Genomic DNA, 56,737 nt, shown 5'->3' with positions numbered 1-56,737 from the left:
GGTCGGCATCACGAACCAGCGCGAGACGACCGTCGTGTGGGAGCGGGCCACCGGCCGGCCGGTCCACAACGCCATCGTCTGGCAGGACACCCGCACCCAGGCGATCTGCGACGAGCTGGCGCGCGACGGTGGCGTCGAGCGCTTCAAGGACGTGACCGGGCTGCCGCTCGCGACGTACTTCGCCGGGCCCAAGGCCCGCTGGATCCTCGACCACGTCGACGGCGCCCGTGAGCGCGCCGAGGCCGGCGAGCTGCTCTTCGGGACCATCGACACCTGGCTGCTGTGGAACCTCACCGGCGGCGCCGACGACGACGGCGTCCACGTCACCGATGTCACGAACGCCTCTCGCACCCTCCTGATGGACCTGCGCACCCTCGACTGGGACGCCTCGGCCGCGGAGGCGATCGGGGTCCCCCTGGCGATGCTCCCCGAGATCCGCTCGTCGTCCGAGGTCTACGGCGCGTGCAAGCCGGGCATCCTCATCGACGTCCCCGTGGCGGGCATCCTCGGCGACCAGCAGGCGGCGACCTTCGGCCAGGCCTGTCTCGACGTCGGCACGGCCAAGAACACCTACGGCACGGGCAACTTCATGCTCCTCAACACAGGCGAGGAGATCGTCGCCTCGAAGAACGGCCTGCTGACGACGGTCTGCTACCGGCTCGGCGACGCCAAGCCGGTCTACGCCCTCGAGGGCTCGATCGCCGTGACCGGGTCGCTCGTGCAGTGGCTGCGCGACAACCTCGGCATCATCAAGGACGCCAAGGAGGTCGAGGCGCTCGCGGCGACCGTCGACGACAACGGAGGCGCCTACTTCGTGCCGGCCTTCTCGGGTCTCTTCGCCCCGCACTGGCGTCCCGACGCCCGTGGCGCGCTCGTCGGTCTCACCCGCTTCGTCAACAAGGGCCACATCGCGCGAGCGGCACTGGAGGCCACGGCGTTCCAGACGCGCGAGGTGCTCGAGGCGATGAACGCCGACTCCGGCGTGCCGCTCACCGAGCTGCGCGTCGACGGCGGCATGGTCGTCAACGAGACGCTCATGCAGTTCCAGGCCGACCTGCTCGGCGTCGACGTCGTGCGTCCGGTCGTGGCCGAGACCACGGCGCTCGGGGCCGCGTATGCCGCCGGGCTGGCCGTGGGCTACTGGGAGAGCACCGACGAGATCCGCGAGAACTGGGGCGAGGACCGTCGCTGGACCCCGCAGCTCGACGAGGCCGAGCGCGAGCGCCTCTTCCGCACCTGGAAGAAGGCCGTCGAGCGCACCCTCGACTGGGTCGACGACGACACACCCTGACGGCTCAGTCCTCGCCCTCGAGGTGCAGGACGACCTTGCGCAGCAGCCCGTTGAGGGCGACGAGCTCCTTGGCCGTGAGGCCGGAGAACGCGTCCTGCTCGCGGGCCATGCCGGCCTCGATCCCCTTCTCCCACAGCGCCCGTCCCGACGGCGTCGGTCGGATGAGGATGCGTCGCCGGTCGATGGGGTCGACCTCGCGGGTCGCGTGGCCTCGCTGGACGAGCCGGTCGACGCGTGAGGTCATGGCAGCGCGCGTGACGCCGCAGGAGTCCGCGAGCTGGGCCGGCGTGGCCTCCTCGGGGAACGGCTGGATCATCAGCGCGTGGAGGGTGCGGTAGTCCTCGATCGTGTCGTCCGTGCCGGCGTAGCTCGCGTGGTCGGCGGCCTTGAGCCGCTTGGTGATCGCCTGCATGCGGGTGACGGCGCCCTCGACCTCGGGGTCCATGTCCTCGAGGAGGCCGCTCCAGCGCGCGACGTGCCGGTCGACCGAGTCCTGCCGTGCTCTCGCCATGGCGTCAGTGTCGCAGAGGCATGCGGTCTGCGACGAGTCTCCTGACTATTCGTTGACAGATAGTCAGACATCTAACTACCTTCGGTTGTATGACCGCGCGCGACCTCCTCCGCCTCCGTGACGTCAGGCTCCTGCTGGCCGGCCAGGGCCTCTCGTGGGTCGGCGACGCCTTCAACCCGATCGCCCTGTCGGTGGCGGTCGTCCTGAGCGGCGGGGGAGCGGCCGAGCTCGGCATCGTCCTCGCGAGCGCCGTGGTGGCGCGGCTGCTCTGCACGCTCGTCGGTGGGGTGTGGGCCGACCGCATCACCCCGCACCGGATCATGGTCGTGGCCGACCTGACGCGGGCGGCGTCCGTCGCCGGCATGGCGCTCGCCTTCGCCGCCGGTGACCCGTCGGTTGCCCTGCTCGCCGGGCTCGCCGCCGTCACGGCGGGCGCCGGCGCGTTCTTCTACCCGGCCTTCGTCTCGCTCCGTCCCCTCGTCGTGCCGACCGCGGCCCTCCAGACCGCCAACGGCGCGATCAGCTTCCTCCAGTCGAGCGCCCAGGTGGCCGGCCCGGTCCTGGCCGGCCTCGTCGTCGCCCGGTTCGGGCCGGTCGCCGGCTTCACGGTCAACGCGCTGACGTTCGTCTGGTCGGCCCTCTGCGTCGCCCGCCTCCGGGCCCGCGCCGACCACGTCGCGGCCCGCTCCGGCATGCTGTCCGAGATCCGTGAGGGCCTGGCCGAGATCCGCAGCCGTGACTGGCTGTGGACGAGCCTCCTGTCGGCGGCGATGTTCCACGTCGCGAGCGGCGTCTTCATCGTCCTCGTCGAGGTGACGGCCGTGCGTGACCTCGGCGGCGCCCACGCCCTCGGGCTCATCACCGCCGCGCTCGGCGTCGGCGGACTCGTCGGCGGGCTCGTCGGGATGCGGCTCCAGCCGCGCCGGATGCTGCTCTGGGCCTTCGCAGCCCTCGGCCTCTACCCGCTCTTCCCCCTCGGGTTCGCCTGGCCCGGCGGCCTCGTGCCGATCATGGCGCTGGCCTTCGTCGCCCAGGCGGGGCTGCTCTACTTCGACGTCGGCTGGCAGACGGCCATCCAGCAGGGGGTGCCGCACGACCGGCTCGCCCGGGTCGTGTCCTGGGACGTGCTCATCTCGTTCGTCGCCCTGCCGCTCGGCAACGTCCTCGCGGGCCCGCTCAGCGAGCACGTCGAGACCGCCGACCTCATGGTCGGGACCGCCGTCTGGATGCTCGCCGCCGGCTGCTGGCCGCTCCTCGTCCGCAGCGTCCGGGGTTTCACCCGGGCGTCAGAGGTGCCTCAGCCCAGTGCGGCGATCGCGGCGTCGTAGTCGGGCTCCTGGCCGATGGACGGGACGACCTCGGTGTGGGTGACCGTGCCGTCGGCGTCGATGACGACGACGGCACGGGCGAGCAGCCCGGCGAAACCGCCGTTCTCCATCCGCACGCCGTAGTCGTAGCCGAAGCCCGACCGGAACGAGGAGGCCGCGACGACGTTCTCGATGCCCTCGGCGCCGCAGAAGCGGTTCAGGGCGAAGGGGAGGTCGGCGGACACGCAGACGACCGTCGCGTTGTCGAGACCGGCTGCCAGCTCGTTGAAGCGGCGGACGCTCGTCGCGCAGACACCGGTGTCGACGCTCGGGAAGATGTTGAGCACCACGCGCTTGCCCACGGGCAGCGTCACGTCGTCGCGCAGGTTCGTGCCGGTCAGCGTGTACGCCGGGGCGGGGGTGCCCACGGACGGCAGGTCGCCGACGGTGTGGACGGGGGTGTCTCCGAGGGAGGTGGTGGCCATGGACGTATCTAACACGGGCACGCTGGGACTACGGTCGCGGCATGCCCGCTGACGGCGCGACGTGCCTCGCGACCCGCTGCTTCTGCGAGCTGGTCCGCGCCGACGGGATCACACAGCCGGCCAACGCGTGGTCCTCGCTCGCGTTCGTCGTGGCCGGGGCCGCGGCCCTGCTCCTGCGGCCCGCGGCCCGACCCGAACGCGTCCTCGTGCCCCTCCTCGGGGTGGCGCTCGCCGCCGTCGGCCTCGGCAGCTTCGCCTTCCACGCGACCCTGACGCTGTGGGGCCAGTTCGTCGACGTCTTCCCGATGTACGCCGTCGGCTGCGTCCTGCTCGCCGGCGCGCTCGTGCGCCTCGGCTGGACCACCCCGCGTCGCGCTGCGGTCGGCGGCGTCGCCCTGCTCGTGGCGCTCGGCGTCCTGCTCTGGCTCTGGCCCGAGTCGCGGCGGGTCCTCTTCGCAGCCGTCCTCCTGCCCGGCATCGTCCTCGAGCTGGTGCGCACCCGCCGCGTCGGAGGCGACGGGCGCTGGCTGCACGTCGGGCTCGGTCTGCTCGTCGCGGCATACGCCCTCTGGGTGCTCGACCAGGCGGGCCTCCTCTGCGACCCGACGAGCTGGCTCCAGGGGCACGCCGCGTGGCACGTCCTCGGTGCGGTCGCCGGGTGGTGCCTCGCGCGCCACTGGGCGAGCCGTAGGTTGGTGGCATGACCGAGTCGCAGGACACCGGAGCGCGTTCGCGCCTCGTCATCAACCTCGTCGGGGTGGTCGGCATCCTCTTCGGAGTGCTGCCGATCGTGCGATACCTGCTCGACCTCTCGTACTTCGAGCTCACCACCGCGCCCTACGACTGGCTGGAGCTCGAGGGCGCGATGCGGTTCCTGCCGCCCGCCATGGTGCTCGTCGGGTGCATCGTCCTGGCCTACGTCCTCGAGCAGCGCCTCTCCCGCGACTGAGCCCCGGCGCCACGGCTGGACGGTCGGTGACCGTTCAACGACCGGCGCGTGATGTGATGTGGTCATGTCGGTCCGGGCCTCCCTCATCGCCGCGCTCGTCCTCGGGTCGGGTCTCACGATGGCGCCCGCCCCGTCGGCGCTCGCGGCGGCTTCAGTCGGGCAGGCCGCCGACCCCGTCGCCCCAGAGGTGTCGTCGGTTCCGGTCGGCGCCGAACCGGACGGCACGGCCGTGCGCCTCGACGTGTCCGTGTGGCCGCAGTCGAGCGGCAAGCACCCCGTCGTCCTGCTCGCCCACGGATTCGGCGGCTCCAAGGACTCGGTGACGAGCCAGGCGAACGACCTGCACGACCGCGGCTACGTCGTCGTCGCCTGGAGCGCCCGCGGCCACGGCCAGTCCGGCGGTCGCATCCACCTCAACGACCCGGCCTACGAGATCGCCGACGCCAGAACGCTGCTCGACCTCGCGGCCAGGCGCTCCGACGTCGAGCTCGACGCTCCCGGCGACCCGCGCGCGGGTGTCATGGGCGCCTCCTACGGCGGCGCGCTCGCCCTCATGCTCGCCGGCTCGGACCGGCGCGTCGACGGCGTCGTCTCGGCCATCACGTGGAACGACCTCGCCGACGCCTTCTTCCCGCAGGCCGCCGTCACGAGAGCGCCGACCACGGCAGCGGGCCGCTCGCCGATCGACGGCGCCGGACCCTTCAAGCAGGTCTGGGCGACGAACTTCTTCCTCTCGGCCCTGCGCGGCGGCGCGGGCGGCCAAGGTGGCCAGGGCGCGGGCGCCGACCGCTGCGGCCGGTTCGACCCCACCATCTGCAGGCTCTTCGTCCAGGCGTCCGAGACCGGCACCGCGTCACCGCAGCTGACCGCGCTGCTGCGCGCCCACAGCCCGAAGCCGACGATGAACGTCGTCACCGCGCCGACCTTCCTCGTGCAGGGGGTCGGCGACTCGCTCTTCGGCCTCGACCAGGCCGACGCCACCGCGTCGGCGCTCGCCGCCACGGGCGCGCCGTATGCCGTCCGGTGGAGCGACGGGGGCCACGACGCCGCGAGCACGCACGAGGCCGAGGAGGTCGAGGCGTCCTACACGTGGCTCGACCACTACGTCCGCGACCAGGGAGCGCGCGGATCGGCCCTGCCCACAGCGGCGTTCACGTACGGCACCCCGGCCGGTCGCGCCGGGCAGCCGACGACGCTCCACACCCTCACGGCATACCCCGGCCTGTCGGGCGCGGCGCTCCGGACGCGCGAGCTTCCCCTGGCGACGACGTCGGGGGCGCTCGTGCACCCGCCCGGTGGGCAACCCGCCTCGCTCATCGCGGTGCCCGGTCTCGCCGCCCTCGGGGTCAGCCTCTCGACCTACCAGATCGCGGCGCTGCCGGGTCAGTCGGCGGCTCTCGACACCCAGCCCCTCGCGGAGGCCGCCACCGTCGTGGGCTCGCCGACCATGCGCGTCACGGTCACGTCCGACAGTCCCGACGTCACGCTCTTCGCGTCGGTGTGGCGCGTCACCGGCGGCTCCGTGACCCTGACCAACCCGCTCGTCGCCCCGCTCCGGCTCGCCGTGACGCCGGGCCGGCCCACCCCGGTGACGATCTCGCTCCCGGCCGCGACCTACGAGATGCCCGCCGGCACGCGGTGGCGGGTGCTGTTGACGAGCACCGAGTCGACCTACTCGAACTCGCGCAGCCCGAGCGCCATCCGGATCTCCGACGCGTCCGCCATGACGTTGCCGGTCGCGACCGGTGCCACGGTCGACGGGGCTGTCGCGGGGGGTGTCGCCACCGAGACGATCCTCGCCGGCTCGGCGCTCGCGCTGCTCCTCGTCGCCGCGCTCGTCGGCTGGCTCGTCCGCCGCCGCCGACGGCTGCACCGGCCGACGCGTCCCGACCTCGCGGACGTGCCGCTCGTCGTCGAGGGACTCGTCAAGACGTATGCCGACGGGCACCGCGCCGTCGACGACGTGACGTGGCGGGCCGAGAAGGGCCAGGTCGTCGGGCTGCTCGGCCCCAACGGCGCCGGCAAGACCACGACGATGCGCATGGTCATGGGCCTCATCTCCTCCGACGCCGGGAGCGTCCACGTGCTCGGCGAGCCCGTGTCGGCCGGCTCCCGCGTGCTCGGCCGGGTCGGCGCGCTCATCGAGGGCCCGGGCTTCCTGCCGCACCTCACCGGGCGCCAGAACCTCGAGGCCTACTGGTCCGCGACGGGCCGCGCCCCCGAGGACGCCCACATCCCCGAGGCGCTCGACGTCGCGGCCCTCGGCGGCGCCGTCGACCGGCCCGTCAAGTCCTACAGCCACGGCATGAAGCAGCGGCTCGGCATCGCCCAGGCCATGCTCGGCCTGCCCGAGCTGCTCATCCTCGACGAGCCGACCAACGGTCTCGACCCGCCCCAGATCGCGGCGATGCGCCCGATCCTGCGCCGCTATGCCGAGACCGGGCGCACCGTCGTCGTCTCGAGCCACCTGCTCGCCGAGGTCGAGATGACGTGCACCCACGTCGTCGTCATGCACGCCGGCCGGGTCGTCACGCAGGGCCCCGTCGCCGAGCTCGTCGACAGCGACGACACGACGATCCTCGACCTGCCCGAGCACGTCGACCACACCCTCGTCAGCGCCGCCGTGCACGCCCTCGAGGCTGCGGACGGCGTCACCGAGGTGCGGGTCGACACCCCGACCCGCATCGTCGTCGTCGCCGACCGGGGCCGCGCCGAGGTGGTGGCCGCCGCCGTCACCGCGGGCCTCCCCGTCGTCGGCGTCAGCAGCCGGCGCCACCTCGAGGAGGTCTTCCTCGGGGTCATCTCGTCGGCGTCCGCCCCGGGGGTCGTGGGCGAGCCCGGAGACGAGGGGGCCTCCCTCGTCGAGCGACTGAGGCAGGTGAGGGCGCGATGAGCGACAACCCCGGAGACGCGCTGCTCGACGCCATCGAGCCGGCGTCGTCCGCCGCGAGCGGCGAGATCCACCAGGTGCGCGACCCGCTGTCGTGGCGCTCCGAGCTGCGCCGGCAGTGGGGGCGCAGGCGGACGCTCTGGGCTTTCGGCCTGCTCCTCGCGCTGCCCCTCGTCCTCGTCGGGTCGTTCGCCTTCGGCGAGCGGTCGAGCAACAGCCGCGGGGGTGCGTCCACGCGGATCTTCGACCTCGCCCAGAGCGGTGCGGCGAACTTCAGCCTCGTGCTCGTCTTCCTCGCCTCCGAGCTGCTGCTCGTGCTGCTCGCCGCCCTCTTCTGCGGCGACGCCGTGCCGTCCGAGGCGTCGTGGTCATCGCTGCGCTACCTGCTCATCGCACCGGTGCAGCGTGCGCGTCTGCTGACGAGCAAGCTTGCGATCGGCATCGCCTCGACGCTGCTCGCGACGGTCCTGCTGCCGGCGTGGGGCCTGCTCGTCGGCGGTGTCGCCTACGGCTGGGACCCCCTGACCAACCCCCTCGGCGAGAACCTCACGTGGGGCCAGTTCCTGCCCCGGCTCGCGCTCGCGATGGCCTACATCTTCGTGACCCTGCTGCCGATCGCGGCCATCGCCTTCTGGCTCGGGACGCGCTCCGACGCCCCGCTCGCGGCGGTCGGCGGCGCCGTGCTCGTCAGCATCCTGCTCAACATCCTCGACCAGCTCGACGCGCTCGACCCCTACCGCAACGCCTTCCCGGGCCACTACTCGCGGGCCTGGCAGGACGCCCTCGCCGTGTCACCGGACTACACCGACATGGTGCACGGCGCCCTCTGGGCGCTCGTGTGGGCGGTCGCCTTCACGATGCTCGCCTACCGCCGCTTCCGCCGCAGCGACATCCTCAGCTGAGCTCAGAGTCGCGCGGCCTCGGGGATGATGCGCTCGCCGATGAGCTCGAGCACGTCGGTCTTCGAGCCGTCACCGACGCCCAGCTGCACGTGCGTCACGCCGAGCCCGGCGAGGTCGCGCAGGTGCTCGAGGGTGGCGTCGACGTTCTCGCCGTTCGGGCCCGGGTCGACGGGCCCCATGACGGTCTTCTCGATCTCGTCGTAGTCGCGGCCGAGCGCGTCGCAGTGCCCGCGCAGCACCTCGAGCTTGTGGGCGAGGTCGGGGCTGTCGAAGAGGTTGCAGGCCTGGGCGTACTGCGCGACCATCCGCAGCGTCTTCTTCTCGCCGCCGCCACCGATGAGGATCGGCGGGTGCGGGCGCTGCACCGACTGCGGCGAGTTGAGGGTGCTGCCGAGCCGGTAGTGCCTGCCGGCATACGGCTCGACACTGTCGCCCCACATCTGGAGGCAGATCTGCAGCGTCTCCTCGAGGCGCTCGAACCGCTCGGCCGTGGCGGGGAAGGGCAGGCCGAGACCGATGCACTCATCCTCGTTCCAGGCGGCGCCGATGCCGAGCATGGCGCGGCCCTTCGACAGCACGTCGAGGGTCGTGACCTCCTTGGCGAGCAGGCCCGGCTCGCGGTAGACGGCGGCCGTGACCCACGCGAGCAGCTGGACCTTCTCGGTGACCGCGGCGAGGAAGCCGAGGGCCGTGTAGGCCTCGAGCATCTCGTGCTCCTTCGGCCCGAGCATGCCGATCTGCCAGACGTGGTCCATGACCGAGAGCTTCGTGAAGCCGACGTCCTCCGCCGTGCGCGCCGTGCGCACGAGGTCGTCGACGAAGGTGGAGGAGCCGCCGCTCCACGTGAAGTTGGCGAGGTGCAGTCCGAGATGCATCCTCCGACACTACGTCCGCTCACTGGGAGCGGGGGTCCCTCAGGAGGCGTCGGGATCCGCCGTCACCTGCGCGCCCGACACGGGCGGCTCGGCCGACCACGGGAAGACGATCCACTTGTCAGTCTGGCGCCAGACGTAGTCGGGCGTGACGACCGAGCCCGGCTTGCCGAAGAGCACCGCGCTCCGGGCCTCCGCGCCGCGCTCCTGGAGCAGCAGCCCGCCACCCAGGATGAGGCCGCCGCGGGCGACGGCGACGTGCACCTCGGGGCGGAAGCTCGAGTCGGCCACGAGGGTCGCGAGCTCACGGACCGCGACGCCGAAGCGTTCCCACGTCAGCACCTCCACCTCACGTGAACGTCGTGTCTCGGGTGTCGAGGGTTCGGGCAGACTGGCCGCATGGCCCTCGACCCGACCCGCGCGCCCCGCCCGCTCCAGCCGTCCCGGCGCTCGCAGGTGCCGCCCTTCGAGGTCATGGACGTCCTCGACCGGGTGGCCGTGCTGCGGTCCGAGGGCCGCGACGTCGTGTCCCTCTGCGCCGGTGAGCCGTCCGGGGGTGCGCCGAGCCTCGTCTCGGAGGCCGCGGCGCGGATCCACGGCTCGGGCCGGGCCCTGACCTACACGTCCGCCCTCGGCATCCGTGAGCTGCGCTCCGAGATCGCGGCGCACTACGGCCGCTGGTACGACCTCGACGTCGACCCCGCGCGGGTCGCGATCACGACCGGCTCGTCCGGGGGCTTCGTCCTCGCCTTCCTCGCCGCCTTCGAGGCGGGGGACCGCGTGGCTCTCGCCCGCCCGGGCTACCCCGCCTACCGCAACATCCTCACCTCGCTCGGCTGCGAGGTCGCCCTGATCGACTGCGGCCCCGAGACCCGTTACCAGCCGACGCCGGAGCTGCTCGACGCCGCGCAGGCCGACGGCCCGCTCGCCGGGCTCATCGTCGCCTCGCCGGCCAACCCCACCGGCACGATGGTCGACCGGGCCGAGCTCGCCGCGATCACCGGGTGGTGCGCCGAGCGTGGGGTGCGCCTCGTCAGCGACGAGATCTACCACGGGGTCACCTATCCCGAGCCGGATGCAGCCGACCCGCCTGGCGTCTGTGCGTGGGAGTCCGACGACACCTCCATCGTCATCTCCTCCTTCAGCAAGTACTGGGGCATGACCGGCTGGCGCCTGGGCTGGATGCTGCTGCCCGCCGACCTCGCGCGCCCCGTCGACGCGCTCGCGGGCAACGTCGCGCTGTGTCCTCCGGCGCCGGCGCAGTATGCCGCCGTGTCGGCTTTCGCGGAGGAGTCCTACCGCGAGTGCGACGAAGCGGTCGCCGAGTTCGCGCGAACCCGGAAGCTCTTGCTGGACAACGCGTCCCGACTGGGCTGGGGTGAGTCCGCCCCGCCCGACGGCGCGTTCTACTACTGGGCCGACCTCGGACCACAGCTGGCCCGCTGGGGCGGCTCGGCGGCATACGCCACGGCCCTGCTCGAGGAGGTCGGCGTCGCGATCACGCCCGGCGGCGACTTCGACGACCGCGCCGGGGGGCACTCCGTGCGGCTCAGCTTCGCCGCAGGAGTGACCGCGGTCGGCGAGGCGATCGAGCGGATTGAGGCCTTCAACAGCCGCTGACCCGAGTGCGCCTCCGGCCGCGTCGAAGCCCCCAACCTCTTGGGGGCTTCGATCAGCCTCACCCCTTCCGGGTCGTCAGAGGATGAGCACCACCGCAGCGATAACCGCTCCGGCCAGGCTCAGCGTGCTGAGCACGAAGCTCATCACGGCGCCTGCGGTCCAGTAGCCGGACCGGTCGCGGACACTCGCACCCAGCAGGCCGAAGCCTGCCGTGAGCAGCACTCCACCGGCGATCCAGCTGCCGAGGTACCAGGCTTCGCTCAGGCCTGCCAAGATCCAGCCTGCCGGCACGAAGTATGCGTACGCACCGAAGGCTGCCACCAGAAGACCGATGGTGATGAGCGTGTAGTCCAACGTGCGGTTGCGGAACAACCGCGGAAGACGTTCGGTCCCCACACGTTCCTTCTCAAGGAGCTGTGTCATTGTCCTCACCTCCTCTCCAAGCCTCACCTCCAGCGTCTCTCGCCTGCCGGGTGGACGTAAGAGGCCTTCGTCCTGTCTTTCCCACCCGGCCTGTTCGGCGACGCCGATCGAGCGGATCGAGGACTTCAACGTGCGCTGAGCGGCTAGCGTCGGTGCATGGGGTGGTTCACCGACGCAGTGGCGTGGGTCCGCTCGCGGACCGGCGGTGCTCCGCGACCCGAGCCGCCGGCCCCCGACCAGCTGACGTCGGTGGAGGTGCTCGTCGGGCGGATGCACGAGATCGACCGCGCGCTGCCGTCGGGCGACGGCGTCGCGGCCTTCAACCGGATGTACCTCCGGGTCACCGAGCTCGTGCGGGACCGGCTCGTCGAGGGCTGGTTCGGCAACCCGGCCTTCGTGACGCGGCTCGACCTCGTCTTCGCCGGTCTCTACCTCGAGGCCGTCGGCGCGGGGACTCCCGACCCGTCGTGGGCGCCGCTCTTCAGCGCCCGGCTCGAGCCCGGCCGGGTCCCGATCCAGTTCGCGCTCGCCGGGATGAACGCCCACATCAACCACGACCTGCCGCTGGCCGTCGTCACGACGTGCCGCCAGTTCGGCCTGACGCCCGACAGCCCCGGGGTCGAGGCCGACTACCACCGCGTCAACGACCTGCTCGCCGCCGTCCAGGAGGACGTGCGGCGCTCCTTCCTCGACGGCATCGCCCTCGCCGTCGACGAGCAGTACGCCGGCCCGGTCGCGAACCTCGTCAGCGGCTGGAGCATCTCGCGCGCCCGCGACGCCGCGTGGACAAACGCCCGCGTGCTGTGGTCCCTCGAGGGCGTCGAGCCGTTGCGCACCGACTTCCTCGGGACGCTGTCGCGCACCGTGGGGATGGCGGGGCGCTACCTGCTGACGCCCGTCGCCGACCTCGCGCCCTGACGATCAGGCGGCGACCGGCGCGGCGACCGGCGCGGAGGCGGGCTCGAGCGGCCGCTCGGCGACGGCTCGGTCCGCGGCGGCGCGACGCTCCTCGACGCGGCGGTCCCGGAGCGCGGCCCGCAGTCGCCAGGCGCCGTAGACGGCGGCGAGGCTGATGACGAGGTGCAGTCCGAGGAAGCCGTTCGCGAGGCCCATGCCGAGCAGGGCGCCGGCGACGAGGGGCCCGACGGCCGAGAAGGTCGTCTGGATCGCCGTGAAGGTGCCGAGCGTCGTGCCGACGAGCCCGCGGGGAGCGAGGCTCGCGGTGAGCGGGTTGAGCACCGGGGCGTACATCGTCTCGCCGACGGCGAAGATGCCGAACGTCGTGACGAAGAGCGCCGAGGCGACCTCCGGCGTCAGCTGCGCGACGGACAGGACGACCCACGACAGCGTCCAGACGGCGCCCACGACCATGAGCAGGCTGGCCGCGTTGCGTCGCGCCGTGACGCGGACGACGACGACCTGCAGTGCGACGATGACGACGCAGTTGACGGCGGCGGCGAGGCCGATGGTGGACTCGTCGACGTCGAGCACGGTCAGGGCGTACGCCGGCAGCCCGGACTCGAACTGCGCGTAGAACCCGAGAGCCAGGGCCACCGCGACGACCGCGGTCCAGCGCAGCGCGGGCACGGCGAAGATCCGACGCAGGGCCTCCATCGTGCCGAGGCGGGTCTCGGCCTCGCCGGCGGCGAGGTCAGGAGCCACCTCGCTCGGCGCGCCGATGCCGGCGACGTGGATGAGCACGGCGGAGATCGCGAAGCCGGCGCCCGCCGCGACGAACGCGAACGTCATGCCGTCGGTGCGCGAGAGGTCGACGAACTGGCCGGCGACGAAGGCTCCGACGGCCATGCCGATGGCCTCGGCCGTGAACTTGTAGGCGAAGACCTTGCGTCGGTCGTCGCTCCCGGCCCAGCGCAGCACGAGGACCGAGGCGGCGGGGCCGGCGGCGGTCAGGCCGAAGCCGAAGACGAACATCCCGACGAGGAAGGCCGGGGCCGACCCGGCCCACACGAGGCTGCCGACGCCGACGGCGGCGAGCAGCTTGGCCACGACGGCGACGGTGACCGGGTTGAAGCGGTCGCTGAGGCGCCCGGCGAAGGGCGCGGCGACGAGTGCGCCGACCGAGAAGAGCGTGCTGGCCAGAGCGGCCGCGAGCGCGCCCCATCCGCGGGTGTTGGCCGCATACGCGTACTGGTAGGGCAGCACGGTGCCCCATCCGAGCATGCCGATGGACGACGCGAGGATGAGCAGCTTGGTGCGCATGGGTTTCACACCCTTTCCGGGATGGGGAGGCGGACTCCGGGAGTCAACGCAGCTTCGGTATCGAATATTTCGTCATCGAAGTTCGATTTCGAAAGACTAGCACCAGCCCCCACGGGTGCGACAATGCCTTTCCATGGCAGCGAAGCGACGACAGACCGCCCAGCAGGAGCACGCGGCCGACGTCTCCATCTATGTCGCCGCCGGTGGTGAGGAGTCGGTCCAGCGCGTCATCACCGCCGTGTACGCCGTGACGAAGAAGCTCGACCAGTGGTACGTCCGGCAGTTCGCCGACCTCGACCTGACCCAGGGGGAGTGGTCGGTGCTCGCCTCCCTGGCCCGCGCGGGCGACACGTGCCTCACCCCGAGCCAGCTCGCCGACCTGTCCAACGTCGCGCCCTCGTCGATGACCCACCGCCTCGACAAGATGGGAGGGCGCGGGCTGCTCCAACGGCGGCCCGACGAGTCCAACCGCACCCGCACGCTCGTCTCGCTGACGAAGGACGGGTGGGCTCTCTTCAGCGCGGCCGTCCGCGAGTCCAACGTCGTCGAGAGCGACACGCTGCGCGACCTGTCCGACGCCGAGCGTCACGAGCTCGCGCGGCTCCTCGAGATCGTCATCGCCGGCCTCGACGACATCGACGCCTGACCGACGAGTGGCTTCAGGCGTAGCGTCGCCGCATGAACCAGAACGGGCAGCCAGTCGCCCTCGTCACCGGAACCTCCTCGGGCATGGGCCTGCACACCGCGGTCGAGCTGGCCCGTCGCGGCCTCGTCGTCGTCGCGACGATGCGTGACACCTCCCGGGCGGCCGCCCTCACCGACGCCGCGGCCGAGGCGGGGGTCGAGCTCGACGTGCGCGCCCTCGACGTCACCGACCACGACGCCGCGCGGACCTGCGTCGAGGGGGTGCTCGCCGACCACGGTCACATCGACGTGCTCGTCAACAACGCCGGCCGGGGCGCCGTCGCCACGGCCGAGCAGCTGAGCCTCGACGAGATCCGCGCCCAGCTCGAGGTCAACTACCTCGGCCCCGTGGCCCTGACCAAGCTCGTCCTGCCGCCCATGCGCGCGGCGGGCCGGGGCACCGTGCTCACCGTGACGAGCGTCGGCGGGGCCGTGGGGCAGCCCTTCGCCGACGCCTACTGCGGTGCGAAGTTCGCCGTCGAGGGCTTCATGCAGTCGCTCGCGGTGGTCATGCTCGCCCACGGCGTGCACGTGTCGGTCATCGAGCCGGCCGCCGTCGCGAGCGACTTCGTCGGCAACCTCGCCCGTCCCGAGGGCGATCCCACCGACCCGTATGCCGCCCAGCTCGACGCCTATCGCGCGCGCTCCGCCGGGGCCTTCGCCAACGCGCAGTCCTCACAGGACGCCGCCGTGGCGATCGCCGACGCCGCGACGTCGACGGAGCACCGCTTCCGCTGGCAGACGTCCGAGGGTGCGACCGCCTTCGTCGGGATGTCGCTCGCCGACATCGACGGCAGCCGCGTGCTCGGCGTGACCCGGTCCTGGATCGAGTGAGTCCCTCGTTAGAGTCGCCACCGTGAGCTACCGCAGGCCCGTCCCGACGATCGGCGACCCGTCGTCGGCCGCCGAGCGGGCTCAGGCGCCCGACGCCTGGGCCCTGCGCGACGACCTCGCCTCGCTCGAGCGGGTCGTCGGTGCGCGGCGCGACATCCGCCGTTTCCGCCCCGACCCCGTGCCCGACGACGTGCTCACGGCGGTGCTGACGGCCGGCCACCGCGGCCCGTCGGTCGGGCACAGCCAACCGTGGCGCTTCGTCGTCGTCACCGAGGCCGCGACCCGCGACACCGCTGCCCTCATGGCCGACCGGTGCCGGCTGCGCCAGGCAGCCGGGATGGCGGAGGAGTCGGCCCGTGGCCTGCTCGACCTGCGCCTCGAGGGCATCCGCGAGGCGCCGGTCGGCGTCGTCGTCGCGTGCGACCGCCGCACCCCGGCCGCGGGGGTGCTCGGTCGCGCGACCTTCCCCGACGCCGACCTCTGGTCGTGCGCCGCCGCGATCGAGAACATGTGGCTGACGGCCCGCGCCCACGGCCTCGGCCTCGGCTGGGTGACGCTCTTCGAGCCGGCCGAGCTCGCCGACCTGCTCGGCCTGCCCGAAGGTGTGGAGACGCTCGGTTGGCTCTGCCTGGGCTGGCCCGACGAGCGGCCGCCCGAGCCCGGGCTCGAGCGCGCCGGGTGGAGCAAGCGGCTCCCGCTCGACGAGGTCGTCATGCGCGAGCGCTGGACCGAGCGCGACGCCCCGACCTCGCACCTGCGGGCGCCCGAGCCGGCCGACGTGGTCGCCGCGCGCGACCGCTCCGACGACCTCCTCACCGTCCCGGGCTCGCTCGGCGTCCTCGACACCGTCCTCGACCGCATCACCGCGCTGGCCGCGGTGGACGGTCGGGGCACCCTCGTCGTCGCGGCCGCGGACCACGCCGTGACGGCATACGACATCTCGGCCTTCGACCCGTCGGTCACCGCCGACGTGGCCCGGGCCACGCGCGAGGGGACGTCGATGGGCGCTGTCGCGGCCCGCGCCGCAGGTATGGACGTCGAGCTCGTCGATGCCGGGATCGGTTGCCGCAGAGGCGATCTCGTCGCTACAGACGCACTCGACAAGACGACGTATGCCGCCCTGCTGGGGCTCGGGCGCGACCGCGGTCGCGCGCTGGCGAGCGCCGGGCCCGTCGCCCTCGGCGAGGTCGGTGTCGGCAACACGACGGTGGCGGCCGCCCTGGCTGGGGCGCTGCTCGACGTGCCCGCCGACGAGGTCGTCGGCCGCGGGTCGTCCGCCGACACCGCGATGGTCGACCGCAAGCGCGACGTCGTGACGCGGGCGCTCGCCCGGGTCGGGCGCGTCGGCCCCGACGAGGCCGTCCGTCGCCTCGGTGGCGGGGAGCTCGCCGTCCTCACCGGCATCACGCTCGGCGTGGCCGAGTCCGGTGGTGTCGTGGTGCTCGACGGGCTCGCGACGGCGGTGTGCGCGCTCGCCGCCGTGCGCCTCGAACCGGCGGTCGCGGCGCACCTCGTCGCCGGCCAACGCTCACGTGAGAAGGCCCACGCCCTCGTGCTGCGCGAGCTCGGTCTCGAGCCCCTCCTCGACCTGCGGATCCGTGCGGGTGAGGGCGTCGGCGCGGCCCTCGCGACCGGCCTCGTCAAGGACGCACTGGCCCTGCGAGCAGGCGTCGCGCGCACCTCCACGGTTTGAGTCCGACGGCGGGACCCGCCTAGTTTGGGGTGGTTGTCCAACCGTCGAACTGCCCTCACGAGGGGCTGGGAGAATCCGCATGACCACACAGACCCAGGACCGACCACCGACTCCCGAGTCGCGCTCCAGCGCCGACGACCGAGCCTTCCTCGGGCACCCCAAGGGGCTGTCGACCCTCTTCTTCGTCGAGCTGTGGGAGCGCTTCTCCTACTACGGGATGCGCGCCATCCTGCTCTACTTCCTCATCGACACCGTGGCCAACGGCGGCCTCGGCATCGACGAGACGACCGGCACGGCCGTCGTCGCGATCTACGGCGCGTCCGTCTACCTCCTGTCGATCATCGGCGGCTTCACCGCGGACCGTCTCTTCGGCGCCCGGCGCTCGACCCTCTACGGCGCCATCGTCATCATGGCCGGCCACGTCTGCCTCGCGATCCCGGCGGCGGCGACCGCCTGGCTCGGGATCGCCCTCGTCGCGCTCGGCACCGGCCTGCTCAAGCCCAACGTCTCCGCGATGGTCGGCACGCTCTACAAGCCCGANCCCCGCCGTGACGGCGGCTTCTCGATCTTCTACATGTCGATCAACATCGGCTCGTTCTTCTCGCCGCTCGTCGTCGGCTGGCTGCGTGAGCACTATGGCTACCACGTCGGCTTCTCGGCCGCGGCGGTCGGCATGGCCATCGCCATCGTGTGGTTCGTCCTCGGCCGCAAGGCCCTCGGCCCCGCCGTCGACGACGTGCCCAACCCGCTCTCGCCCGAGGAGCGCGGCCGCGTCTCCGCCCTCGCCGTCGGTGCCGTCGTCGCCTTCACGGTCATCGTCGTCATCGCCGGCCTGTGGCGCGACACGGTGCTCGACCAGGTCATCGACGCGATCTCGATCATCGCCGTACTGACGCCGATCGCCTACTTCACGATGATGTTCCGCAGCCCCAAGGTCGAGCGCGAGGAGAAGTCGCACCTCGCCGCCTACGTCCCCCTGTGGATCGGCGCGATGCTCTTCTGGATGATCTTCGAGCAGGCCGCCGGCAAGATGGCGATCTTCGCCTCCGAGAACACGGTCACGGAGACGGCGGGCATCAGCATCAACCCCGAGTGGTTCCAGTCGATCAACCCGCTCGCCATCGTCCTGCTCGCACCGCTCTTCGGCTGGATCTGGACCAAGCGCGCCGGCCGCTCGCCGTCGACGCCGATGAAGTTCGTCCTCGGTGTCGCGATCATCGGCCTGTCGGCCCTCGCCATGTCGTGGGCGTTCGCCACGTTCCAGGACAACACCGCGCCGGTCTACATCCTCGGCGGCGTCTTCGTCATGCAGACGGTCGCCGAGCTCTGCCTCTCGCCGGTGGGCCTGTCGGCCACGACCCGTCTCGCGCCGCGCGCCTTCGCCAGCCAGGCGATGGCGCTCTGGTTCCTCGGCAGCGCCGCCGGCCAGGCCATCGCCGCCCAGCTCATCCAGGCGATGGGAGGCCTGAGCGACGCGGCGTACTACCTCGTCAACGGTGTCATCACGCTCGTCGTCGCCGGGGTGCTCCTCGCGCTCGTGCCGTGGATCCGGCGCAAGATGGCCACGGCCGAGCTGCACGCCACCGACCGGGTCGACAGCGTCGACCGCGTCGCGGTGCACTGACGTGATCGTCACCCTCGACGGCGTCACCCCGGCGGTCCACGAGACCGCCTGGGTGGCGCCCAGCGCCGACCTCGTCGGGGCCGTCGACCTCCGGGCGGGCTCGAGCGTCTGGTACACCGCCGTGCTCCGCGCCGATGTCGACCCCATCGTGCTCGGCGAGCGCAGCAACCTGCAGGACGGCGTCGTCGTGCACACCGACGCCGGGCACCCGACGAGCATCGGTGCCGGCGTCTCGGTCGGCCACCGCGCCGTGCTCCACGGCTGCACCATCGAGGACGACTGCCTCGTCGGCATGGGGTCGGTCGTGCTCAACGGCGCCCACATCGGCGCGGGCAGCCTCATCGCCGCGGGCGCCGTCGTGCCCGAGGGGGCGGTCATCCCGCCCCGGTCCCTCGTCGCCGGGGTGCCCGGGAGGGTCCGCCGCGAGATCGACGACCCCGGCCTTGCGCGCATCCGCGCCAATGCCGAGATCTACGTCGAGCTGGCCCGCCGCCACCGTGCGGCCACCAGCGCCTGAGCACGCGCACGCGCGGCGGCCGGCCACACGGCATACCCTCCGCTGGTTCGAGGTGATGTCGTGAGCGATGTCGGTGCCGGGATCACCTCGAACGAGCCGAACCCTCCGCTGGTTCGAGGTGATGTCGTGAGCGATGTCGGTGCCGGGATCACCTCGAACGGCGGGTCAGCGGAGCAGCAGGACCGCGGCGACGACGCCGGCGACGACGACGAGCACCCGGAAGAGCGTCGGCGGAAGGCGGCGGCCGATGCGGGCTCCGACGTAGCCGCCGACGACCGACCCTGCCGCGAGCAGCCCGATGGCCTGCCAGTCGAGGTCGGCGACGGCGACGAAGATGATGCCGGCGACGACGTTGCCGGCGAAGATCGCAAGGGTCTTGAGGGCGTTGACGACGCGCAGGTCGATGTCGAGCCCGAGCCCGAGGACGGCGACCATCATGACGCCGGAGCCCGCCCCGAAGTAGCCGCCGTACACGCCCGTCAGCAGCGCGAAGAAGGTCGTCACCGGTCCCATCCGGGTGCGCGGACCGAGGTCCTTGCCGCCGCGGGCGCGTAGGCGGCGCGCGACCCAGGGCTGCACGCCGACGAGCAGGCAGGTGAAGAGGATCAGCCACGGGGCGACGGCCTCAAAGACGCTCGACGGCAGGGCGAGCAGGAGGACCGCGCCGCCGACCGAACCGACCGCGCACGTGGCGACGACGGTCCACGTGATGCGTGGGTGCTCGCGCAGCTCGGCCCGGTAGCCGAACGACCCGCTGACGCCCGCGGGGACGAGCCCGACGGTGTTGGACGCGTTGGCGACGACGGGTGGGAGCCCCACGGCGAGCAGGACCGGGAAGCTGAGGAGCGAGGCGACCCCGACCGTCGTCGTGAGGATGCCGGCGCCGAGACCCGCCCCGAGCACCGCGAGCATCTGGAGGGACGTCACGACCCGTCTCGCAGCAGCGCCACGTCGCTGACCATGACGACGTGGGCGTGCATCGCGGCCGCGGCTGCCTCGGGGTCGCAGGCGCGGATGGCGTCGGCGATGGCCTGGTGCCCGACGAGGGAGTCGGCCGGCCGGCCGGGCTGGGAGAGCGACTCGATGCGCGTCTCGCGGACGAGGTCGCGGATCTCGTCCATGAGGCGGGCGAGCAGGAGCGAGTGGGCGGCTGCGGTCACGGCGCCGTGGAAGCGCTCGTCGCCCTCGACACCGCGCCCACCGGCCTCGATGTCGCGGGCCATCTCGGCCAGAGCCTCGTCGATGCGGGCGAGGTCGTCGGCGGTGCGGCGGGCCGCCGCGAGTGCCGCGATCTTCGTCTCGAGGGCGTCGCGGGTGTCGATGATCTCGGGGAGCCGGTGGGCGTGGGCGTGGATCGCCTCGACGATCCGGCGCGGGCCGGGGGCGTCGGACAGAACGGTGCCGTCGCCGTGCCGGACCGTCACGACGCCGATCACCTCGAGGGCGACGAGGGCCTGGCTCAGGGTGGCGCGGCTGACGCCGAGGCGCTGCGCGAGCTCGCGCTCGGGGGGCAGCCGGTCGCCCGTCGTGAGACCGTTCGAGTCGATCCACGACGTGATCTGCTCGGCCACCTGTTCGTAGAGCCGGGTCCTCGTGAGGCGCGGCAGCCCCGATGTCGACATGGGGTCACTCTATTGACAGTTGGACAATTGACCTATTGGCTAGGCCACTGAGCCAGCCATGAGCCTCGTCACCACGGCGTTCCTCATGCAGGCGAACCGGCCCGACACCACCAGCGAACCGGTGTACTACAAACAGATCCTCACCTACAGCGTCAACGTGGTCATCGCCGGCCCGTTGCTCGTGTGGGCCGCCCCGATCCTCCCCGGATGGTGAACGAATGACCGCTCTCGGCCCCCTCTCCGACATCCTCGTCGTCGACCTCTCGCGCGCCCTCGCGGGTCCGCACGCCACGATGATGCTCGCCGACCAGGGCGCACGCGTCATCAAGGTCGAGGCCCCCGGACGCGGGGACGACACCCGTGGCTGGGGTCCGCCCTTCGTCGGCGAGGAGGGTCGACGCGAGTCGACGTACTTCCTGTCGGCCAACCGCAACAAGGAGTCGATCACCCTCGACCTCAAGGACGAGACGGACCGCGACGTCCTGCTCGCGCTCGTCGACCGGGCCGACGTGCTCGTCGAGAACTTCCGCACCGGCGTGCTCGAGCGGCTCGGCCTGGGCATCGACTCGCTCATGGAGCGCAACCCGCGGCTCGTCGTGCTCTCGATCACCGGCTTCGGCCACGACGGCCCCGAGGGCGGCCGCGCCGGCTATGACCAGATCGCCCAGGGCGAGGCCGGGGTCATGTCGCTCACCGGCTCCGGGCCCGACGACCCGCAGCGCGTCGGGGTCCCGATCGCCGACCTGCTCTCCGGGATGTACGGCGCCTACGGCGTCGTCGCGGCCCTCAACGAGCGGCACCGCACCGGCAAGGGCACCGTCGTGCGCACCTCGCTGCTGGCAGCGGTCGTCGGCGTGCACGCCTTCCAGGGCACCCGGTGGACGGTGGCCGGGGAGGTGGGCCGCTCGGCCGGCAACCACCACCCGTCGATCAGCCCCTACGGGCTCTTCCACTGCCGCGACGGCTCCGTGCAGATCGCCGTCGGCAGCGAGGGGCTGTGGCAGCGGCTGTGCGCGGCCTTCGGGCTCGACCCGGCGGCCGAGGGGCTCGCGACGAACGCCGAACGCGTCGCCGAGCGCGAGCGGGTCATCGAGGTCGTCGAGGCGGCCTTCGCCGACTGGGACGCCGAGCCGTTGCTGGCCCGGCTCGCCGAGGTCGGCGTGCCGGCGGGCAAGGTGCGCAGCCTCGACGAGGTGTATGCGTGGGACCAGACCGCGAGCCAGGGCCTGCTCGTCGAGGTCGATCACCCGACGCTCGGACCGCTGACACTGCCCGGGCCGCCCCTGCGCTTCTTCGACGGCGACGGCACCGAGGTGACCCGCCGCCACCACGACGCACCGCCCACCCTCGACGAGGACGGCGCGGCGATCCGCGCCTGGCTGAAGGAGGAGTGATGCCGCGCCGACCGTGGACCGCGCGCGAGCTGCTCGACCTCGTGCTCGACGCCGGCTCCTTCGAGTCGTGGGACGAGCCGATCGACATCAGTGGCCAGCCCGAGGACTACCGCCGGCAGCTCGAGGCGGCGGCCGCCAGGGCCGGCACCGATGAGTCCGTGCTGACCAGGCGCGGCCTCGTACGTGGTCGGCCCGTGGCCGTCGTCGTCAACGAGTTCCGCTTCCTCGCCGGATCGATCGGACGCGCCGCGGCCGAGCGCATCACGGCTGCCGTCAGGCGGGCCACCGCGGAGGGCCTGCCCGTCCTCGCCTTCACCGCGTCGGGCGGCACGCGCATGCAGGAGGGGACGCCCGCGTTCATCGAGATGGTCGAGATCTCACGGGCGCTCATGGCCCACCGGCAGCCCGGTTGCCCTATCTCGTGCACCTGCGCCACCCGACGACCGGGGGCGTGTACGCGTCGTGGGGGTCCCTCGGGCACGTGACCGTCGCCGAGCCCGGCGCCCTCGTCGGCTTCCTCGGTCCCAAGGTCTACGAGGCGCTCAACGGCGAGCCCTTCCCGTCCGGCGTGCAGACGGCCGAGAACCTCGCCGCCAAGGGGGTGCTCGACGCCGTCGTGGCGGCCGAGGACCTGCCGATGCTCGTCGACCGCGCGCTCGGCGTCCTCGTCGACGGTCCGACGCTGCCGCGCCTCGACCACCGCGCGGGTGAGCCGAGCCGGCACCTGTCCGCGTGGGAGTCCATCGAGGTGACGCGTCGCCCCGACCGGGCCGGCGTGAGGGAGCTGCTCCGCTAAGCGCCAGCGGACTGAGTGCTCAGGTCGGGGTGAGGTCGACGAGGTGCAGGTGCAGGGGTGCGCCGCTGGGGGCGGGGTAGCGCCGTCCGAGTCTGGCTGGTGGTCTGTGTCGGTCTGGCTGTTTCTGGTCGACGTCGGGGTCTGGGTTGGGGTCGGGGGCCGGGGTGAGGTGTGGTGGGTGCGGGGTTGGTGGTCGATGGGGTGGGCCGATGAGCAGGCCGGTGTCGGTGTGGAAGGTCNGTCGGGTCGGGTGGGGTCGCCGGTGATGGTGAACTCGCCGCGGTGGTGGCCGTCGTGGTGGAAGGGGCACAGGCCCAGGAGGTTGGTGGTGTCGGTGGGTCCACCGTCGCGCCAGTGCTGGAGGTGGTGGATCTCGAGGTTTCGGGTGCTCCCGCAGCCGGGGAACCGGCAGCCGCGGTCCCGGTCGAGGACCAGGACCCGGGTGCGGTGCGGGACGACGCGTTGGCTNNGGAGGCGGGGTCGGCCGGTGAGCCAGCCGCCGTCGGTGTCGAGGTGGACCTGCACCCTGTATCGGGCCCGCCGCGCGGCCCCACCCGAACCACCGGCACCGTGACTGCCGGTCGTGGTGGTGGTGGCGGCGTCGAGGGAGCGGGTGGCGAGCACGGTCAGGGCGTCGGCCCAGGTGATGCGGGGCCGGCCGCCGTCGGTCTCGGTCCAGGTCGGGTGCAGCACGTCCCCGTTGAGCAGCTGCCGGTCGGTCTGGCCGCCGCCGTCGGTGTCGTCACCGCTGGTGAGGGTGTGGAAGAGGTGGTCCTTCGCCTCCGCCAACGCTGACTCGATGAGGGCGCCGACCTCGGCGGGCGCGTCATAACGCAGCCGGAACCGCCCCTCGGCGTCCGTCCCCATCGTCAGGCGGGCCGGCTCGACCGGCGTGGCCTTCACCCCGGTGGTGGACGCGGTGTCCTCCTCGGACCCTTCGTCGGGTTGGAGGGTGAAGTCGTAGCGGGTGACGGAGCGTTGCAGCTGGGTGACGGTCGCGTGCTGCGCGAACTCGGCGGCCGTCGCGTCGAACGCGGCGGGGGTGTGCCGGGCCACGACCGCGGCCTGGTCCAGGCTGATCCGCCCCTCCCGCAGCGCGGCGGCCGTGGCGGGCAGCTCCCGGGCGCGGCGGGCGAGCAGGATCACCGCGCCCGCCTGGCCCCGGGACAGTCCCGCGCGCAGCATCAGCCAGTGCTCGGGTGAGCGCAGACCGCCGGCCTGCCACGACCCCTCCGACAGGACGGTGNGGGACGCGACGTGCTCCCAGTCCTGCTCGATCTGCTGCGCGGTCCGGCTCTGCTCCATACCCTCTATCGTACAGGTGTTCGAACGACACGACAAGACTTGTCCACACGAAATCCACTGTCCCGCAACACAACTCGTAGCGAACCGTCAGCGGAAGCGGGCGGCGAACTCGCCCGGCGTCATGCCTGTCGCCTTGCGGAAGTCACGGGTGAAGTGCGCCTGGTCGGCGTAGCCCAGGTCGACCGCGATGCCGGCCAGCTCGGCCTCGGAGTCGCGCAGACGGTCCGCCGCCTCCTGGAGCCGGCGACGACGGATGAGCCACTTGGGTCCGAGCCCGATCCGCTTGTGCAGCAGGCGTTGCAGGGTGCGCTCGTTGATGTCGAAGCGAGCGCACAGGTCGTCGACACGCAGCAGCTCGGGCGAGGTCTCGACGTCCTCGATGATGGCGTTGACGATGAGGCCCTCGTCGTCGACGGGCAGCAGCGGCCGCAGGGCGTCCTCGACGACCTCGCGTGCGTCCGCGTGCGCCGCGGGCGACCTCGGGTCGGGCCGCATCAGCGACCGCACGCGCCTGGTGAGGCCCGGGCCGTCGATCGTCGTCACCGTCGACAGGTCGACGTAGCGGTCGGTCATCCGGCGCACGGGCTCACCGGTCAGGAGGTGTCCGGCTGCGGGCTGGAGCATGAGACCGACCGCCCAGCCGCGCCCGGTGAGCATGGTGTGCGAGAGGCCGGACACGACCCCGTAGAAACGGGCGTAGGTGTCGGAGACGACGACGAGGCACACGGGGTACTGCAGCACCCGCTGCACCGAGTCGCGTCCTTCCGGCACGTCCCACACCGGGATCCAGAACCGGCGGGCGAGGTCGGTGAGGTCCGGGGAGACGGAGGCGCGGGCGATCGACCACGTGTGGTCGGTGGGGTCGACGAGGTGGGCCCGCTCGATGTCGTCGCGGGCCGCCGTCCGTCCTGCGCCGGTGGACGTCGTCACGAGGGGAAAGTACCAAGACCCACCGACGGCGGGCTTCCTGGCGTGACCCCCCATGACCTCGACCACCCCCTCAGCCGTCGGACGCCCGCGAGGGCCTGAGCGGTCAACGCGCCCAGAGGTACTCGACCTCGGGACGTCCCGCGCCGGCATACCTCGACCGTCGCACGGCGACCCTGGTCTCACAGAGGTACTCGGCGTAGCGGCGCGCGGTGACCCGGCTGACGCCGAGCTCCTCTCCGAGCTCGGTCGCCGAGCGGCCCGTGTCGGCGTCGCGCAACAGGCGTGAGACGCGAGCGAGCAGCTCCTCGCCCATCCCCTTGGGCAGCCGCGCCTCGGTCGCCACGCGCGCGCCGGCGAAGACCTCGTCGACCTCGGCCTGCGTGCCGATCTCGGCGCCGCTCGTCACCTGGTCGCGGTAGGCGCGGTAGGCGAGCAGCCGCTCGCGCAGCGTCGCGAAGACGAAGGGCTTGAGGAGGTACTGCACGATCCCGAGCGACACGGCGGCGCGGACGACGTCGAGGTCCCGCGCCGACGTGACCGCGATGACGTCGGCGCGGTGGCCGGCGGCACGCATGGCGCGCACGACGTCGAGACCGTGCCGGTCGGGGAGGTTCATGTCGAGCAGGACGACGTCGATCTCCTTGTCCTGCAAGGTCTTCAGCGCCGCCTGGGACGTGCCCACGGTCGCGACGACCTCGAAGCCGTCGACGCGGCCGACGTATGCCGTGTGGGCCTCGGCCGCGATCGGCTCGTCCTCGACGACGAGGACCCGCAGCACCGCGGACACCGGTGGCTCAGTCATCGCCACCACCCGCCGGCAGCCGCACCGTGAACGTCGCACCCGGCGGACCCGACACCTCGAGCGTCCCCCCGAGCCGGTCGACGGTCTGCCCCACGAGGGCCAGCCCGATGCCGCGGCGCCCGGCGCTGCCCTGCTCCTTCGTCGACCAGCCGCGCCGGAAGGCGTCGTCGACCGCGCCCGGCGGCAGGCCCGGCCCGTCGTCGGAGACCTCGAGGACGGCATACGCGTCCTCGACCCGGGAGTCGAAGCGCACGTGCCGCTCCGGCCGGGGGGTCCCGGGCTCGCCGGCCACGGCATCGAGGGCGTTGTCGATGAGGTTGCCCGCGATGGTCACGACGTCCCGGGTGGGCGCGACGTCGCGCGGCCAGTGCGCCCCCGGCTCGATCTCGAAGGCGATGCCGCGCTCGTGCGCCTCGGCCGCCTTGCCGAGCAGCAGCGCCGTGAGCGCCGGCTCGTCGACCGAGCCGACGACGCGGTCGGTGAGCAGCTGCGAGACCTGCAGCTCGTCCGTGGCGAAGTCCAGCGCGCGGTCGGTGTGCCCGAGCTCGATGAGGCTGACGATGGTGTGGAGCCGGTTGGCCGACTCGTGCGCCTGCGACCGGAGCGCCTCGGTGAGGCCGCGGGCCGAGTCGAGCTCGCCCGTCAGGGCCTCGAGATCGGTGCGGTCGCGCAGGGTCGCGACGTGGCCGAGCAGGCGCCCCTGCCAGCGCGCCGGGCCGCGGTTGAGCACGAGCACCCGGGCCGACGTCACGTGCAGCTCGTCCTCGTGGGCGGCGTCGTCGGTGAGCGCGGCCGTCAGGGCCGGCGTCAGTCCCAGCTCGGCGACCGGTCGACCCACGGCGTCGGCGGGCAGGGCGAGGAGCCGGGTCGCCTCGTCGTTCGCGAGCCGGAGCCGGCCGTCGAGATCGGTGATGATGAGGCCCTCGGTGACGGCGTGGAGGACGGCGTCGTAGTACTCGTACATCTCGCGCAGCTGCTGCTCGCCGAGGCCGTGCGTCTGTCGTCGGATGCGGCGGGACACCAGACCCGTCCCGAGCCCCGACAGCAGCGCCGCCACGAGTCCCGCGAGCAGCAGCCCCGGCAGCTGGGCGCGCACCCGCTCGCCGACCGCCGACTTGCGGATGCCGACGGAGACGAGCGCCACGACCGTGCCCTGGTCGGTCACGGGGACCACGACCCGCGACGACGGCCCGAGGGTGCCGGTGTAGTCCTCCTCGACGACCCCGCCCGCGAGCGCCGCCTCCGTGTGGCCGAGGAACGTCTTCCCGATCTGGGTCGGGTCGGGATGGGTGTAGCGGATCGCGTCGCGGCTCATGACGACGACGAAATCGGTGCCCGACTCGACCCGCACGCGCTCGGCGTAGGGCTGGAGCGCGGCCGACGGGTCGGGACCCTGCACGCCGGCGACGACGTCGGGCGTCGCGGCCATCGTCTCGGCCACCGCGAGGGCGCGGGCGATGGCCTCCTGGTCACCGGCCCGCTGCGCCTGGCCGTACACCCCGGCGAGCCCGGCGGCGACGACGAGCACGGCGATGAGCACCTGCAGCGCGAAGGTCTGCCCCGCGACGCTCCAGCGACCGGGTGCACCGAGCACCCGGGTGGCGGTCGACGAGAGCGAGCTCAACGGCATACCTCGGGCCGCGAGAACTCAATGAACACAAAGGTGACCCTAGTCACTGGCCACGGCAGCCTCGTCACATTCACCGGTCCCGCGCCCAGCGTGGGACCCAGCCAACGGAGGTCACCGTGAGTTCCACCGCCGACAGCGCCGTCGACGCCCAGCCGGGCTCGGCACCCAAGCGCGACCGCACCCATTTCCTCTACATCGCCGTCATCGTCGCCATGGTGGCGGGCATCCTCGTGGGATGGGCCTTCCCCGAGGTGGGCAAGAGCCTCAAGCCCCTCGGCACCGGCTTCGTCAACCTCATCAAGATGATGATCACGCCGATCATCTTCTGCACCATCGTCCTCGGCATCGGCTCGGTCCGGAAGGCCGCCCAGGTCGGCAAGGTCGGCGGTCTCGCCCTCGGCTACTTCATCACGATGTCGACGGTGGCCCTCGCGATCGGCCTCGTCGTCGGCAACATCATCAAGCCGGGCGACAGCCTCAACCTGACGGCCGCGGTCGCGGAGTCCGGGCAGTCGCAGATCGCCGCCGAGTCGGAGGGCACGGTCGACTTCCTCCTCGGCCTCATCCCCGACACGCTGGTCTCCGCGCTGACGTCGGGCTCGGTGCTCCAGGCACTGCTCATCGCGCTCCTCGTCGGCTTCGCGCTCCAGCAGATGGGCAAGACCGGTGAGCCGATCCTCCATGCCATCAAGTACCTCGAGCGCCTCGTCTTCCGCCTCATGGCGATGATCATGTGGGCCGCCCCGATCGGCGCGTTCGGCGCGATGGCCGCCCTCGTCGGTGCCACCGGCATCGGCTCGCTCAAGAGCCTGGGCCTGCTCATGGTCGCCTTCTACGCGACGTGCGCGATCTTCGTCTTCGCCTTCCTCGGCAGCATCCTCAAGGTCGTCACGGGGATGAACGTCTTCTCGCTCTTCCGCTACCTCGGCCGCGAGTTCCTCCTCATCCTGTCGACGTCGTCGTCGGAGTCGGCCCTGCCGCGCCTCATCGCCAAGATGGAGCACCTCGGCGTCTCCCGCCCGGTCGTCGGCATCACCGTGCCGACCGGCTACTCCTTCAACCTCGACGGCACCGCGATCTACCTGACGATGGCGAGCCTCTTCATCGCCGAGGCCATGGACAAGCCGTTCAGCATCGGCGAGCAGATCTCGCTCCTCGTCTTCATGATCATCGCGAGCAAGGGCGCTGCGGGCGTCAGCGGCGCCGGTCTGGCGACCCTCGCCGGTGGCCTCCAGTCGCACCGCCCCGACCTCGTGCCCGGCGTCGGCTTCATCGTCGGCATCGACCGCCTCATGAGCGAGGCCCGCGCGCTGACGAACTTCGCCGGCAACGCCATCGCGACCGTCCTCATCGGCACCTGGGTGGGCGAGATCGACCGCGACAAGGCGTCGCGCGTCCTCTCCGGCCAGGACCGCTTCGACGAGGCGAGCATGCTCGACCACGACGACGAGGTCCTGGACGACCAGGTCCCGGACGCACGCAGTCACGAGCCCGAGCTCGTCGGCGCCAGTCGCTGACACGACCGTCGAAGGGCCGCGAACCTGCCGGGTTCGCGGCCCTTCTCCGTGGTCGTGGCCCATGTCACTCCTGCGCGTAGGGCACTTCGGGAACCTTTGGCACACATAGGGATTCCCGCTTGCGTATGCCGTCTGCCACGTCCCTGGACCGCGCTCGCTTTGCGCTCGTCCCCCCATCTTCGACACAGTGGACGCTTCTTCGAGACATCTGTGACACGTAACTGTGAGGAGACAGACGGCACCTCGTCGGGGTGCCGTCCATGACGTATGAGTGAACTGACCAAGAGTCCCGACGACGCGCTGCACCCGGCGCTCGAACCGCCACCCGTGAACCACGAGGAGGCCGCACCCTCCCGGGTCGACACGGTCGTCTTCGGCGTCGCGGCGGCTGTCGCCATCGCGTTCGTGCTGTGGGGCGCCCTCGACACCGAGAGCCTCAGCGCGAGCGCCACCGCCGGCCTCGACTTCGTCGTCCACAACACCGGCTGGCTCTTCTCGCTCGTCGCCTCCGGCTTCGTCGTCTTCGTCATCTGGCTGGCCGCGAGCAAGTACGGCAACATCCCCCTCGGCGGTGACGGCGAGGCCCCCGAGTTCCGCACGTCGTCGTGGGTGGCGATGATGTTCTCCGCCGGCATGGGCATCGGCCTGATGTTCTACGGCGTCACCGAGCCGCTCACCCACCTCGTGACCCCGCCGCCCGGCACCGGTGCCAAGGGCAACCCCGAGGCCGTGCAGACCGCGATGGCCACGACGATGTTCCACTGGTCGCTGCACCCGTGGGCCATCTACGGGGTCGTCGGTCTCGCCGTCGCGTACGGCGTGTTCCGCAAGGGCCGCTCGCTGCTCATCAGCTCGGCCTTCGCCCCGCTCTTCGGCGAGAAGCGTGCGAACGGCCCGGCCGGCCGCGTCATCGACATCTTCGCGATCTTCGCGACGCTCTTCGGCTCCGCGACCTCGCTCGGCCTCGGCGCCCTGCAGATCGGCTCCGGCCTCGAGATCGTCGGCGGCATCGGCACGGTCGGCAACGGCGTGCTCATCGGCATCATCGCCGTCCTGACCGTCTGCTTCATCCTCTCGGCCGTCTCCGGCATCGAGAAGGGCATCCAGTGGCTCTCGAACATCAACATGGTGCTCGCCCTGGCTCTCGCCTTCTTCGTCTTCGTCGTCGGCCCGACGGTCTTCATCCTCAACCTCGTGCCGACGACCATCGGCTCCTACTTCAAGGACCTCGCGATGATGTCGGCCCGCACCGACGCCGCGGGTGGCGACGGCATGAAGGACTGGCTCGCGGGCTGGACGATCTTCTACTGGGCCTGGTGGGTCAGCTGGACGCCGTTCGTCGGCATGTTCATCGCGCGCATCTCGCGTGGCCGCACGATCCGCCAGTTCGTCTCCGGCGTGCTGCTCGTGCCGTCCGTCGTCTCGCTCATCTGGTTCGCCATCTTCGGCGGCGCGGGCATCGACCAGCAGCAGAACGGCCAGGACATCGCCGGGCAGGCCTCGCCCGAGGGCTCGCTCTTCGCGATGCTCGGCAACCTTCCCTGGCCGACCGTGACCGCGGTCGTCGTCATGCTCCTCGTCGCGATCTTCTTCGTGTCGGGTGCCGACGCCGCGTCGATCGTCATGGGCACGCTCTCGGAGAAGGGCACGCTCGAGCCGTCGAAGAAGACCGTGGTCTTCTGGGGCGCGGCCACGGGTGCCGTCGCCGCGACCATGCTGCTCATCGGCGGCGAGGACGCCTTGTCGGGCCTGCAGAACGTCACGATCGTCGCGGCCCTGCCCTTCCTCGTGATCATGGTCGGGTTGGCCGTCGCGCTCGTGAAGGACCTGTCGCGCGACCCGCAGGTCGTCCGGCGCCAGTATGCCGTCGCGGCCGTCGAGCACGCCGTCGTCGCGGGCGTCAGCGAGCACGGTGACGACTTCTCGCTCACGGTGCAGGAGACCGCGCCCGGCGAGGGCGTCGGCGAGATGGTCCAGACCGACCCCGTCGCCGACCCGGTCGTGGCCGAGGACGTCGCGGCGCAGGACGGGCTGGGCGGCGCGGTCGACGAGCAGACCGAGAAGGTCGGCGCGTCGATGCGCCTCTGACCGAGGTCGCGTCAGACCGTCACCGGCAGACCCCTCGAGCGCGCCGCATCATCCGCCTGGCCGGATGATGCGGCGCTCGATCGCCGCCGCGACCGCGCCGGCTCGGGTATCGACGCCGAGCTTGGTGTAGACGTGCGAGAGGTGCGACTTCACGGTCGCCTCCGAGACGAGGAGCTCGCGCGCCATGTCGCGGTTGCCGAGCCCCCGGGCGAGCAGCTCGAGCACCTCCACCTCCCGCTCCGTGACGACCGGACCGGGTGAGGCGGTGCGCCGGACGAGCCGGGCCGCCACCGAAGGCGCGAGCACCGTCTCGCCGCGTGCGGTGGCGCGGATGCCCGCGAAGAGCCGGTCGGGCGGAGCGTCCTTGAGGAGGTAGCCGAGGGCGCCTGCGTCGAGTGCCCGCAGGATGTCGGCCTCGGTGTCGTAGGTCGTCAGCACCAGCACGTGCGGCGGGTGCGGCAGGGCTCGCAGCCGAGCGGTCACCTCCGCCCCGCCCGGCCCGTCGCCGAGGCCCAGGTCCATGAGGACCACGTCGGGGCGTTCCGCCGTGACGACCCGCACGGCGCTCGCCAGGTCGCTCGCCTCACCGACGACGGCGATGCCCTCCTGCCCGTCGACGAGCGCGCGCAGGCCCGCGCGCACGACGGGGTGGTCGTCGACGAGGACGACGCGCACGACGTCGGAGCCGCTGTCAGCCACGGGGTTCCTCCACCACGAGGGGGAAGCGCACCGTCACGGTCGTGCCCTCACCCGGGGCGCTCTCGACGGCGGCGCTGCCGCCGAGGCCCGACGCCCGTTCGCGTATGCCGTCCAGCCCGTGTCCGCGGTCTCCGCGCGCTCCCGGGCGGCGGGCCGGGTCGAAGCCGTGCCCGTCGTCGCGGACGTCGAGGCGCACCTCGTCCGAGAGGAAGGTGAGGCTGACGACGGCCCGGGTGGCGTCGGCGTGCTCGACGACGTTGGCCACGGCTCCCCGCGCCGACCGGACGAGCGCGCTCGCGACAGCGGGGTCCACGGCGACGGGGGCACCGTGGACCCGGACCTGCACGTCGAGCCCGTGGGTCCCGCCGGCGACCCGCTCGAGGGCCGCCGTCAGGGCGTCGCCGGTCGCGTCGTCCTCGAGGCCGGCCGGGGCGAGGTCGCGCACCACGCGGCGCACCTCGTCGAGCCCCTCACGCGCCGCGACGCCGGCGGTGGCGACGTGCTCGCGGGCGGCGGCGGGCATGCGGTCCCAGTCCTGCTCAGCCGCGCTGAGGAGCAGCGTGATGCTCGAGAGGCCTTGGCCCACGGAGTCGTGGATCTCCCGCGACAGCCTGGTCCGCTCGGCGAGGGCGCCCGAGCGGCGTTGGGCCGCAGCGAGATCGGCCTGTGCATCGGTGAGCTCGTCGATGAGGGTCTGTCGGGTGCGCGCCTCGCGCTCCAGTGCGCGGTACGACAGCACGGTGACGAGCGCGATGCCGACGGGCCCGACGACGACCGTCGGGTCCAGCTCGTCGATGATGCGACTCCACGCCACGCTGACGACCGTGGTCATGACGACGACGACCGTGACGGCATACGCGAAGGGAAGGACCTGGAGCACGGCGAAGGCCACCGGCACCGCCGTCCACGCGAAGGACGGGGCGACGAGGCTGAGGGCCACCCACAGGACGACGACGACCGTGATCCACACGTACGGCCAGGCGGCGTGGCCGGCGACGAGCCGACGGGTGAGGTAGGCGGCGCCGAGGACGGCCGCACCCGCGAGGACGAGCACCGCCGTGCCGTCGAGGTCGTGGCGCAGGAGATAGCGCACCGAGCACGTCACGAGGAGCGCGACGAGGACGGCGTCGAGCCACCGGTCGAGTCGCGCCACCGGCGCGAGGATGCCCTCCTCCATGACCGGCAGCCTAGGGACGTCGAGGGCGCGTCGGCATCATCCGATCGGCTATCCGGGAGTGGCCGGTCGCCCGACGCGGTGGACGGGGTGCGCCCGCGACGGTGGTGGGACTGCACCGACCCCACCGCGATCCCCATCGGAGACCACCATGACGCGCACCCCCACAGTCCTCACGGTCCTCACCGTCCTCGCCGCCGCGCCCCTGCTGCTCCCCGCTCAGGCCCAGGCACAGCCGTCTGACCGCGGCCGACCGGGGACCTACCTGCTGACGGGTGACACCGGCGGCTCGAAGTTCGAGGGCATCGGCGCCGACGAGCGCCGGGGCCTCTTCTACGTCAGCGAGACGACGGGCGGGGAGATCCACCGCGGATCGGCGGGGGTCGCGCAGACCGAGGAGTGGCTCGGTGGCGACGGGACCGACGGTCGCTTCACGGCGCGTGGCGTCACGACCGACGCCGGCGGGCGCGTCTACGTCGCCGGCGGGCCCAACGGCATCGGCACCGGACGACCCGACCTCTGGGTGTACTCGCCCGACGGCGAGCTGCTCGCGGCCCTCCGGGCACCGGACGGGAACGTCTTCCTCAACGACGTCGCCATCGGGCCGGACGGCGCCGCCTACTTCACGAACTCCAACGCGCCGCAGGTCTACCGGGTCGCCCGCGACGGTGGCGACTGGTCCGTGACGCAGTGGGCCGACGCGACGGGCACGATCGAGCAGCGGCCCGGCTTCAACCTCGGCGGCGTCGTCGTCAGTGCCGACCGCTCCGCCCTCGTCGTCGCCCAGGGCAACGCCGGGCTGCTCTGGCGCTTCGACCTCGCGACCGGGGCCGCGACGTCCGTGGACACCGGCGGCGCCGCCCTCACCGACGCCGACGGGCTCGTGCGGCAGGGCTCGCGCCTGACCGTAGTGCGCAACGTCGCCCGGATGCTCGCCACGCTCGAGCTGACCGCCGACGGACGCAGCGCACGGCTCGTCTCGCAGCAGGCCACCGACCCGGCCCGCGTGCTGACGACGGCGAAGGTGCTGCACGGCCGCACGCTCTACGTCGACAGCAAGTTCGACGAGCCGGTGGCGTCCGGACCCTACGAGGTCGTCACCGACCCGCTGGCACGATGAGCACCATGGGACGAGGCAGCAGGGGGACGGCAGCGGTGGCGGCCCTCGCCGGGCTCGCGCTCACCACCCTCGTCGCCTGCACCTCGAGTGGCCCCGCGACCACGGTGACCCCAGCAGCAGCACCGGCCACCGCGACCGGCGCGGCGACGAGGCCACTCGACGAGGAGACGGTGACGCCGTCGGCGGCCGATCGGGCGCTGCTCGACGCCGACCTGCGGGCCGCCGCGTGGGACGACGACCTGCCGCGCGCCACGGCCCTCGTCGCGCGGGGCGCGGACGTCAACGCCAAGGACGACACCCAGCAGTCGGCGTACCTCATCGCCACGAGCGAGGGCCGCCTCGGGCTGCTCCGGCTGGCGCTCGCGCACGGCGCCCGGGTCGACGACAAGGACAGCTGGAACGGCACCGGCCTCATCCGTGCGGCCGAGCGCGGGCACGGTCTCGTCGTCGGTGCGCTGCTCCGGGCCGGCATCGACCGCAACCACGTCAACCGGATCGGCTACCAGGCGGTCCACGAGGCCGTCTGGCTCGGGCGCGACACCACGACCTACGTCGACACGGTCCGCCTCCTCGTGGCCGGCGGTGCCGAGCTCACCCGACCCTCGCGCGACGAGGGCCTCACCCCGCTCCAGATGGCCCGCGAACGCGGGTTCGACCGACTGACAGGAGTCCTCGTGACAGCGACCACCACCGACCCCGTCAAGGACCCGGACGCCGCCCTCCTCGCGGCCGCGTCGAGCGGCGACGCCGACGGAGTGGCTCTGGCCCTGCGCGCGGGTGCGGGTCTCGAGACGCGGGACGCGAAGCAGCGCACCGCGCTGCTGCTCGCGGCCACCGGCGACCACGTCGACGCCGCACGGGTGCTCGTCGCGATGGGTGCCGACCCAGACGCCCTGGACGACCGCCACGACACGCCGTGGCTCGTCACCGGCGTCACCGGCAGCGTCCCGATGCTCGAGGCGCTCCTGCCCGCGGGACCCGACCTGACCATCCGCAACCGCTTCGGCGGTGTCTCCGTCATCCCCGCGAGCGAGCGCGGCCACGTGGACTACGTGCGCCGCGTCGTCACGACCGGCATCGACGTCGACCACGTCAACGACCTCGGCTGGACCGCTCTGCTCGAGGCCGTCATCCTCGGCGACGGCGGTGAGCGCCACCAGCAGATCGTGCGCATCCTGCTCGACGCCGGCGCCGACCGGTCCATCGCCGACAAGGACGGGGTCACCGCGCTCGAGCACGCCCGCGCCAAAGGGTATGCCGCCATCGCCCGGATCCTCGAGCGTCCCTGACCCGCTGGGCGAGTCAGGGACGGCCGGCCCCACGCGACCAGACCGTGGCGGCCGGCTTCCCCCTACTTGGTGAAGCCGGCTGTCAGGCCGCTCAGCAGCTGACGGCGTCCGACGACGTAGAGCGCGAGAATCGGCAGCGCGGTGAGCAGCACGGCGGCGAGAATGGCCGGCACGTTGATGCCGTACTGGCCCTGGAAGGTCCACAGCGCGAGCGGCAGCACCCGCAGGTTCGGGCTCTGGGTGAGCACGAGCGGGAGCAGGAAGCCGTTCCAGATGAGCAGGGCGTTGTAGATCGTCACCGTCACGAGCGCCGGGCGCGTCAGCGGGAGGGCGAGCCGCCAGAGCGTCTGCCACTCGCTGCAGCCGTCGAGGCGCATCGACTCGAAGAGCTCGTTGGGCACGTCGCGGATGAAGTTGGACAGGACGAGGACCGAGAGCGGGATCGCGAATGCGATCGACGGCAGGATCAGCGCCAGCAGGGTGTCGTAGAGGTGCAGCCGGATGATGATGAGGTACACCGGGATGATCGTCGCCTGCAGCGGGATCGCCAGGCCCATCAGCAGGACCGCGTTCGTGGACTTGAGGAACCAGTGCGGCCGGCTCCGGATGATCGCGAAGGCGGCCATGAACGAGACGAGGACCGCCGGGATGACCGCGCCGACCGTGACGATGACGCTGTTGAAGAAGTAGCGGATGAAGCCCGACTCGATCACGAGCCGGTAGGCGTCGAGCGTCGGCTCGGACGATGGCACGAACGGGTTGGTGACGAAGTACTCGGACTGGCTCTTGATGCTCGTGATGACGATCCAGTAGATCGGCAGGATCACGATGAAGAGCCAGAACCAGCTGAGTGTGCCGCCGATCCAGTTCGTGCTGCGGATGCGGGTGGTCTTCTGTGGTGTGTCGGCCACGGCTCAGGCCCCCTCGAGTTGGCTGGCGGTCTGGTCGCCCCCGCCGAGGCGTCGGAACAGGAGCGCGAGGAGCAGGCCGACGAGGACGAGGATGACGCCGATGGCACTGGCCGGGCCCATCAGGTTCGCCTGGAAGCCGCGCTTGTACATGTCGAGTGCGAGCACCCGGGTGGCATCGCCCGGTCCGCCGGCGGTGAGGACGTAGATGAGGTCGAAGAACGTCAGCGAACCGACGACCATGAGCGTCGACGACGTGACGATCGTGTTCTTCAGCTGGGGCAGCGTGATCGAGAAGAACTGCCGCATGCGCCCGGCTCCGTCGATCTGGGCCGCCTCGTACATCGAGGTCGGGATCTGGCGGACCGCGCCCTGGTAGATGAGCGAGTGGAACGGGATGAACTGCCAGGACACGACGAAGACGACGACCCCGAGAGCGAGCTTCGGTTCACCGAGCCAGTCCTGGGACATGAACGGAAGCCCCAAGCCGGTGCCGATGCCGAAGTTGGGGTCGAGCAGGGCCTTGAAGGTGATCGCGATCGCCGCCGAGCTGAGCAGCAGCGGGATGAAGTAGAGCACCGCGAGGAACGCACGGTACTTCTGTGCCCCGGCGAGGAAGACGCCGAGGAGGATGCTCATCGGCGTCTGGAACAGCCAGGAGAGGGCCGCCACCTGGAACGTGACCCACATGGCGTGCGGGAGCCCGGGATCGGAGAGCACGGACTTCCAGCTGGTGAGGCCGGAGGGCACGACCTCGCCGATGCCGTCCCACGTGGTGAAGCTGAGCAGGAGCACGCCGATGAGCGGGATGACGCCGAAGGCGACGAAGAAGACCAGCGCCGGGACCGCCAGCCACCCGAGCGAGCGACCGTGCACGCTCTTGGCGGAACGGGACGGTGCCGGCCTGGCGGACCCGACGCTGGCGGCGGTCACGAGTTCGTGACCGCGTTGAGGTTGGTGGCGAACTGCTCCGGGGTGATGCTCAGCTGGAACAGCTTGGCGATGTTGTCGAGGAGCGTCTCGGCGGCGCTCGGCGGCAGGGCCTGGTCCCACGACTGCGCGAAGACCTTGGCGTTGCTCGACACCCCGTAGAGGAACTTGAGCCACTCGGCGTCCTCGGAGCTCCCGATGTTGGAGTCGGCGCCCTTGACGATCGGGATGGAGCCCGTGTCGATCCACGCCTTGACCTCGGTCGAGTCGAGCACGCCGGTCGTGAAGAACTTCTTGGCCGTCTCCTTCTCGGCGGCAGTGGCCTTCGACGAGATCGAGAGGTACTGACCGGGGTTGCCGACGGTGTTCGTCGGGTCACCCTTGCCGCCGGCCACCGGCGGGAAGTTCATCCAGCCGAGGTGTCCGCCCTTGACGAAGTCGCCGCCGTCGCTCTTCATGCTGCCGTACGTCCAGGCGCCGTGCAGCATCATGGCCGCCTTGCCGGTGTAGAGCAGGGCCTGGTCGGCGTTGGAGTCGGCCGTGATCGACGAGAAGCCCTTGATGAAGCCGTTGGCCTTGACGAGGTCCTGCACCTTGGTGAGGGCCGTGATCGCGTCGGGGTTGGACCAGGCGTCCTTCTGGCCCTCGAACGCGGCCTGGAACACCTCGGGACCACCGATCCGGTCGAAGAGGAACTCGAGCCACATCATGTTGGTCCACCGGGACTGGCCACCGAGGGAGAACGGGGCGATGCCCTGGGCGTTGAACTTCGGGACCAACGCCATGATGTCGTCCCACGAGGTGGGGGGCTGCACGCCCACCTTCTCGAAGACCGACTTGTTGTAGTAGAGCACGATGGGCTGCACGGTCTCGCACGGCATGGCGTAGATCTTCCCGCCGACCGTCGCTGCCCCGAACGAGGACGGGAAGAGCTTGTCCTTGACGGCGGCGTTGTCGCTGAACCACGAGGTGAGGTCCTCGACCTGGCTGGCATCGACGTACGACTTGAGCCCGCCACCGCCCCAGCCCCAGATGATGGTGGGTGCCTGGCCGGCACCGAGGGCCGTCTTGATCTTCGTCTTGTAGGCGTCGTTCTGGAACGCCGTCTGGGCGATCTGGGTGCTCGCGTTGGCGGCGTTGAAACGGTCAACGGCCCCCTTGCGGATGCCCTCACCGGGTTGGCCGGTGAGGTACCAGTAGGAGGCGCCGGAGCCGGCGGCGCCGGCGCTGCCCGAGGACGTGCTGCTGCTCGGCCCCGAGCTTCCGCACGCGGCGAGGGCCCCGGCCAGGGGAACGCCCATGGCGAGCCCGAGGAAGGTGCGACGAGAGGTTGTTCTGGGATCCACGTTGATCTCCACTGTGTCATGGCCGCGGGCGGCCTGGCCTGTGTCGCATGAGCGTTGGCCAGGAGGGCGTCCGGGCACGCAACAACTTGGTGCGAGCGACGATACTTTTCGCCGGTTTTTCGTGTCAAGGGTTGTGTTCGGATCGTGTCCGGGTAGAAGGTGATCCCATATTCCGTGCTCAAACAGTCACGTTCGGCACACATCGTGACTATCGACAGGTGGTCGAAACTTTCGACGCGCTGTCGTCTCGAAGGAGGACCACCATGATCGAGGCCACCCGGCTGCCGCAGGACGAGGTGTGGCTCGACCCGTTGCGCAGCCCCGAGGTGCGGGTCGACGACCTGCTGGCCCGACTCACGTTGGCGGAGAAGGTCGGCCAGCTCGGCAGCCGGTGGGTGCTCAACGACATGTCGGCCACCGGTGAGCCCGACGACGAGGCTTCCGAGGGGCTCGACCAGGCCGAGGTGATGAACGTCGCTCCGATGCAGGACGTCTTCGCGGCCTCCGGGACCCTGGCGCTGGAGGACGCGGCTGCGCACGGGCTCGGGCACCTGACCCGGGTCCACGGCAGCCTGCCGCTCACGCCTTCGGAGGGCGCCGCCGAGGTCGTCCGCCAGCAGCGCGTCGTCATCGAGCGGTCGCGACTGGGGATCCCCGCGATCGTGCACGAGGAGTGCCTGACCGGCTTCACCGCCTACGGCGCGACCGTCTACCCGGCGGCGATCGCGTGGGGCGCGACCTTCGACCCCGAGCTCGTCGAGGCGATGGCGGCCGCCATCGGTCGTGACATGGCGGCCGTCGGGGTGCACCAGGGGCTCTCGCCCGTCCTCGACGTCGTGCGCGACTACCGGTGGGGGCGCGTCGAGGAGACGATGGGGGAGGACCCCTATCTCGTGTCCATGCTGGGGGCGGCGTACGTCCGTGGCCTGCAGGGGGCGGGTGTCATCGCGACGCTCAAGCACTTCGCCGGCTACTCCGCCTCGAGGGCGGCCCGCAACCACGGGCCGGTGCCGATGGGCCGGCGCGAGCTGCTCGACGTCATCCTGCCGCCGTTCGAGATGGCCGTCCGCGAGGCCGGCGTCGGTTCGGTGATGAACTCGTACTCCGACGTGGACGGGGTTCCGGCGGGCGCCGACCCGTGGCTGCTCACCGAGACCCTGCGCGACACGTGGGGCTTCACGGGCACGGTGGTCTCGGACTACTGGGCCGTGCCGTTCCTCTCCTCGATGCATCGCGTCGCCGCGGACGCGGACGACGCCGGGGCGCTCGCCCTGGCGGCCGGCATCGACGTCGAGCTGCCCGACACCCTCGGTTTCGGCCAGCAGCTCACGGCGCGGGTCGCCGAGGGAGACCTCGACGAGTCGGTCGTCGACCGGGCGGCCCGGCGGGTCCTGCTCCAGAAGATCCGCCTCGGCCTGCTCGACCCCGGCTGGACCCCGGAGGGCTCGGTCGAGCGGGCGGCCGACGTGGAGCTCGACTCCGCAGACAACCGGGCCCTGGCCCGCACGATGGCGGAGCGCAGCATCGTGCTGCTCGACGCCGGCGACGTGCTGCCTCTGGCCGGCCCTGGACGCCCCGCCCACACAAAGGTCGCCGTCATCGGCCCGGCGGCCCACGACCCCCGGACCTTCATGGGCTGCTACGCATTCCCGAACCACGTCCTGCCCCGCTACCCGGCCAAGGGACTCGGCATCTCGGTGCCGACCCTCGTCGAGGCACTGCGCTCCGAGCTGCCGGATGCGAGCATCGTGCACGCACGCGGCTGCAGCACCAGCGGGTCCGATCGCTCGGGCCTCGCCGAGGCCGTGTCCATGGCGGCCGACGCCGATGTGTGCGTCGTCGCGGTCGGTGACCTGGCCGGCCTCTTCGGCCACGGCACCTCGGGTGAGGGCTGTGACGCCCCCGACCTGAGCCTTCCCGGCGTGCAGGGCGAGCTCGTCGCCCGCCTCATCGAGACGGGCACTCCGGTGGTGGTGGTCGTCGTCTCGGGGCGGCCGTACGCCCTCGGCGAGGTCGCGGGACGCGCCGCCGGCCTCGTCCAGGCCTTCATGCCGGGCGAGGAGGGCGCCGCGGCCATCGCCGGGGTCCTCTCTGGTCGGGTGCAGCCGTCCGGCAGGCTTCCCGTCCAGATCCCGCGGTCGCCCGGTGCGCAGCCGGGCACCTACCTCCAGCCGTTGCTCGGCGTCGGCAACCACGGCATCAGCACCCTGGACCCGACGCCGCTCTACCCGTTCGGGTTCGGCCGGTCGTACACGAGCTTCGTCATCGACGGTCTCGAGCTCAGCGACGACGAGATCGCGACCGACGGCGAGGTGCGCATCACGGTGCGCGTCACCAACACGGGCGACCTCCCGGGCGCCGAGGTCGTCCAGCTGTACCTGCACGACGCCGTGGCGCAGGTGACACGGCCGGTCCTGCAGCTCGCCGGTTTCGCTCGCGTCGACCTCGAACCCCTAGAGTCGCGCGTTGTGACGTTCACACTCCACGCCGACAGGACGGCCTTCACCGGTCGCGACCTTCGTCGTGTCGTGGAGCCGGGTGACCTCCAGGTCATGGTGGGCAGCTCCGCCGCCGACCTGCCGTGCGTGGCGGTGCTGCGTCTGACGGGCGAACCCCGGCTCGTCGGCGCCGAGCGTGTCCTCGTCACGCCCGTGCAGGTCTCCGGGGCCGAACGCGAACGGTAGGTCGTCCATGAGCAGCTCGCCGCGCACGACGCTGGCGGAGGTCGCGTCGTCGGCAGGGGTCTCGGTGGCCACCGTGTCGAAGGTCGTCAACGGTCGTCGGGACGTGTCCCAGACGACCCGAGCGCGCGTGCAGGAGCTGCTCGACCAGAACGGCTACCGACCCCGCGGCCCGCGACGGGGGCGCCCGACGGCCAGGGCGTCCATCGAGCTCGGCTTCGAAGGTGACCTGCACGCCTACTCGGCCGAGATCATCCAGGGCGTCGTCGACGCCGCGGCACTGTCCGGGACGCCGGTCATCATCACCCGGCAGCCCACGGGCGCGCCGTTGTTGGGGCCCCCGGAGCAGTGGGCCCAGGACCTCGCCGACCGGGGCATCGGGGCCTTCATCGCCGTCACGAGCGTCATGTCGGCGGACCAGATCGCCGCGCTGGCACGCTGGGGTGTGCACCTCGTCGTCATCGACCCGCTGGAGCTGCCGAACATCGACGTCACGAGCGTCGGCTCGACGAACTTCGCGGGTGGGGTCTCGGCCACCCAGCACCTGCTCGAGCTCGGACACCGGCGCATCGCCTTCCTCGGCGGACACCCGCTCGCCGCCTGCAACGAGGCCCGCATGCACGGCTACCGGGCGGCCCTCGAACGCATCGGCGTCCCGGTGCGGTCGGAGTACGTCCGCTCGTCGCACTTCATGTACGTCAACGGCGTCGAGGGTGGTGCGGCCCTGCTCGGCCTGCCGGTGCCCCCGACCGCGATCTTCGCCGCGTCGGACGAGATCGCGGTCGGCGTCATGGAGGCGGCCCGGGCCCGCGGCCTGCGGATACCGGACGACCTCAGCATCGTCGGCTTCGACGACACGCAGCTCGCGCGCATGGCGTCGCCGCCGCTCACGACGGTTCGCCAGCCGTTGACCGAGATGGCGCGCGTCGCGGTGCTCACCGCTCTTCGGCTCATCGCGGGCGAGGCGATCGAGTCACACCACGTCGAGCTCGCCACCGAGCTCGTCCTGCGCGGGTCGACAGCGCCGCTCGACCCCTCGGTGGGCTGACGGCGGAGGTGGCGACGCCGCCACTCGACGGGCGGGTGTCTCAGCTGAACTCGGCCGACAGCTCGGGGCTCACCCGCGCCAGGACGGCATACGCCATCTCGACGGGCACGTCGACGACGTCGTAGTGCTGGGCTCCCGCGGCCGTGGTGGCGACGAGGGTCGCGACGCCCACGCGCCGCTGGAAGAACGACTGCTCGACCTTCCAGCCGATGATGCCGTCGCGGTCGAGCACGACACGCTGCCGGTCGAGCGAGCCGTGGCGAGACACGAGGTGGTCGGGTGTCACGGTGTGCCCGAGGGCGCCGTAGCGGTCGCGGCCCAGGGCCACGGCCCCGACGAACAGCATCGGCACGAGGACGAGCAGCGAGCCGTGCCAGTCCCACAGCACGCGGGCGACCACGAGACCGGCCGCGACGAGGGTGGCCGGCACGAGCGCACGCGTCATCCGTCGTCGCCGGGCGGCCGGGCCGTGTGGCGTCAGCGGACCCGACACGGCGGCCTCGTCGGGCCGTATGCGCAGGGCGAGGGGCGTCACGACGCCCGCCGGCGCCGGGGGGCACAGCCAGTCGGACCCACCCTGCTCGCGCAGCAGGCCCGACGTCACGACCTTGAGCCGGCGCGCGCCCGCGAGCCGGAGCCCCAAGGGCTCGTCGAGCCGGATGCCGCGCACGCGGGCGGCGTCGATGCTCGTCTCACGGTTGGTGAGCAGGCCGCGACGCGTGTGCAGGGTGCCGAGACGGTTGCGGGTGAGGCGGAAGCCCCAGAAGGTCAGGACGTAGGCACCGACCGCGAGGAGCGACACGACGCCGAGCAGGAGCAGCACGTCGAGCCACCACGACAGCCGTGAGACGAACGACGCGCCGTCGCGGAAGACCGACCGCTCCTGCGAGAACCGCGAGAAGCCCTGCGACGCGAAGCCGACGATCGCCGCAGCGCTCGCGAGCCCGGTCACGGTGAGCGGCGCGTAGCGGATCCACGACGGGTCGAGGCGCACGAGCACCTCGTCGTCGACCGGAGGGGGCGCGTCGCCGGGCACCGCGTCGGCCGGCACGGGCGCGCCGGTCGGGGCGGGCAGGCCGGTGACCGCGGGGTCGACCCGGTGGAGCAGCTCGGCCCGCAGCCGACGACCGGCGTCGACGCTCAGCGAGTCGAGGACGAGCCGGTCGTGGCCGCCGCCGGCCGTCGAGATCTCGACCTTGGCCAGGCCGAGCAGCCGGTGGTGGACCTGCGCCGTCAGGTCGATGGTGCGCACCTTGTCGAGGCGCGCCGTCGTCGTCTGCTTCGTGAAGAGGCCACGTCGCAGCTCGATCTGGCCCGCGGTGATGCGGTAGCGGGTCGTCACCCAGCGCAGCACGCCGAACGCGACGATGAGCGGGACGGCATACAGCTCCCAGCGGTCGTTCTCGTCGGAGCCGGCCCGGAAGATCACGAGCGCGAGCAGCGCCGGGAGGAAGCGGATCAGCGTCTCGAGGGGGTGGACGAGCAGCATCCGGGCATCGAGTCGGCGCCAGCCGTCCGTGTCGTCCGCGGGCTCGCGGAGCTCGCCGGGCGCGCTCTCCTCGTTCACGTGGCGTCGCCCGTCTCGGCCACGGCCGCCGCCGTCAGGGCCTCGACGAGCTCGCGGGCAACGGGCAGGTCGAGCCCGTGGATCGTGACGGGCCCGGCGGCCGACGCGGTCGTGACGGTGACGGCGGCGAGTCCGAGCAGCTGCGCGACGGGCCCGCGCTCGAGGTCGACGGTCTGCACGCGGCCGAGGGGCGCGATGCGGCGCTCCTGCCAGAGCCAGCCGCTCTGCGTGTAGATCGCGCGCGGCGTCGCCTCCCAGCGGTGCACGCGGTAGCGCCACTGCGGCATCGCCACGGCGTAGGCCGCCCCGGCGACGAGCCAGACGGCGCCGACGACCCAGTGCGGGGTGCGTGACGGTGCGTCGTCGACGAGCCACCAGACGACCTGACCCGCCAGCAGGACTGCGAGCACCACGAGCGCCTGGAACGTCCACATGACGACGGCGCGGCGTGAGACGCGGTGGGCGGGGTCGCGGAGCACGGGGTCGGAGGCGACGGGGACGTCGGCGGGTTCCACGACCCCACGGTGCCACACGCCGGGCACGGGCACCCATGCCCCTCCGCGCATCAGGCAGCGAGCGCCTCGCGTGCGGAGCCCTCGCGGGCCTCGACGAGCCGCGCGTAGCGACCTCCACGAGCCATCAGCTCGTCGTGGTCGCCGAGCTCGGCGACCCGGCCTCGGTCGAGGACGGCGATCTGCTCGGCGTCGCGGATCGTCGACAGGCGGTGCGCGATCGTCAGGGTGGTGCGTCCGGCCATGAGCCGGTCGATCGCGGCCTGGAGCTCGCGCTCGGTCTCGTTGTCGAGGGCGCTCGTCGCCTCGTCGAGCACGAGGACGCGCGGGTTGCGCAGCAGCGTGCGGGCGATCGCGAGGCGCTGCTTCTCACCGCCGGAGAACCGGTGGCCGCGGGCGCCGACGACGGTGTCGAGCCCGTCGGGCAGGCTCGCGACGAGCGGCGCGACCTGGGCGGCCGCGAGGGCCTGCCACAGCTCGTCGTCGGTGGCACCGGGGGCCGCCAGCAGCAGGTTGTCGCGGATCGAGGCGTGCACGAGGTAGGTGTCCTGCGAGACGACTCCGACGATGCGGGCGAGGTCGGCCGGGTCGAGGTCCCGCAGGTCCACCCCGTCGATGGTGACGCGGCCGGACTGGGGGTCGTGGAGCCGTGCGAGCAGGCCGGCGAGGCTCGACTTGCCCGAGCCGGTCTCGCCGACGAGAGCCAGCGTCGTGCCCGCGGGGACGTGCAGCGTGACGTCGTCGACGGCATACGTGTGCTCGGCGGCGGACGGGTCGTGGCTGAAGGCGACGCCCTCGAAGCGCACCTCCCCGCGGAGCCGGTCATGCTGCACCGCAACGGGATCGGCGGGTGGTGCCACCTCGACGGGCAGGTCGAGGTAGCCGAAGATCCTGCTGAAGAGGGCCATCGAGGTGACCCACTGGGCGCCGACGTCGAGCAGTCCCATGAGGGGCCGGAAGATGCCGGACTGGAGGGTCGTGAAGGCGATGAGCGTGCCGATGGTCATGCCGCCCGAGGTCGCGGGCAGCCCGGCCGCGAGGTAGATGAGAGCGGGGATCGCGGCGAAGATGATCTGCATCGTCGCCATCCGCCAGCGGCCGGCGAGCTGTGAGCGCAGCTCCAGGTCGATGAGGTCGGTGGACGTCGCGGCGAAGCGGTCGGCCGTGGCCTCGCCGGCGCCGAGGGTCTTGACGAGGGTGGCGCCGCTCACGGTCAGGCCCTCCTCGACCTGGCTGTGCAGGTCGGCGAGGCGGCGCTGGCGCTGGGCCGTGATGTCGCGGCGCAGCAGGGCGACCTTGCGGGTCATGAGGACGGCCGGCGGGATGACGAGCAGCGACAGGAGCGAGAGTCGGGGGCTGAGGGCGACCATGGCGATGGCCGTCGCGACGGCGGTGGTGAGGTTGCTCGCGATCGACGTGGCCGTCGAGGTGATGACCGACTGCATGCCGCTGATGTCGTGGGTCAGGCGCGACTGCACCTCGCCGCTGCGGGTGCGGGTGAAGAAGGCCACGGACTGGCGTTGCAGGTGGCGGAAGACGTCGGTGCGCAGGCCGTGCATGACGCGCTGGCCGACGGCGGTGGTCAGCCAGGTCTGGACGACGCCGAGCAGCTGGCTCACGACGGTGACGGCGAGCATGCCGCCGACGGCCCACAGCAGGAGTCGGACGTCCTGGTGGGGGAGGGCGTCGTCGATGACGGCGCGCAGGAGGAAGGGCTGGGCCATCGAGATGACCGAGATCGCCACGATGAGCGCCGTGACGACGGCGACGGTGCGGACGTGGGGGCGGAAGAGGCCTGCGACCCGTCGCAGCGAGACGGGGGACTCGGCGAGCTGGGCGCGGTCCTGCGGGTCGATCTTCTCGGGCTGGCGGCCGCGGCCGCCGCGGGTGGGGGGCGTCAGGGGGCTGGTGGTGTCGGTCATGCAGTCACTCCATGTCTGGTCTCCGGTTCATGATGCTGAGGTTACCTCATTATGAGGTCGATCTACACATCGGCCCGTATGCTGCTCACCATGCGTGACGCCGACGAGCCCTCCCTCGACGAGCTGCTCATGGGCGCGGCACGCGCCCTCCGACGCCGTTGGGCCACCGGCCTCGGGCCCGACCTCTCGCCCCATGACGCCCGGGCGCTCCGCGTCATCGGGCACCACGGCCCCACGCGGCTCGGGGTCGTCGCCGACCACCTGCTCATCGCGCCGCGCTCGGCCACCGATGTCGTCGACCGGCTCGAGTCTCGGGGGCTCGTGCACCGCAGCCCCGACCCGGCCGACCGACGCGCCATGACGGTCTCGCTCACCGAGGTGGGGGAGTCGGTGCTCGCGGAGGTCGACGAGGCCCGGCGCGAGGGCGCGGCCGACTTCTTCGGCGCGCTGAGCGACCGCGAACGCGCGTCGCTCGCCACCATCCTCGGCCGGCTCGACCCCCGCGGGCCCCGAGAGGGCTGAGGGGCGAAATGTCCTCTGGCATACACTTCGCTGCCGGCAACCGACGGCACGCGAGGCCGGGGCGAGCACCGGCGAGGAGCTGGTGGGTGGCTGTCGTCAACGGGCTGGTCATGGTCGAAGGACTACCGGGATCGGGCAGGAGCACGACGGCGCGCGGCATCGCATCGTGGCTCGCCGACCAGCAGGTCGAGGTCGAGCACTGGGCCGAGGGTCGGGTCGACCACCCCGTCGACCACCCGGTCGGCGCCGAGCAGGTGGTCGTCCTCGAGACCGCCGATCTCCTGGCGCTCGCCGCCGAGTCTCCCGCGATGTCACAGGCCCTCCTCCGCGCGGCCGAGCAGCACGGTGACGTGTGGCTCGTCCGTCAGGAGCGGCACCCGGACCTGCCGCTCGCGCTCGTCGAGCGGATCGTGGACGCGGCCCGTGGGACTCGTGTCCCCGCCGACGTCAGCACGGCACTCGTCGCCGACAGGTGGGAGCGCTTCGGCGCGACGCTGCCCCGTGGCGTGCACGTCTGGGAGTCGGTCCTGCTCCGTTCACCCGACGCCGACGTCGTCGCCCGCCTCGTCGAGGCCGTGCGGCCGCACGCGCCGGCACTCGTCTACCTCGACCACGAGCGCGACGCCGCGTCCACGCGGCAGGGCCAGCGCCGCGGGCAGGAGCTCGCGGTCGTCGAGGCGCTCGACCTGCCGACACTCGTCGTGCCGGTCGGCGACGGCCGCTGGGACGACCACGAGTCCGCCGTGCGCGACTTCGTCGCCGACCACCTCGGCCTCGGCGACCGCCCCGGTCTCACCGAGTCGGAGCAGGTCGCCTGACCATGCCCCTCCACTCGGTCGAGGGCCTGCTCGACGCCACCACCGACACGGAGGTCCGGCGTGAGTGGGCGGCGCTCGCGGAGGCGGGTCTGCCGAGCCAGGCGAAGCACCAGGGCGCGACGAACGCGCCGCACGTGACCCTGGCCCTGGGTGGTGCAATCCCCGACTACGTCGAGGCCCGGATCGCCCGCACCCTGGAGACGATGCGGCCGGTGCCGGTCCGTCTCGGGTCCCTGCTCGTCGCGGGCTCGCGCCGCTACGTGCTCGCCCGGCTCGTCGTCCCGACGGCCGAGCTGCTCCGGCTCCAGCAGTCGCTCGCGGCCGCGATGGTCGGGGCGCCCGACATCCCCGACCAGGTGCGCCCCGGACGCTGGACGCCGCACGTGACCATCGCGCGCGGGCTCGGCTCCCGCCAGGTCGGTGAGGCTCTCGCCGTCCTCGGTCGTGCCCGCCCGCTCGACGGGACGATCGAGTCGGTCCGGCGCTGGGACCCCGACGCCGGGCGCACGTGGCAGGTCGGCGGCCTACCTACGATGGGCGCATGAGCCTCGAACTCGGCCTCGACACGTTCGGCGACATCGCCGACGGGCCCGACGGCGCCCCGCTCCACCCCGCGACGGTGATCCGGGAGGTGCTGGCCGAGGGCGAGCTCGCCGACCGGCTGGGCCTCGACTTCTTCGGCGTCGGCGAGCACCACCGCGACGACTACGCCGTCAGCGCCCCGGACGTGCTCCTCGCCGGCCTGGCGGGCCGCACCGAGCACATCCGGCTCGGCACGTCCGTCACGGTCCTCAGCAGCGACGACCCGATCCGGGTCTTCCAGCGCTTCTCGACCGTCGACGCGATCAGCCGGGGTCGCGCCGAGATCACTGTCGGCAGAGGCTCGTTCGTCGAGTCGTTCCCACTCTTCGGCCTCGACCTCTCCGACTACGAGACCCTCTTCGAGGAGAAGCTCGACCTGCTCGCCGCCGTCGTGGCCGAGCAGCCGGTCCGGTGGGAGGGCTCGATCCGCCCGCCCGTCCGGGTCGAGAAGGTCATGCCGGCGACGGAGTCCGGCCACCTGCCGGTCTGGGTCGGCGTCGGTGGCACGCCGCAGTCGGTCGTCCGCGCCGCGCACTACGGCTTCCCCGTCGTCATCGCGATCATCGGCGGCTCCGCGCGCCAGTTCGCCCCGCTCGCCGACCTCTACCGTCGCGCGCTGTCCGAGATGGGCAGGCCCGAGCTCCCGGTGGGCGTGCACTCGCCGGGCTACGTCGCCGCCACCGACGAGCAGGCGCGCGACGACTTCATGCCGCACTTCCTGCCCTACATGAACAAGCTCGGCCGCGAGCGCCGCTGGGCGCCCATGGGCACGGACCAGGCGCTCCAGCAGCTCGGGCCCGAGGGTGCCGTCTACTGCGGCTCGCCCGACACCGTCGCCGCCAAGATCGTCGACACGGTGCGCGTGCTCGGCCTCTCGCGCTTCCAGCTGAAGTACTCCTTCGGCACCCTCCCGCACGACCAGCGCATGCAGTGCATCCGCCTCTACGCCGAGGAGGTCGTGCCGCGCGTGCGCGCGCAGCTCGGTGAGGGCTGACGTGCGGATCCTGCTGCTGGGCATGGGGTCCCGCGGTGACGTCGAGCCGCTCGTTGCGCTCGGGCAACGCCTCCGGCGGATGGCGTATGCCGTGTCGCTCGCCGCGCCGGCCGACCTCGGTCACGTCGTGGCGGGCAGTGGTGTCGACTTCGAGCCGCTGTCGTTCGACCTCGAGGGCCCGCTCCGGGAGGGGCTCGGACGTGACTCGCTCCGGGGCTCGGCGCGGACGCAGGTGCGCGAGGCCCGGCTGATGCGGCAGGTCATGGCCGGGACGGCGCCGGCGCTCGCCGCGGACGTCTCGCGCCTCGTCGACGGCGCCGATGCCGTGGTCTCGGGGGCGCTGACCTTCGACCTCGTCGACGCCCTGCTGTCGACCGGTGGTCACAGTGGTCGCCCCGAGAAACCGCACGTCTACGCGGTCTTCGCCCCGGTCTGGCCGAGCGCGCACGGGGAATCGGTCGCACTCGCGCTGCGCCCGCGGTCGACGTCGTGGGTCAACGACGCGTGGAGCACCCTCGCGGGCCGCGTCGCCCTCGACCTCTTCCGTCCGTCCGGCGACCTGGTGCGCGCGCGACGAGGACTGCCACGACAGCGTTTCCGTCACTACACGGCCGCGGCCGAGCGCACCCCGACCCTGCTCGCGGCCAGTCCGCACGTCGTCCCGCCCGCTGCCGACTGGCCCTCGGCACTGCGCCAGACCGGCTACTGGGTGCGCGACGACGCCGCCGGCCGGTCGCTGGACCCGACGCTCGAGGCCTTCCTCGGCGAGGGGGATCCTCCGGTCTTCGTGGGCTTCGGCTCGATGCCGACGCCCGACCCGGCGGGAGTCGTGGCCGCCGTCGTGCGGGCGCTCGGCCGGCTGGGCGTGCGTGGTGTCGTGAGCGAGGGTCTCGCCGGGCTGTCGGTCGATGCCGAGCCGGAGGACGGGACGCACCGGCTCCTCGGGATCGGATCAGCCCCGCACGACGTCCTCTTCCCGCGCTGTGGCGTCGTCGTCCACCACGGGGGAGCGGGCACGACGGCTGCCGCGGTCCGGTCCGGGGTGCCGCAGGTCGTCGTGCCCCATGCCGCCGACCAGCCCTACTGGGGCCGTCGGATGGCCGACCTCGGCGTCGCCGCGCCGCCGATCGCGCGCAAGGACCTCACCGCGGCCCGGCTCGAGCGGGCGCTCGAGGTGGCGCTGTCCCCGGGAGCCCGCGCGGCGGCATACGCCCTCGGTGAGTGCGTCGGCGCGGAGGACGGCGCTGGCGATGCCGCAGCCCTCATCCACGCCCACCTTCAGGGCAACGCGCCGATGCCCTGAGGGAGGTGTGTCCTCCGCCGTACCATCGCGGCATGGGCGCATCCGACGTGCTCACCCTTCCCCGGACCGGTCTCAGAGGGGCTGCCGTCCGCATCGTCGAGCGTCTCGCGGAGATCGGGGCGCGGCCGGGCCGGTCCCAGGACGAGGGTCTGCGCCAGGGCATGCTGATCTTCGCGTCGGTGCTCATCGCGCTGATCTCCTTCATCTGGGTCGGCACCTACCTCGCCTACGGCTACCCGCGGTCGGCCGCGATCCCGGCCGCCTACCAGGTGATCACCGTCGTGGGGCTCGTCGTCCTGTCGCGCACCGGGCGCTTCGCCCTGTTCCGCACGACGCAGCTCGTGGCGTTCCTCGTGCTCCCCTCCCTGCTCCAGGCGTCGCTCGGCGGGTTCATCGCCTCCAGCGGGATGGTGCTGTGGGCGATCTTCGTGCCGCTCGCCGCGCTCGCGCTGCTCGGGGTGCGGCGCTCGGTCGGCTGGCTCGTGGCGTTCTTCACCGCGCTCGTGACACTGGCGCTGCTCGACCCGCGGCTGTCGCAGCACCCCGCGGACCTGCCGACCGGGTTCGTCGTCACGTTCTTCGTGCTCAACGTCATGGGCGTGACCGTCAGCGCCTACGCCATGCTCGGCTACTTCGTCGAACAGCGCGAGCGGGCCCGGATCGCCCTCGAGGCCGAGCAGGAGCGCTCCGAACGTCTGCTGCTCAACGTCCTGCCCGGCCCGATCGCCGAACGGCTGAAACGAGGGTCGGGTGTCATCGCGGAGCACTACGACGCCGTGACCGTCCTCTTCGCCGACCTCGTCGGCTTCACCGAGCGCACCCAGGTCATGCCCGCCGACGAGCTCGTCGCGCTCCTCGACCGCATCTTCTCGGCCTTCGACCACGAGGCGGATGCCCAGGGCGTCGAGAAGATCAAGACCATCGGCGACGCGTACATGGTCGCGGGAGGCCTGCCGGAGCGGCGACCCGACCACGTCGAGGCGGTCGCCCGCGTGGCACTCGCGATGCGGGACGAGATCGCCTCCGTCGCGACCGAGCCGGGCTGCGAGTGGCTCGCCGTGCGCATCGGCATCGACACCGGGCCCGCCGTCGCCGGGGTCATCGGCCGCCGGAAGTTCATCTACGACCTCTGGGGCGACACCGTGAACACGGCGAGCCGGATGGAGTCCCACGGGCTACCCGGAGAGATCCAGGTGACCGAGCAGGTCGCGGCCGCGCTGGGGCCCGCGTTCACGCTCCGCCCCCGCGGGACGATCCTCGTCAAGAGCAAGGGGCCGATGAGCACCTTCCTGCTCGAGGGCGCGGACGGCTGACCGCGGTCCGAGTGGCGTCAGATGGTGGCCGCGAGCTCGATGCCCTGGCGGATGGCGCGCTTGGCGTCGAGCTCGGCGGCGACGTCGGCGCCGCCGATGACGTGGACCCTGACGCCTGCGGCCGCGAGTGCGGGGCCGAGCGTGTCGACCGACTCCTGACCGGTGCACAGCACGATGGTGTCGACGTCGAGCACCTGCGGGTCGGAGCGGTCCTCGCCGTGCGTGATGTGCAGGCCGTCGTCGTCGATGCGTTCGTAGTTGACACCGACGTGGTGGTGGACTCCCTTCGCCTTCAAGGCTGCCCGGTGCACCCAGCCGGTGGTCTTGCCGAGACCCCTTCCGATCGGGGTGGCCTTGCGCTGGAGCAGGTGCACCTCACGCGGTGACGGTGCCGGGTGTGCCTCGACGAGCCCGCCGCGCGACGCATCCGGCTCGCCGACGCCCCACTCGGCCATCCACTGCTCGACGGTCATCGGGGACTCGACGTGCGTCAGGAACTCCGACACGTCGACCCCGATGCCGCCGGCACCCATCACGGCCACGCGCTGACCGATAGGTGCCTCGCCGCGGACCGCGGCGGCATACGTCACGACCTTCGGGTGGTCGACGCCCGGGACGTCGGGCACGCGGGGCTCGACGCCGGTGGCGACAACGACCTCGTCGAAGTCGGTGAGGTCCTCGACCCCGGCGCGGCGACCGAGGTGGACCTTGACGCCACCGAGCTCGAGCCGCCGGCGGTAGTAGCGGATCGTCTCGGCGAACTCCTCCTTGCCGGGGATGCGCATGGCGATCGCGAACTGGCCGCCGAGGTCGTCGGCCGCCTCGAAGAGCTCGACGCGGTGGCCGCGCTCGGTCAGCGCGACGGCGGTCGCGAGGCCCGCAGGCCCTGCACCGACGACGGCGACGTGCTTGGAGCGTCGGCTCGGCGCGAGCACGAGGGTCGTCTCGCGGACGGCGCGTGGGTTGACGAGGCAGGTCGCCGTCTTCTTGGCGAAGGTGTGGTCGAGACAGGCCTGGTTGCAGGCGATGCACGTGTTGATCTCGTCGGCGCGGTCGCCCGCCGCCTTGGCCACCCAGTCGGGGTCGGCGAGGAAGGGTCGCGCCATCGAGACGAGGTCGGCGCTGCCGTCGGCGACGACCTGCTCGGCGAGGTCGGGCATCGAGATGCGGTTGGACGTCACGACGGGGACGGTGAGGTGGGGGCGCAGCTTCGCGGTGACGCGCGTGAACGCACCGCGGGGGACGGAGGTGACGATCGTCGGCACGCGCGCCTCGTGCCAGCCGATGCCGGTGTTGATGATCGTCGCGCCGGCCGCCTCGACCTCGTGGGCGAGCGCCACGACCTCGTCCCACGACTGGCCCTCTGGCACGAGGTCGAGCATCGAGAGGCGGTAGACGATGACGAAGTCGGGGCCGGCCGCCGCGCGGACCGCGCGGACGACCTCGACCGGGAGGCGACGACGGTTCTCCGGGGAGCCGCCCCACTCGTCGGTGCGGTGGTTGGTGCGCGGCGCGAGGAACTGGTTGAGGAGGTAGCCCTCGGAGCCCATGATCTCGACGCCGTCGTAGCCGGCCTCGCGCGCCAGGCGGGCGCAGCGGGCGTACGCCTCGATGGTGCGGCGGATGCCGCGCGCGGTCAGGGCGCGGGGCCTGAAGCGCGAGATCGGGGACCTGAGCGCCGACGCGGAGACGGCGAGCGGGTGGTAGGCGTAGCGGCCCGCGTGCAGCACCTGGAGGGCGATCCTGCCGCCCTCGCGGTGCACGGCGTTCGTGATGACGCGGTGGCGTCTGGCCTGTCGGCTCGTGACGAGCACGGAACTGCCCGGGTAGAGCGCGCCGGCGAGGTCGGGGGCGAAGCCGCCCGTGACGATGAGGCCGACCCCGCCACGGGCGCGCTCTGCGTAGTAGGCCGCGAGCCGGTCGAAGTCCTTGGCGCGGTCCTCGAGGCCGGTGTGCATCGAGCCCATGACGACGCGGTTGCGCAGCGTCGTGAAGCCGAGGTCGAGGGGTTCGAGCAGGTGGGGGTATGCCGTCGTCACCCGCCCGAGGGTAGCCGCTGGTTACCGTCCGGTAGCCGATCGCGCGTCGAGCGTCACAGTGGGTCGGAACCGTGGGTGAGAATGGCGGGGTGAGCGAGACCGAGCACCTGGACGTCCTCGTCGTCGGAGCCGGCCTGTCCGGCATCGGCGCCGGCTACCGCCTGTCGACGATGAGCCCGTCGCGCTCGTGGGCGATCCTCGAGGGGCGCGACTCGCTCGGCGGCACGTGGGACCTCTTCCGCTACCCGGGCGTCCGGTCCGACTCCGACATGATGACGCTCGGCTTCCCCTTCGAGCCGTGGACCGACCCCGATGCGATCGCGGACGGGCCCAAGATCCTCGACTACCTGCGGTCGACGGCGGAGAAGCACGCCATCGCCGAGCGGATCCGTCTGGGACACAAGGTCGTCGGCGCCGACTGGTCGAGCGAGGACGCGCGCTGGACGGTGACGGTCGACCGCGGGGGAGTCCGAGAGCAGCTGACGTGCGGGTTCCTCTACCTGTGCAGCGGCTACTACGACTACGAGCGACCGCACGACCCGCAGCTGCCGGGTCTCGGCTCGTTCGAGGGTGAGGTCGTGCACCCGCAGTTCTGGCCGGAGGGCCTCGACGTGGCGGGCCGGAAGGTCGTCGTCATCGGGTCGGGAGCGACGGCCGTGACCCTCGTGCCCGCGCTCGCACACGCCGGTGCCGACGTGACGATGCTCCAGCGCACGCCGACCTGGATCGCGTCGCTGCCTCGTCGCGACCGGGCGCGCGACGTGCTGCAGAAGGTGCTGCCGACGCGGGCCGCCGGCACCGTCGCCCGCTACAAGAACGTCCTCGGGACGATGGGCGTGTACGAGCTGAGCCGTCGGCGCCCGACCGTCATGAGGTCACTGCTGTCCAAGGGGGCCGCGAAGTCCCTCGGCTCGAGGGACCTCGTCAGCGACCACTTCACCCCGACCTACGACCCGTGGGACCAACGCCTCTGCGTCGTGCCCGACGGCGACCTCTTCGAGGCGGTGCGCAGTGGACGGGCCCACGTCGTCACCGACACGATCGAGACCTTCGTGCCACATGGCATACGGCTGCACTCGGGACGTGAGCTCGACGCCGACGTCGTCGTCACGGCGACGGGGCTGCGCATCAAGATCGCCGGTGGCATCGCCATCACCGTCGACGGGCAGGCCCGTCCCACAGGCGATCTCACGGTCTACCGCGGTGTCATGTTCGCCGACGTGCCCAACCTCGCCGTCTGCGTCGGCTACGTCAACGCGTCGTGGACCCTGCGTGCCGACCTGGCGAGCCGCTACGTCTGCCGGCTGCTCAACCACATGGAGCACCACGCCTGGCGGGTGGCGACCCCGCGCGCTCCGGAGGGCATGGAGGGGCAGCCGCTGCTGCCGCTCGCGTCGGGCTACGTGCAGCGTGCCGCGGCCGACCTGCCGCAGCAGGGGGACGCGGCTCCGTGGCTGATGCGGCAGAACTACCTGCTCGACCGCCGCGACATGCTCCGCAGCGACGTCACCGAAGCGATGTCCTTCGCCCGCTGAAACACCGGTCAGACCTCGCTCCCGTGGCCCTCGGTGCGCCCCTCGGCGCACGGTAGACGTACCCGAAGCGAGCCTCCGGATGGCGACGTCAGAACGGGGGCGGGTCCGGGTCGGCGCCGAGACCGGGCGCCGGGGTGCCGTCGTCCAGGCTCGCGCGCCAGTCCTTCGGCCTCGTGACGTAGCGGCGTCCGGTCGTCGTGGTCCACGCGAGCCCATCGTCGTCGACGGGCTCCGATCTCCAGATCCCGGCGGTCTTGATGTTGTGGTGGAAGCGCTCCTTGGCGTGGAGGTTGCCGACCGATGTGGGGCCCTGCGGCCATGCGATCTCGTGGTCGAGGTCGCAGCGGCTCGCGAGCGCCTCGCAGCCCGGCCCGCGGCACACGCCGTCGACGGCGCGGACGTGCTCGACCATCGCACGCGTGGGTCGGTAGGAGTCCGAGGGTGCGCTGAGGGCGCGGCCGGTCCGCACGGCGACGGGCAGCGTGTGCCACGCCGACCCGGGCCGCGTCATGATGTCGCGCGCCTGCCGGGCGGTGACCCAGCCGTGCCCCGGGAGCTCGCACGCGGCGTCGGACTCACCCACGGCCACCTCGAACGGCACGACGAGCCACGCCGTCGCTGGGGCGTCGGGGCCAGCGGTCGGCCGCCCGTCCTCCAGCGGACCACTGAGCATTGCCTGACCGGCGAGGTCGCAGCGGAGCTGGTCCAGCGATCGAGGGTCGCCGGCACCGCGACGGGCACGTGCCGCGGTGTCGAGCCTGTCGAGCACGGCGGCGACGACGTCACCGGTGGCCACCAGCGTCAGGGAGCCCATCCCGTCCTCGGTCAGGCGGCCGAAGACGCCACGACGGCTCTTGGCGTGCTCGTGGCGCTCAGCGGACCCTCGGTGGTCGACGGAGGCCACGGCGCGACGCAGCCGCGTGGAGAACGTGCGCTGCGGCAGCACCTGGCCGTCGCGACTCGGCGCCAGCACCGACCGCTCGACAGACTCGACGTCGGCATCGGGCAGCAGACCGGTCTCCGAGACGACCTGAAGCGCGCGGTGCAGGGACGTCGAGCCGTCGCGGAGGGCCTGGCGCACGAGCCGGTGGCGCCGCGGACCGGTGGCCAGCGTCAGCCGCCGTGCGACCTCCCCGGCCCCAACGCCGGTCGCGAGGGCGATCTCCTCGGCGACGATGCGGTCGGTGCAGACGTGGACCGAGGCCGCCGCGATCTGCTGGGCCTCGATGGTGTGGAGGGCGGCATAGGCGTCGAGCAGGTCTGACTCGACCTGGGCCTTTTCGACCTCGAGCGCCTCGATCTCGCGGAGGATGCGGTCGCCCTCGATCGTCAGGTCGATCTGGAGATGGGCCTTGGTGTAGGTCTCGTCGAAGGCGGTGTCGGCCGGCGACGGCCCGATGCGCGACGGGTTGAAGAACGGTGTCACCGTGACCTCCTCGCGAATCGCACTGCGCTTGTCCAGTACCCAATTAGAACACATGTTCTGCATATCTGCTTGGGAGAAGTAGGATCTGTGGATGACCGCGAAT

51 protein-coding genes and 2 pseudogenes (1 of these 53 cut by a window edge) are annotated in these 56,737 nt (G+C 72.2%); 30 read left to right on the top strand and 23 right to left on the bottom strand.

The window, feature by feature from the left end:
- On the top strand, positions 1 to 1,291 hold the 3' portion of the coding sequence (gene glpK, locus ASG96_RS17070) for a glycerol kinase GlpK (protein WP_056751280.1). The gene continues 236 nt to the left of window position 1, outside the view; 1,291 of the gene's 1,527 nt are visible here — the last part of the coding sequence; the start codon falls outside the window, past its left edge; its stop codon occupies positions 1,289 to 1,291.
- Between the two features lie 4 nt (positions 1,292 to 1,295).
- Here glpK and ASG96_RS17065 read toward each other — a convergent pair whose 3' ends face one another.
- Positions 1,296 to 1,802 (bottom strand): MarR family winged helix-turn-helix transcriptional regulator, encoded by a 507-nt coding sequence (locus ASG96_RS17065; protein ID WP_056751283.1) that lies wholly within the window; start codon positions 1,800 to 1,802, stop codon positions 1,296 to 1,298.
- Positions 1,803 to 1,891: 89 nt separating this feature from the next.
- Here ASG96_RS17065 and ASG96_RS17060 point away from each other — a divergent pair, with 89 nt between their 5' ends.
- The gene (locus tag ASG96_RS17060; RefSeq protein WP_056751284.1) at positions 1,892 to 3,130 is read left to right on the top strand and encodes an MFS transporter; all 1,239 of its coding nucleotides are present in this window, start codon (positions 1,892 to 1,894) and stop codon (positions 3,128 to 3,130) included.
- Here the strand turns inward: ASG96_RS17060 and tpx are convergent.
- Positions 3,100 to 3,594, bottom strand: a complete 495-nt coding sequence (gene tpx, locus ASG96_RS17055; protein WP_056751286.1) for a thiol peroxidase — start codon at positions 3,592 to 3,594, stop codon at positions 3,100 to 3,102. The genes ASG96_RS17060 and tpx overlap by 31 nt on opposite strands.
- Before the next feature lie 41 nt (positions 3,595 to 3,635).
- On the opposite strand from tpx, the gene ASG96_RS17050 reads away from it, so the two are divergent.
- The 4 genes from ASG96_RS17050 (at position 3,636) to ASG96_RS17035 (ending at position 8,335) form a co-directional block, all read left to right on the top strand.
- A complete protein-coding gene (locus ASG96_RS17050) occupies positions 3,636 to 4,298 on the top strand; it encodes a ceramidase domain-containing protein (RefSeq protein WP_057588723.1) in 663 nt (220 codons plus the stop codon).
- Positions 4,295 to 4,543 (top strand): hypothetical protein, encoded by a 249-nt coding sequence (locus ASG96_RS17045; protein ID WP_057588722.1) that lies wholly within the window; start codon positions 4,295 to 4,297, stop codon positions 4,541 to 4,543. Before ASG96_RS17050 ends, ASG96_RS17045 begins: the two co-directional genes overlap by 4 nt.
- Before the next feature lie 64 nt (positions 4,544 to 4,607).
- A complete protein-coding gene (locus tag ASG96_RS17040; protein ID WP_235509207.1) occupies positions 4,608 to 7,436 on the top strand; it encodes an alpha/beta fold hydrolase in 2,829 nt (942 codons plus the stop codon).
- Positions 7,433 to 8,335 (top strand): ABC transporter permease, encoded by a 903-nt coding sequence (locus tag ASG96_RS17035; RefSeq protein ID WP_057588720.1) that lies wholly within the window; start codon positions 7,433 to 7,435, stop codon positions 8,333 to 8,335. The genes ASG96_RS17040 and ASG96_RS17035 overlap by 4 nt, the downstream gene beginning before the upstream one ends.
- A 2-nt stretch (positions 8,336 to 8,337) precedes the next feature.
- Here the strand turns inward: ASG96_RS17035 and ASG96_RS17030 are convergent, their stop codons facing one another.
- Positions 8,338 to 9,210, bottom strand: a complete 873-nt coding sequence (locus ASG96_RS17030; protein WP_056751298.1) for an LLM class F420-dependent oxidoreductase — start codon at positions 9,208 to 9,210, stop codon at positions 8,338 to 8,340.
- Positions 9,211 to 9,249: 39 nt separating this feature from the next.
- Entirely contained in the window at positions 9,250 to 9,555 is a 306-nt protein-coding gene (locus ASG96_RS22760) for a hypothetical protein (RefSeq protein WP_157610962.1), read from the bottom strand.
- Between the two features lie 51 nt (positions 9,556 to 9,606).
- On the opposite strand from ASG96_RS22760, the gene ASG96_RS17020 reads away from it, so the two are divergent.
- Complete coding sequence (locus tag ASG96_RS17020; RefSeq protein ID WP_057588719.1) at positions 9,607 to 10,827, top strand: aminotransferase class I/II-fold pyridoxal phosphate-dependent enzyme; 1,221 nt, start codon at positions 9,607 to 9,609, stop codon at positions 10,825 to 10,827.
- Between the two features lie 75 nt (positions 10,828 to 10,902).
- Here ASG96_RS17020 and ASG96_RS17015 read toward each other — a convergent pair whose 3' ends face one another.
- The gene (locus ASG96_RS17015) at positions 10,903 to 11,250 is read right to left on the bottom strand and encodes a hypothetical protein (protein WP_157610960.1); all 348 of its coding nucleotides are present in this window, start codon (positions 11,248 to 11,250) and stop codon (positions 10,903 to 10,905) included.
- A gap of 156 nt (positions 11,251 to 11,406) precedes the next feature.
- Between ASG96_RS17015 and ASG96_RS17010 the strand changes: the two genes are divergently transcribed.
- Positions 11,407 to 12,168: a DUF5995 family protein gene (locus ASG96_RS17010; protein WP_057588718.1), complete on the top strand. Its 762-nt coding sequence runs from the start codon at positions 11,407 to 11,409 to the stop codon at positions 12,166 to 12,168.
- 3 nt (positions 12,169 to 12,171) lie between these two features.
- Here ASG96_RS17010 and ASG96_RS17005 read toward each other — a convergent pair whose 3' ends face one another.
- Positions 12,172 to 13,470, bottom strand: coding sequence for an MFS transporter (locus ASG96_RS17005; RefSeq protein WP_057588717.1), 1,299 nt, complete (start codon positions 13,468 to 13,470; stop codon positions 12,172 to 12,174).
- A 133-nt stretch (positions 13,471 to 13,603) separates the two neighbouring features.
- Here ASG96_RS17005 and ASG96_RS17000 point away from each other — a divergent pair, with 133 nt between their 5' ends.
- From ASG96_RS17000 to ASG96_RS16980, 6 genes and pseudogenes are all read left to right on the top strand, one after another.
- Positions 13,604 to 14,116: a MarR family winged helix-turn-helix transcriptional regulator gene (locus ASG96_RS17000; RefSeq protein WP_056751315.1), complete on the top strand. Its 513-nt coding sequence runs from the start codon at positions 13,604 to 13,606 to the stop codon at positions 14,114 to 14,116.
- Between the two features lie 32 nt (positions 14,117 to 14,148).
- Positions 14,149 to 14,988: an SDR family NAD(P)-dependent oxidoreductase gene (locus ASG96_RS16995; RefSeq protein ID WP_056751319.1), complete on the top strand. Its 840-nt coding sequence runs from the start codon at positions 14,149 to 14,151 to the stop codon at positions 14,986 to 14,988.
- A gap of 22 nt (positions 14,989 to 15,010) precedes the next feature.
- Positions 15,011 to 16,681: a 5,6-dimethylbenzimidazole synthase gene (gene bluB, locus ASG96_RS16990; protein WP_056751322.1), complete on the top strand. Its 1,671-nt coding sequence runs from the start codon at positions 15,011 to 15,013 to the stop codon at positions 16,679 to 16,681.
- A gap of 79 nt (positions 16,682 to 16,760) precedes the next feature.
- Positions 16,761 to 17,221 (top strand): annotated as a pseudogene (locus ASG96_RS24280) (oligopeptide:H+ symporter); the annotation flags it as partial.
- Between the two features lies 1 nt (position 17,222).
- The coding region (locus tag ASG96_RS16985; RefSeq protein ID WP_235509206.1) for a peptide MFS transporter at positions 17,223 to 18,305 on the top strand (1,083 nt) is incomplete at its 5' end.
- A 1-nt stretch (position 18,306) separates the two neighbouring features.
- Positions 18,307 to 18,822, top strand: a complete 516-nt coding sequence (locus ASG96_RS16980; RefSeq protein ID WP_056751327.1) for a gamma carbonic anhydrase family protein — start codon at positions 18,307 to 18,309, stop codon at positions 18,820 to 18,822.
- 165 nt (positions 18,823 to 18,987) lie between these two features.
- Here the strand turns inward: ASG96_RS16980 and ASG96_RS16975 are convergent, their stop codons facing one another.
- Both ASG96_RS16975 and ASG96_RS16970 read right to left on the bottom strand, forming a co-directional pair.
- Entirely contained in the window at positions 18,988 to 19,749 is a 762-nt protein-coding gene (locus tag ASG96_RS16975; protein WP_057588715.1) for a sulfite exporter TauE/SafE family protein, read from the bottom strand.
- Complete coding sequence (locus ASG96_RS16970; protein WP_057588714.1) at positions 19,746 to 20,444, bottom strand: FadR/GntR family transcriptional regulator; 699 nt, start codon at positions 20,442 to 20,444, stop codon at positions 19,746 to 19,748. The genes ASG96_RS16975 and ASG96_RS16970 overlap by 4 nt, the downstream gene beginning before the upstream one ends.
- 58 nt (positions 20,445 to 20,502) lie before the next feature.
- Here ASG96_RS16970 and ASG96_RS23360 point away from each other — a divergent pair, with 58 nt between their 5' ends.
- The 3 genes and pseudogenes from ASG96_RS23360 to ASG96_RS16960 all read left to right on the top strand — a co-directional run.
- Entirely contained in the window at positions 20,503 to 20,658 is a 156-nt protein-coding gene (locus tag ASG96_RS23360) for a hypothetical protein (RefSeq protein WP_157610958.1), read from the top strand.
- 4 nt (positions 20,659 to 20,662) lie between these two features.
- Positions 20,663 to 21,838 carry a CaiB/BaiF CoA-transferase family protein gene (locus ASG96_RS16965; RefSeq protein ID WP_057588713.1) on the top strand — a complete coding sequence of 392 codons (1,176 nt, stop codon included), beginning with the start codon at positions 20,663 to 20,665 and terminating at the stop codon, positions 21,836 to 21,838.
- Positions 21,838 to 22,631: pseudogene (locus tag ASG96_RS16960) on the top strand (carboxyl transferase domain-containing protein); the annotation flags it as partial. The gene ASG96_RS16965 and the pseudogene ASG96_RS16960, both read left to right, overlap by 1 nt.
- 243 nt (positions 22,632 to 22,874) lie before the next feature.
- Here ASG96_RS16960 and ASG96_RS24705 read toward each other — a convergent pair.
- The 5 genes from ASG96_RS24705 to ASG96_RS16940 all read right to left on the bottom strand — a co-directional run.
- A partial coding sequence (locus ASG96_RS24705; RefSeq protein ID WP_369813624.1) for an HNH endonuclease signature motif containing protein occupies positions 22,875 to 23,006 on the bottom strand: 132 nt, incomplete at its 3' end.
- Positions 23,007 to 23,104: 98 nt separating this feature from the next.
- The coding region (locus ASG96_RS24275; RefSeq protein ID WP_235509220.1) for a DUF222 domain-containing protein at positions 23,105 to 23,819 on the bottom strand (715 nt) is incomplete at its 3' end.
- Between the two features lie 207 nt (positions 23,820 to 24,026).
- Positions 24,027 to 24,869 (bottom strand): AraC family transcriptional regulator, encoded by an 843-nt coding sequence (locus tag ASG96_RS16950; RefSeq protein WP_057588711.1) that lies wholly within the window; start codon positions 24,867 to 24,869, stop codon positions 24,027 to 24,029.
- A 103-nt stretch (positions 24,870 to 24,972) separates the two neighbouring features.
- A complete protein-coding gene (locus tag ASG96_RS16945) occupies positions 24,973 to 25,671 on the bottom strand; it encodes a response regulator (RefSeq protein WP_056754286.1) in 699 nt (232 codons plus the stop codon).
- Positions 25,664 to 27,295, bottom strand: coding sequence for a sensor histidine kinase (locus tag ASG96_RS16940; protein WP_235509205.1), 1,632 nt, complete (start codon positions 27,293 to 27,295; stop codon positions 25,664 to 25,666). The genes ASG96_RS16945 and ASG96_RS16940 overlap by 8 nt, the downstream gene beginning before the upstream one ends.
- A 122-nt stretch (positions 27,296 to 27,417) precedes the next feature.
- On the opposite strand from ASG96_RS16940, the gene ASG96_RS16935 reads away from it, so the two are divergent.
- Both ASG96_RS16935 and ASG96_RS16930 read left to right on the top strand, forming a co-directional pair.
- Positions 27,418 to 28,818 (top strand): cation:dicarboxylate symporter family transporter, encoded by a 1,401-nt coding sequence (locus tag ASG96_RS16935; RefSeq protein WP_057588709.1) that lies wholly within the window; start codon positions 27,418 to 27,420, stop codon positions 28,816 to 28,818.
- A 267-nt stretch (positions 28,819 to 29,085) separates the two neighbouring features.
- Positions 29,086 to 30,906: a BCCT family transporter gene (locus tag ASG96_RS16930; protein WP_057588708.1), complete on the top strand. Its 1,821-nt coding sequence runs from the start codon at positions 29,086 to 29,088 to the stop codon at positions 30,904 to 30,906.
- A 48-nt stretch (positions 30,907 to 30,954) separates the two neighbouring features.
- On the opposite strand, the gene ASG96_RS16925 is transcribed toward ASG96_RS16930, so the two are convergent.
- Entirely contained in the window at positions 30,955 to 31,605 is a 651-nt protein-coding gene (locus ASG96_RS16925) for a response regulator transcription factor (RefSeq protein ID WP_082591852.1), read from the bottom strand.
- On the bottom strand, positions 31,598 to 32,782 hold the full coding sequence (locus ASG96_RS16920; protein WP_057588707.1) for a sensor histidine kinase: 1,185 nt from the start codon (positions 32,780 to 32,782) through the stop codon (positions 31,598 to 31,600). Before ASG96_RS16920 ends, ASG96_RS16925 begins: the two co-directional genes overlap by 8 nt.
- A 148-nt stretch (positions 32,783 to 32,930) precedes the next feature.
- On the opposite strand from ASG96_RS16920, the gene ASG96_RS16915 reads away from it, so the two are divergent.
- Together ASG96_RS16915 and ASG96_RS16910 are read left to right on the top strand one after the other, a co-directional pair.
- Complete coding sequence (locus ASG96_RS16915) at positions 32,931 to 33,899, top strand: SMP-30/gluconolactonase/LRE family protein (protein WP_057588706.1); 969 nt, start codon at positions 32,931 to 32,933, stop codon at positions 33,897 to 33,899.
- Positions 33,900 to 33,904: 5 nt separating this feature from the next.
- Positions 33,905 to 35,188, top strand: coding sequence for an ankyrin repeat domain-containing protein (locus tag ASG96_RS16910; protein WP_157610956.1), 1,284 nt, complete (start codon positions 33,905 to 33,907; stop codon positions 35,186 to 35,188).
- 62 nt (positions 35,189 to 35,250) lie between these two features.
- Here ASG96_RS16910 and ASG96_RS16905 read toward each other — a convergent pair whose 3' ends face one another.
- Genes ASG96_RS16905 through ASG96_RS16895 form a run of 3 tightly spaced genes read right to left on the bottom strand, consistent with a single transcriptional unit; the run spans position 35,251 to position 38,372 of the window.
- Entirely contained in the window at positions 35,251 to 36,099 is an 849-nt protein-coding gene (locus tag ASG96_RS16905; RefSeq protein ID WP_056751359.1) for a carbohydrate ABC transporter permease, read from the bottom strand.
- A gap of 3 nt (positions 36,100 to 36,102) precedes the next feature.
- Positions 36,103 to 36,972: a carbohydrate ABC transporter permease gene (locus ASG96_RS16900; protein ID WP_157611000.1), complete on the bottom strand. Its 870-nt coding sequence runs from the start codon at positions 36,970 to 36,972 to the stop codon at positions 36,103 to 36,105.
- A gap of 53 nt (positions 36,973 to 37,025) precedes the next feature.
- Entirely contained in the window at positions 37,026 to 38,372 is a 1,347-nt protein-coding gene (locus ASG96_RS16895; protein ID WP_235506361.1) for an extracellular solute-binding protein, read from the bottom strand.
- A gap of 263 nt (positions 38,373 to 38,635) precedes the next feature.
- Here ASG96_RS16895 and ASG96_RS16890 point away from each other — a divergent pair, with 263 nt between their 5' ends.
- Positions 38,636 to 41,056: a glycoside hydrolase family 3 N-terminal domain-containing protein gene (locus ASG96_RS16890; protein ID WP_082591851.1), complete on the top strand. Its 2,421-nt coding sequence runs from the start codon at positions 38,636 to 38,638 to the stop codon at positions 41,054 to 41,056.
- Positions 41,057 to 41,063: 7 nt separating this feature from the next.
- Entirely contained in the window at positions 41,064 to 42,101 is a 1,038-nt protein-coding gene (locus tag ASG96_RS16885; protein WP_056751368.1) for a LacI family DNA-binding transcriptional regulator, read from the top strand.
- 40 nt (positions 42,102 to 42,141) lie between these two features.
- On the opposite strand, the gene ASG96_RS16880 is transcribed toward ASG96_RS16885, so the two are convergent.
- Genes ASG96_RS16880 through ASG96_RS16870 form a run of 3 tightly spaced genes read right to left on the bottom strand, consistent with a single transcriptional unit; the run spans position 42,142 to position 46,102 of the window.
- Positions 42,142 to 43,668, bottom strand: a complete 1,527-nt coding sequence (locus ASG96_RS16880; RefSeq protein WP_235509204.1) for a PH domain-containing protein — start codon at positions 43,666 to 43,668, stop codon at positions 42,142 to 42,144.
- Positions 43,665 to 44,183, bottom strand: a complete 519-nt coding sequence (locus ASG96_RS16875) for a PH domain-containing protein (RefSeq protein WP_056754299.1) — start codon at positions 44,181 to 44,183, stop codon at positions 43,665 to 43,667. Before ASG96_RS16875 ends, ASG96_RS16880 begins: the two co-directional genes overlap by 4 nt.
- 50 nt (positions 44,184 to 44,233) lie before the next feature.
- Positions 44,234 to 46,102: an ABC transporter ATP-binding protein gene (locus ASG96_RS16870; protein WP_056751371.1), complete on the bottom strand. Its 1,869-nt coding sequence runs from the start codon at positions 46,100 to 46,102 to the stop codon at positions 44,234 to 44,236.
- Positions 46,103 to 46,192: 90 nt separating this feature from the next.
- On the opposite strand from ASG96_RS16870, the gene ASG96_RS16865 reads away from it, so the two are divergent.
- From ASG96_RS16865 to ASG96_RS16840, 6 genes are all read left to right on the top strand, one after another.
- Positions 46,193 to 46,624 carry a MarR family winged helix-turn-helix transcriptional regulator gene (locus tag ASG96_RS16865; protein WP_235509203.1) on the top strand — a complete coding sequence of 144 codons (432 nt, stop codon included), beginning with the start codon at positions 46,193 to 46,195 and terminating at the stop codon, positions 46,622 to 46,624.
- 86 nt (positions 46,625 to 46,710) lie between these two features.
- Positions 46,711 to 47,442, top strand: a complete 732-nt coding sequence (locus ASG96_RS16860) for a hypothetical protein (RefSeq protein ID WP_057588704.1) — start codon at positions 46,711 to 46,713, stop codon at positions 47,440 to 47,442.
- A 2-nt stretch (positions 47,443 to 47,444) separates the two neighbouring features.
- On the top strand, positions 47,445 to 47,987 hold the full coding sequence (locus ASG96_RS16855) for a 2'-5' RNA ligase family protein (protein ID WP_057588703.1): 543 nt from the start codon (positions 47,445 to 47,447) through the stop codon (positions 47,985 to 47,987).
- Positions 47,984 to 49,018, top strand: coding sequence for an LLM class flavin-dependent oxidoreductase (locus ASG96_RS16850; protein WP_057588702.1), 1,035 nt, complete (start codon positions 47,984 to 47,986; stop codon positions 49,016 to 49,018). Before ASG96_RS16855 ends, ASG96_RS16850 begins: the two co-directional genes overlap by 4 nt.
- Position 49,019: 1 nt before the next feature.
- A complete protein-coding gene (locus ASG96_RS16845) occupies positions 49,020 to 50,321 on the top strand; it encodes a glycosyltransferase (RefSeq protein ID WP_235509202.1) in 1,302 nt (433 codons plus the stop codon).
- A gap of 32 nt (positions 50,322 to 50,353) precedes the next feature.
- Positions 50,354 to 51,634, top strand: a complete 1,281-nt coding sequence (locus tag ASG96_RS16840; RefSeq protein WP_057588700.1) for an adenylate/guanylate cyclase domain-containing protein — start codon at positions 50,354 to 50,356, stop codon at positions 51,632 to 51,634.
- A 17-nt stretch (positions 51,635 to 51,651) separates the two neighbouring features.
- On the opposite strand, the gene ASG96_RS16835 is transcribed toward ASG96_RS16840, so the two are convergent.
- The gene (locus ASG96_RS16835) at positions 51,652 to 53,673 is read right to left on the bottom strand and encodes an NADPH-dependent 2,4-dienoyl-CoA reductase (RefSeq protein WP_057588699.1); all 2,022 of its coding nucleotides are present in this window, start codon (positions 53,671 to 53,673) and stop codon (positions 51,652 to 51,654) included.
- 89 nt (positions 53,674 to 53,762) lie between these two features.
- On the opposite strand from ASG96_RS16835, the gene ASG96_RS16830 reads away from it, so the two are divergent.
- Complete coding sequence (locus ASG96_RS16830; protein ID WP_057588698.1) at positions 53,763 to 55,208, top strand: NAD(P)/FAD-dependent oxidoreductase; 1,446 nt, start codon at positions 53,763 to 53,765, stop codon at positions 55,206 to 55,208.
- Positions 55,209 to 55,296: 88 nt separating this feature from the next.
- On the opposite strand, the gene ASG96_RS16825 is transcribed toward ASG96_RS16830, so the two are convergent.
- Entirely contained in the window at positions 55,297 to 56,634 is a 1,338-nt protein-coding gene (locus tag ASG96_RS16825; RefSeq protein WP_057588697.1) for an HNH endonuclease signature motif containing protein, read from the bottom strand.
- Positions 56,635 to 56,737 lie beyond the last annotated feature (103 nt).

Origin of the sequence: Terrabacter sp. Soil810, from assembly GCF_001429645.1 — a bacterium.
GTDB lineage: Bacteria > Actinomycetota > Actinomycetes > Actinomycetales > Dermatophilaceae > Terrabacter.
The sequence above is the reverse complement of the archived record's forward strand: the minus strand, read 5'-3'. Positions and strand labels throughout refer to the sequence as shown.

What these genes read in the sequence shown, in the direction of transcription:
- ASG96_RS17065 (WP_056751283.1), bottom strand. Translation starts at nt 1,802, where the DNA reads ATGGCGAGAGCACGGCAGGACTCGGTCGACCGGCACGTCGCGCGCTGG.
- ASG96_RS17060 (WP_056751284.1), top strand. Translation starts at nt 1,892, where the DNA reads ATGACCGCGCGCGACCTCCTCCGCCTCCGTGACGTCAGGCTCCTGCTG.
- tpx (WP_056751286.1), bottom strand. Translation starts at nt 3,594, where the DNA reads ATGGCCACCACCTCCCTCGGAGACACCCCCGTCCACACCGTCGGCGAC.
- ASG96_RS17050 (WP_057588723.1), top strand. Translation starts at nt 3,636, where the DNA reads ATGCCCGCTGACGGCGCGACGTGCCTCGCGACCCGCTGCTTCTGCGAG.
- ASG96_RS17045 (WP_057588722.1), top strand. Translation starts at nt 4,295, where the DNA reads ATGACCGAGTCGCAGGACACCGGAGCGCGTTCGCGCCTCGTCATCAAC.
- ASG96_RS17040 (WP_235509207.1), top strand. Translation starts at nt 4,608, where the DNA reads ATGTCGGTCCGGGCCTCCCTCATCGCCGCGCTCGTCCTCGGGTCGGGT.
- ASG96_RS17035 (WP_057588720.1), top strand. Translation starts at nt 7,433, where the DNA reads ATGAGCGACAACCCCGGAGACGCGCTGCTCGACGCCATCGAGCCGGCG.
- ASG96_RS17030 (WP_056751298.1), bottom strand. Translation starts at nt 9,210, where the DNA reads ATGCATCTCGGACTGCACCTCGCCAACTTCACGTGGAGCGGCGGCTCC.
- ASG96_RS17020 (WP_057588719.1), top strand. Translation starts at nt 9,607, where the DNA reads ATGGCCCTCGACCCGACCCGCGCGCCCCGCCCGCTCCAGCCGTCCCGG.
- ASG96_RS17015 (WP_157610960.1), bottom strand. Translation starts at nt 11,250, where the DNA reads ATGACACAGCTCCTTGAGAAGGAACGTGTGGGGACCGAACGTCTTCCG.
- ASG96_RS17010 (WP_057588718.1), top strand. Translation starts at nt 11,407, where the DNA reads ATGGGGTGGTTCACCGACGCAGTGGCGTGGGTCCGCTCGCGGACCGGC.
- ASG96_RS17005 (WP_057588717.1), bottom strand. Translation starts at nt 13,470, where the DNA reads ATGCGCACCAAGCTGCTCATCCTCGCGTCGTCCATCGGCATGCTCGGA.
- ASG96_RS17000 (WP_056751315.1), top strand. Translation starts at nt 13,604, where the DNA reads ATGGCAGCGAAGCGACGACAGACCGCCCAGCAGGAGCACGCGGCCGAC.
- ASG96_RS16995 (WP_056751319.1), top strand. Translation starts at nt 14,149, where the DNA reads ATGAACCAGAACGGGCAGCCAGTCGCCCTCGTCACCGGAACCTCCTCG.
- ASG96_RS16970 (WP_057588714.1), bottom strand. Translation starts at nt 20,444, where the DNA reads ATGTCGACATCGGGGCTGCCGCGCCTCACGAGGACCCGGCTCTACGAA.
- ASG96_RS23360 (WP_157610958.1), top strand. Translation starts at nt 20,503, where the DNA reads ATGAGCCTCGTCACCACGGCGTTCCTCATGCAGGCGAACCGGCCCGAC.
- ASG96_RS16965 (WP_057588713.1), top strand. Translation starts at nt 20,663, where the DNA reads ATGACCGCTCTCGGCCCCCTCTCCGACATCCTCGTCGTCGACCTCTCG.
- ASG96_RS16945 (WP_056754286.1), bottom strand. Translation starts at nt 25,671, where the DNA reads ATGACTGAGCCACCGGTGTCCGCGGTGCTGCGGGTCCTCGTCGTCGAG.
- ASG96_RS16930 (WP_057588708.1), top strand. Translation starts at nt 29,086, where the DNA reads ATGAGTGAACTGACCAAGAGTCCCGACGACGCGCTGCACCCGGCGCTC.
- ASG96_RS16920 (WP_057588707.1), bottom strand. Translation starts at nt 32,782, where the DNA reads ATGGAGGAGGGCATCCTCGCGCCGGTGGCGCGACTCGACCGGTGGCTC.
- ASG96_RS16915 (WP_057588706.1), top strand. Translation starts at nt 32,931, where the DNA reads ATGACGCGCACCCCCACAGTCCTCACGGTCCTCACCGTCCTCGCCGCC.
- ASG96_RS16910 (WP_157610956.1), top strand. Translation starts at nt 33,905, where the DNA reads ATGGGACGAGGCAGCAGGGGGACGGCAGCGGTGGCGGCCCTCGCCGGG.
- ASG96_RS16890 (WP_082591851.1), top strand. Translation starts at nt 38,636, where the DNA reads ATGATCGAGGCCACCCGGCTGCCGCAGGACGAGGTGTGGCTCGACCCG.
- ASG96_RS16885 (WP_056751368.1), top strand. Translation starts at nt 41,064, where the DNA reads ATGAGCAGCTCGCCGCGCACGACGCTGGCGGAGGTCGCGTCGTCGGCA.
- ASG96_RS16870 (WP_056751371.1), bottom strand. Translation starts at nt 46,102, where the DNA reads ATGACCGACACCACCAGCCCCCTGACGCCCCCCACCCGCGGCGGCCGC.
- ASG96_RS16865 (WP_235509203.1), top strand. Translation starts at nt 46,193, where the DNA reads ATGCGTGACGCCGACGAGCCCTCCCTCGACGAGCTGCTCATGGGCGCG.
- ASG96_RS16855 (WP_057588703.1), top strand. Translation starts at nt 47,445, where the DNA reads ATGCCCCTCCACTCGGTCGAGGGCCTGCTCGACGCCACCACCGACACG.
- ASG96_RS16850 (WP_057588702.1), top strand. Translation starts at nt 47,984, where the DNA reads ATGAGCCTCGAACTCGGCCTCGACACGTTCGGCGACATCGCCGACGGG.
- ASG96_RS16840 (WP_057588700.1), top strand. Translation starts at nt 50,354, where the DNA reads ATGGGCGCATCCGACGTGCTCACCCTTCCCCGGACCGGTCTCAGAGGG.